This window comes from Streptomyces sp. CNS606, assembly GCF_000426325.1.
In genome coordinates, this window is the sequence record NZ_AUFD01000005.1 from 283,818 (window position 1) to 340,014 (window position 56,197).

Genomic DNA, 56,197 nt, shown 5'->3' on the forward strand with positions numbered 1-56,197 from the left:
CCCGCGAAGGACATCGCCGGCGTCATCGCCGAGGCCGCGATCGAGACGCTGCTCGACCTGCTGCCCGAGATGGAGCTGGCTCTCCCGCCCGACCGGCTCACCTGGCGTCCCGGGCCGTTCCACCGCAGCCTCGCCGCGCTCCCCGTCGTCTTCCCCGGCACCGCTCCCCGCAGACCCCCGGACGTCACGCCCCGATGACCGCGTGGGCCTGATCGCGTACCGTCGCGGCCAGGAGCCGGCCGGTACCGCGCAGGAAGGAGAACGCATGGACGCCACCGTGGACTTCACCCCCGCCACGGACGACACGCCGGTGGCCACGTACACCTGGCTGCCGTCCGCCGGGAGCCCCCGCGCACTGGTGCAGATCGCGCACGGCGCGGCCGAACACGCGGTCCGCTACGACCGGTTCGCCCGCCACCTGACCGACCACGGCTACGCGGTGGTCGCCTCCGACCACCGCGGACACGGCCGCACCGCCGACCACACCGGCGGCCTGGGCGTCGCCGGGTCCGGCGGCTGGCGCGCGGTCGTCGACGACCTGCACACCGTCGGGCGGCGCGCGCGGTCCGCGCTGCCGCCGGACCTGCCGTACGTGCTGCTCGGGCACAGCATGGGCTCCCAGCTGGCCCGCGACTTCGCCCAGGAGTACGGCGGCGACCTGGACGGACTGATGCTGTCCGGCACCTTCCGCTCCCTGCCCGGCTGCGAGACGCAGAGCGCGGCCGAACGGCTGCGCGGTGAGGTCGAGGAGCGGGGGCGGGACGCCCTGTCGGACTTCGTCCCGTCGCTGTTCGGCTCCTTCAACGACCCCTACCCGCACCGCACCGGCTTCGAATGGCTCTCCCGGGACGAGGCCGAGGTCGACGCGTACGTCGCCGACGCGCGGTGCGGCTTCCCGTTCAGCGCCGGACTCTCCCTGGACTGGGTCCTGGCCGTGCGCCGGATCAACGATCCCGCGCGCCTCGCCCGCATCCCCCGCGACCTCCCCGTGCACGTCGCCGTCGGCGACCGCGACCCGTGCCACGGCGGCATGACGCTGGTGTACGAACTGCTGGAGGACTTCCGCTACGTGGGCACACGGGACCTGACCTGGCGCGCCTACCCCCAGGCGCGGCACGAGATCCTCAACGAGACCCACCGCGACGAGGTGCAGGCCGACCTGCTGGCCTGGCTGGACGCGCGCACCGCCCGCTGAACCGCTCGGCCGGCGCGCACTCCCGCGCCGGCCGGGGAAACCCGGCGGGCCGGCCCGGGAGCACCGCTCAGGCGGTCGCCCAGTGCGCCACGATCTCCTCCGCGGGTGCCGGGCGCGCGTAGTACCAGCCCTGCGCGGTGTCGCAGCCCAGTTCGCGCAGCTGCGCCGCCTGCGCCTCGGTCTCCACGCCCTCCACGGTGACGCGCAGTCCCAGCGCGTGCGCCAGCGACACGATGCCGCCGACGAAGGTCACGTCGACCGGGTCCGCCGGATGCTGCTGGAGGCCCTGGGTGAAGGAGCGGTCCAGTTTCAGCGTCGTCGCCGGCAGCCGCCGCAGGTTGGCCAGGTTGGAGTAGCCGGTGCCGAAGTCGTCCAGGGCGATGTCGACGCCCATCTCGGCGAGCTGCCGCAACGGCTTGAGTTCGTCCTCGTCGGCGCCGATCAGAGCGCTCTCCGTGACCTCCAGACAGAGCGACGCGGGGGTGAGGCCGGCCCGCTCCAGCACGGCCACGGTGTCCTGCACCAGGTCGGGATGGTGCAGCTGCCGGGGCGAGAGGTTCACGTTGACCCGGATCGGTTCGCCGTCCGCCGCCCGGCCGCCCAGCGCCGGGTGGGCACACCAGTCGTACGCCTGCCGCACCGCCTGCTCCAGCACCCAGCGGCCCAACGGCACGATCAGCCCGGTGTGTTCGGCCAGCGGGATGAAACGGTCCGGTCCCAGCAGGCCGTGCACCGGGTGCCGCCAGCGCACCAGCGCCTCGGCGCCGGTCAGCCGGCTGTCGCTCATCCGTATCAGCGGCTGGTACTCGAGGAAGAACTCGCCGCGCTCCAGGGCGCCGGGCAGGTGGTTGGTGAGGCTGTGCCGGTCGATCGCGCGGGCGTCGGAGACCGGGTCGGCGATCTCGTACCGGTTGCCGCCCGAGTCCTTGGCCCGGTACATGGTGATGTCCGCGCTGCGCAGCACCTCCGCGGGGCCCAGTTCGCCGCTGCTGCCCTCCACGATGCCGATGCTGGCACGGACCGACAGGTCGCGGCCGTCGACGGTGATCGGCGTGGCCAGTGCGGCCAGCGCCTGCCGGGCCAGCTCCGTGACCTCCTCGCGGCCGGAGGGGTTGGAGATCAGGGCGACGAACTCGTCCCCGCCGATCCGCCCCACCAGATGGTTGGGCGCCGCCGCGCAGGACTGGAGGCGCTCGGCCACGGACACCAGCAACTGGTCGCCGACCGCGTGTCCCAGGCTGTCGTTGACGGCCTTGAACCCGTCGATGTCCAGGTAGAGCAGGCCGAACCTGCCGCTGCGGCTCTCGTCGCCTCGCCCTGTCGGTCCCGTCCCCGCCAGCACGCGCTCCAGCCGCTCCGCGAACAGTGTCCGGTTGGGCAGGCCGGTCAGCTCGTCGTGCGTCGCCTCGTACCGAAGCCGCAGGTGCAGCAGGCGCCGTTCGGTGATGTCCTCCATCAGGGCGAGCTGGTAGCGGGGCTCGCCCTCGGCGCCGCGCAGCAGTGAGACGGTGAGGTTCGTCCACAGCACCGTGCCGTCCGGCCGGTGGTACGGCTTCTCCACACGGAAGTGGTCCCGCTCGCCGCGCACCAGCTCCCGGTGCATGCGCCACACCTCGGGCGCGTCGCTGGGATGCACCCACTCGCTGACGTTCCGCCGCCGCAGCTCGTCCTCGGAGCAGTTGAACATGCGGGCGAGCGCACCGTTGACGTCGCGGATCCGCCCGTCCATGTCGGCGATGCCGATACCGATGGTGGCGTCCTTGAAGACCGTGCGGAACCGCGTCTCGCTGGTGTGCAGCGCCTCCTCCACGGCTGCCTGAGCGGCCAGCGCCGCCCGGGACAGCGCCTCCTGCTCCGCACGCGTCCGCTCACGGAGCGCCTTGGCGAACCCGGCGGCGACCGCGTGCTGCAGGCGGGAGCAGCGGGCACGGCCCTCCTCCACCGGCAGCGGGGTGTCCGCGGCGCTGTAGAGCACGAGGTAGGACTCCACCACGCCGAGGATCTGCGGCAGAGAGTCCGGGGCGGTGCAGTGCGCCGCCACCAGCGCCTCCCCGACCTCCCGGCCGGGCGCGGGGGTGAAGGGATGCGCGTGCAGCGCATCGCCGAGCCGGACGGCGAGCGGATGGAGGTAGTCCTCGAACTCCGCGCGCGTCATCGAGGTCGCCGTCGCGGGGTAGACCGCACGGCTCCAGATGGTCGCGAAGCGCCGCAGCCCGTCGGCCGCGGTCCCCTTCAGCTGCGGCGCGGGATTCACCCGGCATGCTCCGGCTTGCGGCCCACCCCGGCGAATCCGCTGAACATCACCGGGTCCTCCTGGTCCGTGGGGGAGTCCGGGCGCCAGCGGGGCATCGCCACCAGACCGGGCTCCACCAGGTCCCAGCCCTCGAAGAACCGCGCCACGTCCGCCTCGGGGCGCATCAGCAGCGGAGAACCGATACGGCGGTAGACGTTCGACGCGCCCTCGCCGCGGTCCGCGACCTTGTACTCGCCGTCGCCGGACGCGTGGGTGATCGCCAGCATGCTGCCCGGCGGAAGCGCGTCCCGTAGTTCCGCGACCGCCTTCCACGGCTCGTCCCGGTCCTCGATGAAGTGCAGCACCGCGACCAGCAGCAGCACCACCGGTCTGTCCAGGTCGAGCAGCCGCTCCACCTCGGGGCTGCGCAGGATGTCGCGCGGCGCACGGAAGTCGGCGGACACCACGTCCGTACGGTCGTTGTCCTGGAGCACCGCCCGGCTGTGCGCCACCGCGACCGGGTCGTTGTCCACGTACACCACGCGTGCCTCGGGGTCCGCCTGCTGGGCGACCTCGTGCACGTTGCCGAAGGTGGGGATGCCGGAGCCTATGTCGAGGAACTGCGTCAGGCCCTGCGCGACGGCGTACCGGATGGCGCGGCGCATGAACGCCCGGTTGGCCTGCATCACCTTCGGCAGCCCCGGCCACGCCTCGATGGCCTTGCGGCCCGCCTCCCGGTCGACCTCGAAGTTGTGCGAACCGCCCAGGTAGTAGTCGTAGATGCGGGAAACGCTCGGGACGGTCAGGTCTATGCCCTGCGGGGCCCACGCGGGACGTTCCATCAAGGTCTCCAGCTCTTCTTCGGCTCGGCGGTCCGGACGTCAGGCTACTGACCGCGCGGGGCGGGGGCGAGGAATCGTCGCCTCAAAGGCTGGATCTTGTCACGAAGTCGAGCAGACCGGATCCCCTGTGGAGGAAACTCCGTGCGAGGCTTGCCCCTTGTGTTCCGTTCTCCCCACTGGAGGGCGCGGCCACGCGCGCGGCGGAAACCCAGGTTGCGGGCACGCGCGGTTCTCTGACGCCGCGTCGGACACCGCGGCACGGCATCTGCCGGGATCAGGAGCCGAGTTCGAGAACCGTCTTCACGCCCCCGGGCTCCCGCTCGGCGAAGGCGTCGGCGAAGGAGTCCAGCGGCACCCGCCGCGTGATGACGCGCTCCAGCCACTCCCGGTCGCCCCCGGCGAGCGCGGCCGCCGCCTGCCGGAAGTGGTCGCGGTGCGCGTTCACCGAACCGACCACCACCGCGTTGTCCAGCACCAGCTCGGTGTTCAGCTCACCGGCGTCGATGCGCAGCGTGCGGCCGGAGGGGGACAGCCCCGTCAGGCAGAGCACGCCGTACGGGCCCAGCGACCGCATCGCACCGAACGCCACCGGGGGAGCGCCCGTCGCCTCGATCACCACGTCCGGCCGTACCCGCTCCATCACCGCGGTCACGTCGTCGCTGTGGTACGTCGCCCCCAGCTCCCGTGCCAGCTCGGGCTTCCGCCCCTCCTCGGCGCGGTCCAGCACGTGCACGGCCAGCCCCCGCTGCCGGCCCAGCAGCGCCGCCAGCAGCCCGACCGGTCCGGCGCCCGTCACCAGCACCGACTCCGGGGCGAACCAGGAGCGGTCCCCGATGCGCTGCACCTGGTCCCAGGCCTTGGCCACCACCGTCGTCGGCTCCAGCAATGCCCCGACCCGCTCCAGCCCCGGCGACAGCCGCACCGCGTAGGCCGGGTCGACCGTCCAGAGCGTGGAGGCGTAGCCGTCCAGGTCCTTGATGCCGCGTTCGCCGTAGCGGCCGTTGCGGCACATGTCCACGAAGCCGTGTGCGCACGCCCCGCACGGCACCGGGTCCGGCCGGCGCACCATCCCCACCACCAGCTCGCCGGGCACGAAGCCCGAGCCTTCGGGCGCCCTGCGGACCTTGCCGAGTGACTCGTGCCCGATGAGCAGCCGGTCCCCACCCGGCGGGGCGCTGCCGTGCGCGCCGGAGACGATCTCCCGGTCGGTGCCGCACACGCCGATCGCGACACCCTCCACCAGCAGCTCGCCGGGCGCCGGTTCGGGATCCGGCCGTTCCTCGACGCGGAGGGAACCCTCACGGCCGGGTACGACGGTCAGTGCCCGCATGGCGGCTCCACGACGGCGTCGGCAGGTGCTGTCACGACAGCGTGGTACCTCGGCGCGGTCGGATGAAACCGGGCGCTCCCGGGGGCTCACCCGGCGGTTCCCGTGCGGTGACACTCCGTGGGTACGGCGCTCCGCGGGGGCCGCACCCGTGCGGCCCCCGCACCGTTCCGGCGCGCGGGTGGACACTGGCCTCAGGGGCGGAAGCGAGCGCGACGCGGACGCGAGGCGGTGAGCAGAGTGCGGCACGGTGAGCGGCGCAGGCGGGACCCCTACCGGCGCGCGACCCGCGCCCCGGTGCCCCGCTCGCGCTCCGGCGCGGTGGGGCGCCGCCGGGAGCGCACCGGGACGGAGCCCGTCACCGCGCGCAGCGCCCTCGGGCTGCGGCTGCTGCTGTCCGCGGTGTTCCTCCCCGTGTTCCTCGCGGTCACCGCCCTGTTCTGGTACTGGACCCTGGTGAGCGGCCCGCAGGACGTTCCGGACAGCGGGTCGCTGCGCGTGCTGGCCATCGCCTGCGCGGTGCTGTCCGTGCTGGCACTGGTGGATCTGGTGGCCGTCCTGCGGCGTCGCCGCCGCGAGCATCCGCGGCTGCCGCCACCCCGCTGACCTGCGCCGCACCGGTCCCGCCACCGGGGGCCACCACCCGAACGCGGCCCCTCCACCGGTACGCCTCCCACGGCGTTTCCGCCCGGCGGGCACGGGTACCGCGGACGGCATGAACGACCCCGAAACGACCGAGAACGGTGCCCCTGCCGAAGGCGAGACCCCTCCGGAGGGCCGGGCAACGGAATCCGGGGAGCGGGCCGCGTCGCCCGAATACCGGGAGCCGCGCGTCGTGGACGAGCCGACCGATCCCGGTGCGGCCCCCGAGGACGAGGGCATCCCCGACCTCCAGGACGGCACCCCGGAGGCGCAGCGGGCCGAGGACCCGCAGCAGATGCCCGTGCCCGGCGAACGCCCGGTCGCCGCCGAGAGCTTCGGCACCACTTCCGCAGAGCAACTGGAGGGCGAGTCGCTGGACGACCGACTCGCCGAGGAGGAACCCGACGTGGGCGTCGGCGGAGCCGACCGGCTCACCGCGCCCGAGGACACCACCACCCCGGAGGCCGGTCAGCTCAGCGACGACCCGCTGCCCGGCACACGGCCCGCCAACCAGGACAGCTTCGCCACCGAGTCGGACGCCGAGGGTCTGTCGGGGGAGGAGTCCGCGGTCCACGTCTCCGACGACGACGCGGACGACCTGGGGCTGCGCTTCGACGAGGACGAGCCCGGCGGCGGCCCGCCGCCGCGTGGCTGACCCGCCGGGAGGGCCCGGCCCGCCCGGCGTTCCGCCTCAGATGCCGACCCCGCGCCCGCGCAGATAGGCCAGCGGGTCGATGTCGGAGCCGTAGCCCGGGCCGGTGCGCACCTCGAAGTGCAGGTGCGGGCCCGTGGAGTTGCCCGTCGAGCCGGAACGGCCCAGTCGCTGGCCCGCGTTGACGTGCTGCCCGGACGACACCGAGATCGCCGACAGATGCGCGTACTGGCTGTAGCGGCCGTCGTCGTGCCGGAGCACCACCTGGTAGCCGTACGCGCCCGCCCATCCCGCGGACACCACGTCGGCGCCGGAGACGGCCCGCACGGTGGTGCCGGTGGGCACGGGGAAGTCGACGCCGGTGTGGTATCCGGAGGACCAGCCGCTGCCCGAGGCCCGGTACGGGGTCCCGGTGTGCGCCCCCGCCACCGGCGACACGGCCTTCGGCGACGCCGCCTTCTCGGCTCTCGGTTCCGGCTTCGGTTTCGGGTTCGGCTTCGTTTTCGCCTCGGGCTCGGGTTTCGGGGCGGGCTTCTCCGTCTGCTGCTTCTGCTGCTCCGGCTTCTCCGCCCGCTGCTCGCGCTGCTCCGGCTTCGCCGCGGGCGCAGACGCGGCCCGGTCCTCCAGACTCAGCCGCTGCCCGGGGAGGATGAGGTCCGGGTCGCCTCCGACGACGTCCCGGTTGCGGTCGTAGAGGGCGGGCCAGCCGCCGTCCACCTCGTGCGCGCGGGCGATGGACGACAGACTGTCGCCGCCCACCACCTCGTACGAGGTGGCCTGGCTGCGGCGTTCGGCCCGGGCCGCCGCCGCGCGTTCCGCGCGTTCCGCCCGGGCCCGCGAGGTCTCCGCGGCCTCCGTCTTCGTCTGCGGCTCCGCCTCGGTCGTCGTCGCCGCGTCCGCGCCGCCGGCCGGCCGGGCGTCGTCCGCCCCGAGCCCGGCGCGCGGCCCGCAGGTGGGCCAGGCCTGTTCCCCCTGCCCCTCCAGCACCTTCTCGGCCACGGCTATCTGCTGGTCCTTCGTGGCCTGGTCGGCGCTGGGCGCGTAGCGGGTGCCGCCGTAGGCCTCCCAGGTGCTCTGGGCGAACTGGAGCCCGCCGAAGTACCCGTTGCCGGTGTCGATGTGCCAGCGGCCGCTGCTCTCGCACTCGGCGACCCGGTCCCAGGTGTCCTCCGCGGCGGCGTGACCGGCGGCGGCCACGAGCGGCAGGGCGAGGCCGGCGCCGCCGGCCGTGACTCTGAGCGAGGTGCGGGAGACGGGGCCGGGCCGGTGGCGGCGGTGGCGTCCACGTGCGGGCATGAGTGTCCTCCCCACGCCGGCGGGGCGGCGTCGGTGTCGCGACGGATGAAGCGGGTGCCGCGTACCCCGGTGGGGGAGCGGCGTGGCGGGCACCGCGTCACTGGTGCCCGAAGCGCACCCCCTCCCAGGGAAGGCCGGTGACCTCGGGGTCCGCGCGCCGGCCCGGGCGTCTGCCGGGCTCGGCCTCCTCGATCACCGGCTCGGCCTCCCCGGCGCGCACGGTCCAGCGCAGCAGCGCCTGCCGCAGCCGGTCGGCGACCTCGCGGTGCGAGGGGAGGCCCGCCAGATTGTCCAGTTCGTACGGGTCGGCGTGCAGGTCGTACAGCTCGGACTCCACGTAGCGGGTGGCCGAGGCGTCGTGCCACGGGTGCGCGTCCGGCGCGGCCACCGCGTACTTCCAGCGCGCGGTCCGCACCGCTCGCCCCACCTGCGACTCGCTGATCTGCACGAACACCTCCTCCGGACGGCCCGGGTCGGTGCCGCCCCCGACCAGCGGCAGGAACGACCGTCCCTGCACGGAATCCGGCACCTGTACGCCGCAGGCGTCCAGCAGCGTCGGCATCAGGTCCAGGGTGCTCACCGGGCGGCGGATCAGCCCGCCGCCGTCGAAGCCCGGACCGGTCAGCGCCAGCGGAACCCGTACCGACGCGTCGTGCGCGCTGCGCTTGTACTCGGCGTTCCGGGTGCGGAAGTGGCTGCCGTGGTCCGCCGTGTAGGCGACGATCGTGTCCTCGGCGATGCCCAGGCTGCGCAGGGCGTCGCGCAGCCGGCCGAGGCCCTCGTCGACCCGGGCGATCTGCCCCAGGTAGCCGCCGAGGTGGCGGTGCGGTCCGCCGTACCGGGCGCCGGGGCCGAGTGCGGCCAGGTCCGGTGGCAGCCAGCGGCCGGTGAACCGCTCCGCGTACCCCTCCGGGGCCGGGTAGTCGTCGGTGGCGTTCTGGTGGTGGGGTTCCAGCAGCGAGAGGAACAGCAGGAACGGCCGGTCGTGGTGGTCGGCGAGGAACCGTACGGAGGCGTCGACCAGCGCGTCGGACCGGTAGCCGGGCAGCCGCACCGGCGCGCCGTCGCCGTCGTAGACGACCGTGCGGTGGGCGTCGGAGGTGAACTCCAGGATCTCGCTGGCCAGCCAGCTCTCGTAGCCGGCACGGTACTTCGGCGGCACGGGGCCGTGGCCGGAGGCCTCCGCCGCCAGGTGCCACTTGCCGATGTAGCCCGTGGCGTACCCGGCGTCGCCGAGGCAGCCGGCCAGGGTGGGCAGCGCCGGGTCCAGCGCCAGGCCGTTGCGGAAGACGCCGGTGGCGGTCGGGAACATCCCGGTCTGCAGCGCGGCGCGGGCGGGTGCGCACACCGGCTGCGGGGTGATCGCGTGCTCCACGTGGGTGCCGGTGCGTGCCATCCGGTCGAACACCGGGGTGGCGCCTGCCGGGTTGCCGTGCGCGCCCGTGGTGTCCCAGCGCTGCTGGTCGGTGAGGACGACGACCACGTTCGGCGGGCGGCGGCTCACAGTTCGATACCCCGTGCCCGTGCGTACCGGCGGGCCGCCCGTTCGGCGTCCGCCTCGTCGGGATAGACCTCGCACACGAGCCCTTCGCCTCCGGTCAGGTTGTGTTCCAGTTCGTACAGGCGGAGTTCGGTGCCGTCCGCCAGCAGGAAGGCGTGTTCGTACAGCGAGCACCACAGGCGCAGGCCGGGAGGGCAGGCGGGCGGCCGCGGCACGTGCACGATGTCGTGGCCGCGGGCGTCGGCCAGCAGCCGGAGCGTCTCCTCACCCGGCCGGTCGGGGTTCTCGGCCCTGCGTAACAGGCGGCGCGCGTGCCCCGGGGAGTCCTCCAGCGACCAGGGCCGGGACCGGGTGATCTCCTCCAGCAGCAGGTCCTCGATGTCGCCGGGGGCGCCGGGGGAGCCCGGGAGGTCCAGAAGATCGAGGGCGTCGAGCGGGTCGAGGGGGTCGAGGGGGTCGGGGTCGTCCAGTTCGTCGAAGGACTCGGGCCCTGTGGAGTGCGGGCGGAGGGCGTCCGTGCCGGGTGGGGAGGGGCGGTCGTCCCTGGTCCCGGCCGAGCGCGGGCCGGGAACCGGGCCACCGCCGTGCACGCGACGCTCGGAGCGGCGCAGGGCGTCCTCGGTCTCGTATATCTCGAACCGCGGGCCCCGTGGTCCGCCGTCGCCGGCGGGGTCCTCCTCCTGGGGTGCGCCCACCCGCCACAGCTCCCACAGGGTCTGGACGCCGCCGTCCGCCAGCAGGAAGGTGTGCCGGGCCCGACCGCACCGCACCCCCGCGAGGGGTGCGGTCTCCGTGTCCGGCTCACCGGCTCCGGCGGACGCGCCGGTCGCACCGGTCGCAGCGGCGCCGCCGGTCGCGTCCCCGCGGCCGGTGTGCGGCATGTCGATCCGGCACAGCACGGCGCCGGACAGCCGTTCGAGGACCTCGTCCGAGACGTCGAAGGGGTTCTGTGCGCGCGCCAGCAGCATCCGCAGATGCCCTTCGGGCGACGCGTCCAGTGTCTCGCCCATGTGCGGAACCTCTCCTGTCCGAAGGCCGCTCCCGGCCGACGTCCGCTTCCCGCGGGCACTCACCGTAGCGTCCCGAACGCGTTCCGGGGGTGTGATTCGCCGGAAACCGGCGTCCTCCGAGGAGAATCCGGCCCGCGTTGCGCAGGCAGATGATCTGACCGGGTGAGGGCGGCCGCGCCACGCCGCGCCGCGCCCGGCCGGCCGCTCGGCGCGGGCCTAGCCTGCGGGCGTCGTCGTCCCGCGGAGGTGTGCCCGTGTCCCTGCTGACGCGTACCCGTGTACGTCGCGCCGTGCTGAGCGCCGTCCTCTGCGGCGGACTGCTGGCCGGTGCCGGAGCGGTGGTCGCCGACGGCGGCAACCGCCTGCCCGTCGCCCTGGCCGTCCCGCGCACCGACGTGTTCGCCGCCGCCGCGTCCCGGCCCGCCGACGGTCCCGGCCTCACCTTCCTCCTGGTCGGCCTGGACAAGCGCGCCGGACTGAGCAAGGCCGAGAAGCGTCGCCTCCACGTAGGCGGTGAGCCCTGCGACTGCACCGACGTCATGATGCTGGTGCACGTCTCGGCGGACCGCGAACGCGTCAGCGTGATCAGCATTCCCCGCGACTCCTACGTCTCCTTCGCCCGCCCCGACGACGCCCCTCCGCTCACCGGTACGCCGGTGCCGGCGGCCGGAAAGATCAACGGTGCGTACAAGCTGGGCGGCCCCGAGCTGACGGTCCGCACCGTCGAGAAGGCGACCGGGGTCCGCGTCGACCACTACCTGGAGGCCGACTTCCGCAGCTTCGTCGAGGCCGTCGACGGCCTCGGCGGCGCCACCGTGTGCACGGACGAGCCGATGCGCGACATCAACTCCGGTCTCGACCTGCGGCCGGGCACCCACCACCTCGACGGGCGGCGCTCGCTCCAGTACGTGCGCGCCCGCCACATCCCGCCGTCCGGCGACCTGGGCAGGATGCGCCGCCAGCAGCACTTCCTCGCCGAACTGGTCGACACCTTCGCCGACCGGGGCGTGCTCGACGACCCCGTTGCCCTCGCCCGCACCGCCGGGACGCTGCTGACCACGCTCCGTGCCGACGCGGAACTGACCACCGCACGCCTGCTCGTCCTCGGCCGCGCGCTGCGCGACCTGGACAGCGGGGACACCGCGTTCGCGACCGTGCCCCTCGCCGACTTCGACCACCGCGTGCCGGGCTGGGGCTCGACGCTTCTCTGGGACGAGGACCGCGCGCGCCGGCTCTTCGACGCCGTCCGCGAGGACCGCCCCCTCACGGACGGGGAGGCGTACGCCCTGCCCGCCCCCGGCGTCCCCGTGGCCTGGGCGCCCTCCGACGTCCCCGTGCGTGTCCAGGGCGGGCCGGCGGTGGAGGGGGAGGCCCGGCGGGTCGCGCGGGCCCTGCGCGGCAACGGATTCGACGTCCGCGCGCGTGCGTCCGCCGCCGCGGAGGCCCCCGCCCCGGCCGACGCGTCGGCCGGCGTTCCCGGGACGACCGAGATCCGCTTCCGCCCGGCCGATCGGCGCCGGGCCGCCTCGCTGGCGGCGGCCCTCCCGGACGCCGTACTCCGCCCGGTGCGCGGAGGGGGCCGCGTGCTGGAGGTGCGCGTGGGCCGGGCCGGAACCCGCGTGGTGCCGGTCGTGCACGACCGCAGCAGCGTCCAGGGCGCCCCCGCGAGGGGTGACATCCTGGACTGTGACGGCAACGGCTGACTTCCGGGAACTCGGCAGGCATGCGAGGCGCCGATCGTGGGACCCGGCAGGTCGCGACCGCTCCCCGAACCGGCGACCGGAAGGGGTGGGAGCCATGGCCCCGACGACCCGGGTCCGCCTGTGGCGCTGGCGCGCGAACCCGCTCCGGCGCCGCTCCGACCAGGTCGAGGCGTGGGTGCTGCTGCTCGCCCTCGTGGCCGCAGTCGTCGGCGCGGCGCTGGTCACCCTCGTCACCTGGGGCGTCGCGCGCGGCACGGCCGAGGAACAGCGCACCGAGCGGCTCCGGGTCTCCGCGGTGGTCATGAAGGACGCGGACCCGCAGAGCCGCGAGACGTTCTACAAGGCCCCGGGGGCCGACACCTCGCGGGTGCCGGTCCGCTGGACCGCGCCCGACGGCACGGTGCGCAGCGGTTCGGCGGAGGTGCCGGACGGCAGCAGGGCCGGGACCTCGGTGCCGCTGTGGGTGGCGCCCGACGGCAGCCAGACCACGCCACCCGCGGGGGCGGCCATGGCCGCCCTCCAGTCCGGCATCTGCGCGGCGCTCGCCGGCGGCGCGGTCGTCGCCCTCGTCTGCGTCGCGCAGGCCACCGTCCGCGGCGGCCTGGACCGCCGGCGCGCCCGCCAGTGGGAACGCGAGTGGGCCCGGGTCGAACCTCAGTGGCGCCCCCGCACGCCGTAGCCCCGGCGGCGGGACGCGGCGTACGGAGGCCCGGGAGGGTCAGGTGTGGGCCGTCGCCGTCCAGACGGCCGCGATGCGCGCCGCGAGCCGCGCGTTGCCGCGGACCGCGGCGACGTTGGCCTCCAGCGCCGCGCCGTCCGTGTGCCGGACCAGGTGGTCCAGCAGGTACGGCGTGACGTCCTGTCCGGTCACCCGGTCCTGCTCGCACGCCGAGAGCGCCTCCGCCAGCACCCGGTCGTGCAGTTCCGGGTCGAGCTGCTGCTCCTGCGGCACGGGGTTGGCGACGACCAGTGCCGTGCAGGGCCCGCCGAGCGACTCCTGCGCCCGCATGGCGCCGACGACCGTGCGCGCGTCGTGCGCCGTCCAGTCCACCGGCTCCCCGGAACTGGTCAGGTAGAAGCCCGGGAACGTGTCCGTGCCGTAGCCGATGACCGTGACGCCCAGGGTCTCCAGCCGTTGCAGCGTCGCCGGCACGTCGAGGACGGACTTCGCGCCCGCGCACACCACCGTGATCCGTGTCGAGGCGAGCATCCGCAGGTCCGCCGACTCGTCCTGGGTCTGCGTCCACCCGCGGTGCACGCCGCCCAGACCGCCGGTCGCGAAGACCCGGATGCCGACCTTGGAGGCCAGGAACCCGGTGCCGGAGACGGTCGTGGCGCCGCTCGCGCCCTCGGCGATCGCCGGCGCCACGTCGCGGTGGCCCAGCTTGCGCATCTTCTCGTCGCCCGCGACGCGTTCCAGTTCCGCCTCGTCCAGCCCGACGTGCACGCGCCCGTCGAGCACCGCGACGGTCGCCGGCACGGCGCCGCCGTCCCGCACGAGCTGCTCCAGTTCCCGGGCCACCTCGAGATTGCGCGGGCGCGGCAGGCCGTGCGCGATGATCGTCGACTCCAGAGCGACCACGGGGCGCCCGTGCGCCATCGCGTCCCGCACCTCGTCCGCCATCAGCAGGGTCATCCCGGCCTCCATCCGTATACGGTCGTATTATGTGCCGATCAATCAAGACACTCCGTCCCCCGTACGCCGAGTCCGTAACCGAGGACGAGATGCGTGCAGCCGCTTTGCAGTACGTGCGGAAGATCTCCGGCTTCCGCGCGCCCGCCTCGCACAACAGCGACGCATTCGACGCAGCAGTGGACAAAGTGACCGACGCGACGCGTGAGCTGCTCGGTTCCCTCGTGGTGAAGGGCCGCTGAGCCGGGCGACCCGCCGCGCCGGCGCCCTCAGCCGTCGGGATCGTTGCGGGCCCGGCTGGGCTGCACCCGTTTCGGCTCGCCCGGCGCCTTCGGGTGGTCCGGCGGGTACGGCATGTCGCCTGCGCCCCGGTCCCGCTCGTGCCGGTCGGCCAGCTCCAGCACCGCGTCCAGCCGGCACACGTGCCGTTCCATGTCCGCGTGCACGTCGCCGACCCGCGCGTACCGTTCCGGCATGGTCGCCAGGTCGAAGTCCTCGGGCCGCGCGTCGGCGACCTCGTCCCACTCCAGCGGGGCGGAGACCTGGGCGCGCGGGTGGGGCCGTACGGAGTAGGCGCTGGCGATGGTGCGGTCCCGCGCCGTCTGGTTGTAGTCGACGAAGATCCGCTCGCCGCGCTCCTCCTTCCACCAGTTCATCGTGATCCGCTCCGGGTTCCGCCAGGACAGCTCGCGGCCGATCGCGATCGCCGCCCGCCGCACGTCGGTGAAGGTCCACTCGGGCTCGATGGGCACGAACACGTGCAGCCCGCGACCGCCGGAGGTCTTGGGCCAGCCGCGCAGACCCAGTTCCTCCAGCAGCGGACGCAGTTCGCCGGCCGCCCACACCGCGTCCCGGTAGTCCGTGCCCGGCTGCGGGTCGAGGTCGATGCGCAGCTCGTCGGGACGGTCGGTGTCGCCGCGCCGCACCGGCCAGGGGTGGAACGTCAGGCAGCCCAGGTTCGCCGCCCACACCACGGCGGCCTCCTCGGCCGGGCAGATCTCGTCCGCGTGCCGCCCGGAGGGGAAGGAGATGCGCGCGGTGGGAATCCAGTCGGGCAGGCCCTTGGGTGCCCGCTTCTGGAAGAACGACTCGCCCGTGACGCCGTCGGGGTGCCGCTGCAGCGTGGTGGGCCGGTCCCGCAGCGCGCGCAGCGCCCCGGCCCCGACGGTCCGGTAGTACGTCGCCACGTCCAGCTTCGTGAAGCCGCGTTCGGGGAAGTACACCTTGCCCGGGTTGGTGATCCGCACCGTGCGTCCGCCGACGTCCAGTTCCTGTGCCTCGCCCATGACAGCACGCTAGAACCACCGGCGCGTCGGCGCCTGCCGACGCGCACATCCGGGCCGGGCGCGACACAATCGGACAGCATGGACCTCCCGGTGATGCCGCCCGTCAAACCGATGCTCGCCAAGACGGCGGCCCGTATCCCGGAAGGGATGCACTACGAGGCCAAATGGGACGGATTCCGTGCGATCGTCTTCCGCGACGGCGACGAGGTGGAGATCGGCAGCCGCACCGCCAAGCCGCTGACCCGCTACTTCCCCGAACTCCTCGACGCGCTGCGCACCCACCTGCCCCGCCGCTGCGTACTGGACGGCGAGATCGTCATCGCCCGCGGCAGGCGCCTCGACTTCGACGCGCTGCTGGAACGCATCCACCCCGCCGACTCCCGGGTGCGCATGCTGGCCGAGCGCACCCCGGCCTCGTTCGTCGCCTTCGACCTGCTCGCGCTCGGTGACGACGCCCTGCTGGAGACCGAGCTGGCGACGCGGCGGGAACGGCTGGTGCACGCGCTGCGCGACGCCGGCGAACCGGTGCACATCGCCCCGGCGACCCGGGACGTGGACGTGGCCCGGCGGTGGTTCGAACAGTTCGAGGGGGCGGGCCTGGACGGGGTCGTCGCCAAGCGGCCCACCCTGCCCTACCGGCCGGACGAACGGCTGATGGTGAAGGTGAAGCACGAGCGGACGGCCGACTGCGTGCTGGCCGGATTCCGCTACCACAAGAGCGGACCGGTCGTCGGCTCGCTGCTGCTGGGCCTGTACGACTCCTCCGGCACGCTCCAGCACGTCGGCGTCAGCGCGTCCTTCCCGATGCGCCGACGTCAGGAGCTGGTCGCCGAACTCGAGCCGCTGCGCATGGAGTCGGCCGCCGGGCACCCGTGGGCCGAGTGGCAACGCGAGGAGGCGCACGCGAGCAGCCGGATGCCGGGCGGGCCGAGCCGCTGGACCGGCACGAAGGACCTCTCCTGGGTGCCGTTGCGGCCGGAACGCGTCCTGGAGGTCGCCTACGACCACATGCAGGGCGACCGGTTCCGGCACACCGCGCGGTTCCGCCGGTGGCGCGAGGACCGCGACCCCGCTTCGTGCACGTACGCGCAACTCGAGGAGCCCGTGAACTACGACCTCGCGGAGGTGCTGACCCCCTCCGGGCCGCCCTCCGGCGGGTGACCGCGGTACGAAGTGTGGCTCGAACAGGTGCCGATGGCGCCTGACGGGGTATGCGTACTACAGGGAGAAACCGCAGCACAGGGCCCGTACCTCACTCGAACGGCTCTGGTCGGCGTGAGCTACGGCGTTCGGGCGAACATGCTGGAGCGAGTAGGCCGTCAGCCCGCAGCCGGTGACCCTGACCAGCGCAGCCGGAGGTGAGACGATGCCGACGTTCTCGGTGACGCAGAGCTTGTCGACAAATCCACCTGAGGTCTTCGCCTTTCTCGCCGACGCACGCAACATGGCCCGTTGGAACTCGGGCGTCGCCGAGGTGGACGACGACGAGGTCTCGCCCGCGCGCAAAGGCGCCCGGTACCGGTACCGGTTTCCGGGCAGGCACCGCTTCCACCAGCTCGAATGCAGCGCCTACCGGGCGCCGTCCCTCATCGGCTTCCGCGGCCAGCGGATGTGGACGCCGCTGGGCATCCAGTCCGTCGGCTACACCTTCCGGGTGCGGCCCGGCGAGGAGGACTCCGAGGACGGCAGCACCCTGGAGATGAAGGTCGACGTGCACCTGTACGGCGGCATGCTGCTGCTGGTGCCCATCGTCGCCCTGGGCTGGCGACGGGACCTCCCCGAGGACATGGAACGGCTGCGCGGCATGCTGGAGCCCGCCGTCACCGAGCGCGACCACGAGCCGCTGACCTGGTGAACAGTGCGCGGGCGCGCGGGACTTGTTGTCACCGGCGTCGACGGCTGGCATGCTCTCCTCGCCCTTACCGGCAAGTAGACCGGGCGATCCGAGGAGCATCCGTGACCGACCCAGCCCCCCACCGGCGCGCACCGCAGCCCTCCGGAGCGGCCGCGCCGCACGACGAAGCCGCCCCGGAGACCGCGACTCCGGGCAGCAGCCGCAGAGCCGTGCTCCTCGCCTCCACCGCGCTCGCCGGGCTCGCCGCAGCCGGCACGGCCGCTCCCGCACGAGCCCGGGCCGCCGGAACCCCCGCCGCGCCCCCGCCCTCCGGCGGGGGCTTTCTCGTGGGCCGCGGCGTCGCGGACGCCACCGGTGAGATCGCCGAGGTCGGCATGATGGGCTACGGCCGCATCGACCAGCAGGCCGAGGGCCTGCACACCCGGCTGCGCGCCCGCGCCTTCGTGGTCGCCGACGACGACGGGGCAGACGGCGGTGAGCGGGCCGCGCTGGTGGTCGTCGACGTGCCGATGATCTTCGAGAGCGTGCACCAGGCCGTGCTGCGCCGCCTCGCCGCCGACTACGGCGACCTCTACACGCACCGCAACGTGCTGCTCACCGCCACCCACACGCACGCCGGCCCCGGGGGCCACTCGCACCACACGCTGTACAACCTCACCACCCTCGGCTTCCACGAGAAGACCTTCGCCGCGGTCACCGACGGCATCGTCGAGGCCGTGAGGCGGGCCCACCAGGACCTCCAGCCGTCCGAACTCGTCCTCACCCACGACGAGTTGCGCGGCGCGAACGTCAACCGTTCGCGGGAGGCGTTCGACCGCAACGGCGCCGACGTCACCGGGTACTTCCCCGACGCCGTCGACACCCGGAGCACCCTGCTGCGGGTCGAGCGCGACGGGCGCCTCGCCGGCGCGCTCAACTGGTTCCCCACCCACTGCACGAGCATGTCCGGCGACAACCGCCTGATCAGCGCCGACAACAAGGGCTACGCCGCCTACCACTGGGAGCGCGAGGCCGGCGGCGGCGACTACCTCGCCGACGACGGCCCCGGCCTGGTCACCGCATTCGCCCAGACCAACGCCGGCGACATGTCGCCGAATCTCGACCTCACACCCCCGACGACGCCCGAGGACTTCGCCCGTACCCGCGAGAACGGGCTGCGCCAGTACGAGGCCGCCGCCGGGCAGGCCGGACGCGCGGGCACCCGGCTCACCGGCGGCGTGGACTCCCGGCTGGTCTACGTGGACCTCTCCGACGTCGAGGTGCGCCCCGAGTTCACCGGCGACGGCCGCACCCACCAGACGTCGAAACCCGCGATCGGCGCCGCCATGATGGCCGGGAGCACCGAGGACGGCCCTGCCTTCCCCGGCTTCGAGGAGGGCGAGAACCCGTTCTGGGACCTCGTCTCCGACACCGTGCTCTACGAGGTCTCGCCCGAGCTGCGGCAGGCGCAGGCGCCCAAGGACGTCGTGGTGCCCGTCGGCGCGATGAACCGGCTGCTGCCGTGGGTGCAGGAACGCGTCCCGGTGCAGCTCGTGCGCGTCGGCGCGCTGTACCTGATCGGTATCCCCGGCGAGGTCACCATCGGTGCGGGTCTCCGTCTGCGCCGGACCGTCGCCGGCATCACCGGCGCCCGGCTCGACGACGTCCTGGTCGCCGGGTACGCCAACTCCTACCTCCACTACGTCACCACCCCCGAGGAATACGACGCCCAGCAGTACGAGGGCGGCAGCACGCTCTTCGGCCGCTGGCAGCTCCCCGCCCTCCAGCAGGTCGCCGCCGCGCTGGCCACCGCGATGCGCGACGGCCGCGACCTCCCGCTCGGGCCGGTGGCCCCCGACATCTCCGGCACGGCGCTCTCGCTCCAGCCCGGCGTCGTCCTCGACACCCCGCCGCTCGGCCACGCCTTCGGCGACGTGCTCACCGAGCCGGCCGACGGCGTGCGCCCCGGGGAGCGGGCCGAGGCGATCTTCGCCGGCGCCCACCCAGGCAACGACCTGCACCGCGGCAGCACCTACCTGCGCGTCGAACGGCGCAGCGGCGGAGCCTGGACCGCCGTCGCGGACGACGGCGACTGGTCGACGACGCTGCGCTGGCGGCGGCACGGCGTCTCGGCCTCGAAGGTCACCGTCACCTGGGACGTCCCGCCGGGGACCGAGCCCGGCACGTACCGCATCCGCTACCACGGCGACGCCAAGCCGCTGATCGGCTCGCCGCGCGCCTTCAGCGGCACCACCCGGCCCTTCACCGTCCGCGCCTGACCTTCGCTCGCCCCCGCCGGGCCCGGCGCGGCACCATGGCCGGATGGACAGCCTGTTCCCGCGGTCGCGGGCCGTCGTGGCGCCGGGCGCGGTGCACGTGCCCGGCTGGCTGGACGTGCCGGCGCAGCGGGAGCTGGTCGCCGCCTGCCGGGGCTGGGGGCGCGGCCCGGTGCCCTTCCGCCACACCCGGCTGCCGCGCGGCGGCACGATGTCCGTGCAGACCGTCTGCCTGGGCTGGCACTGGCAGCCGTACCGGTACAGCCGCACCGCCGACGACGTGAACGGGCGCCGCGTCGCGGCCTTCCCGGACTGGCTGGGCGACCTGGGGCGCCGCGCCCTGGCCGACGCCTACGGCGATCCGGAGGAGGCCGCCGCGTACGCGCCCGACACCGCCCTGGTCAACTTCTACGACGCACACGCCACCATGGGCATGCACCAGGACAAGGACGAACGCTCCGACGCCCCGGTCGTCTCCCTGAGCATCGGTGACGCCTGCGTCTTCCGGTTCGGCAACACGGAGACGCGCACGCGGCCCTACACCGACGTGGAACTCGGGTCGGGCGACCTCTTCGTCTTCGGGGGGCCCGCGCGGTTCGCGTACCACGGCGTGCCCCGCGTACGGCCCGGCACGGCGGACCCGGCGACGGGCCTGGAGCGCGGCCGGCTCAACCTGACCCTCCGGGTCACCGGTCTCCCCGGCTGACGTGCGGCGGCTTCGCCTCGGCGGGTGCCTTGACCGCCGGGCCGGTGCCCCCGCCAGGACGGCGACGGGCAGGCGTGCCGGACGCGCTCGACGGTGCTGAGGGCGGTCTGTGTGGGGCCGTCGTCGCGGCCACCGTGCTGTGCGCGGCGCAGGTGCACGGGCGACAGCGGGCGGGAGCTGCCGGCCGAGCCGCGGTCGGCGGACTGTCCACCCCGCTCGGGGCGGCGTCGTCCGCCGTCCCCGCCCCCGCGGGTACCCGGGCGGCCTTCTGCTGTCGCGGAGGACGGCGTGCGGGGGCGCCGGCCCGCCTTCGGCGGCGGGGGCAGCCGGCGACCCGGCGCCGGGCGGTGGGGCGGTCGGTCAGGGCGCGTCGCGCAGGCCGCGGAGACGTTCGAGTTCGCGGCGGTCCCGCTTGGTGGGGCGCCCCGCGCCCCGGTCGCGGACACCCGCCGCGAGCGCGTCCGCGCGGGGTGGCGGGGGCGGACTCTTGTCGACGTAGCACTCGGCGGCCACCGGAGCACCGACCCGTTTGCGGACGAGCTGTTTGACCACGACGATGCGCTCGCGCCCGGCGTGCCGGAGGCGCACCTCGTCGCCGGGCCGCACGACCTGTGCCGGCTTGGCCCGGTCGCCGTTGACGCGCACGTGTCCCGCCTTGCACGCGGACGCGGCCAGCGAACGCGTCTTGGTGAGCCGTACGGACCAGATCCAGCTGTCCACCCGCACCGTCGCCTCGTCAGCAGCCATGGCCCCGACTCTAGTCAGCCCCGCCCGGGTGTCGGCACCCGTTCGGCGCAACGGCGCGGCCGGGCGGTTTCACGCCCTCCTGCGGAGGTACCCGGGCGCCCGATCGTCACGCCGGAGGTGAGCCTCATGCCGAGCGGATCGAGCCGCAAGCGCGAACGCCAGTACGCGCACATCAAGGAGGCCGCCGAGAGGCGCGGCACCGGCGAGAAGCGGGCCGCGGAGATCGCCGCCCGCACCGTGAACAAGGAGCGGGCGCGCAGCGGTGAGGCCGACACGGCGAGTCGCGCCTCACTGCGGGACCCGTTGTCCGCGTCCGAGCGGGGCGGAAAGCGTGCGGGAAAGAGGCAGGGGCCCGGCGACGTCACCCGGGACCAGCTCTACGAGGAGGCGAGGCGGCGCAACGTGGAGGGCCGTTCCCGCATGAACAAGCAGGAGCTCAAGCGGGCGCTCGGCCGGTGAACCGCTGCGGCACGCGGCGCCGTGGCGCGGGGTGTGGGCCGCGCGGTTCCCGTGCCGGTTCGGTGCGGTTTCGTCCGGATCGCGAAGGTCGTGGTGTGCGGGTAGCGTGAAACGCGTGCTTCGGACCTGAAGGCACATCCGCGGGAGGGCACGGTCGAGAGCCGTGAACACCCCGGACGCATCTGGTCCGGCTCCCGCGGTGACCGCTCGAACACGCAGCAGCGAACCGGGAGAGCGCAGCCATGAGCACCACCACCCCCTTCCGCACCAAGCGTGCCCGTCACCCGCACGACGACGCCCCGGACACCCGGGACGCGTTCGTCCGCATCGCCGCGCTGCCGGACGGACCGGAGAAGGAGGAGCTCCGGCAGGACGTCGTCCAGGTCTGGATCCCCATGGCCCACCGTCTCGCCGGGCGTTACCGCAACCGGGGCGAGGCGCTGGAGGACCTCCAGCAGATCGCCGCCCTGGGACTGGTCAAGGCCGTCGCCGGGTACGACCCGGCCCGCGGCACCGCGTTCGAGAGCTACGCCGTGCCCACCATCGTGGGCGAGATCAAGCGACACTTCCGCGACCACACCTGGGACCTGCACGTGCCACGGCGCGTCCAGCAGCTGCGCACCCAGGTCCGGGCCAGCCGCCGGGAGCTGAACCTCACCCTCGGCGGACGCTCCCCGACGGTCGCCGAGATCGCCGAGCACAGCCGGCTGAGCGAGGAGGACGTGCTCCTCGGCATGGAGGCGCTGGACTCCTACAGCGCCCTGTCCCTGGACGCGGAGCTGTCGGCGGCGGAGGACGGCTACTCGCTCCAGGACACCCTCGGCGTCTTCGAGGCGGGTTTCGACCTGGTGGTGTACCGCGAGGCGGTGAAGCCGCAGCTCTCCCTGCTGCCGGAACGCGAACGCCGCATCCTCTACCTGCGGTTCTTCTGCGACATGACGCAGAGCCGCATCGCCGAGGAACTGGGCATCTCCCAGATGCACGTCTCCCGGCTCATCCACCGCACCTGCGAACGCATACACCAGAAGGTCGACGCCGAACGCCGGAGGGAGCGCACCCCCGCGTCCGCAGGCTGACCGGGGTCCGGCCGGGGGTGGAACCGAGACGGAAAGCGAGGGAGAGCGCCTCATGAACGCGGTCCCAGCACGTTCCAGCGAGGGGCACACGGTCGTCGTCGTCGGCGCGACGGGCAACCTTGGCACCAGCATCGTCCGCGCCGCGGCGGAGGACGAGCGGGTGGCGCAGGTGATCGGCGTCGCCCGTCGGCTGCCGAACTGGAACCCGCCCAGGACACGGTGGCTGAGCTGCGACATCACCCGCGAGGACGCCGAGCCGGAGCTGGCCGAGGTGTTCCGTTCCGCGGACGTCGTGGTCCACCTCGCCTGGCTCTTCCAGCCGACCCACCGGCCCGCCCTGACGTGGCGCACCAACGTCCTGGGCGCGATGCGCGTCTTCCGCGCAGCCGCCGAGGTCGGCGTGTCCGGGCTGGTGTACGCCTCGTCCGTGGGCACGTACTCGCCGCGGCCCGCGCACGACCCGCTGCGCCGGGTGGACGAGTCGTGGCCCACGCACGGCTGGCCCGAGGCCGCGTACACCCGCGAGAAGGCCTACCTGGAGCGCTACCTGGACGCCTACGAGCAGAAGTTCCCGTGGATCCGCGTGGTGCGGATGCGGCCCGCGTTCCTCTTCAAGCAGGAGTCCGCCTCCGAGCAGCGCCGCCTGTTCGCCGGACCGCTGCTGCCGAACCTCCTGGTGCGCAGCGGGAACGTGCCGGTGGTACCGGACGTCAGCGGGCTCAGCATGCAGTTCCTGCACACCGACGACGCCGCCGAAGCGTTCCTGGACGCCATCACCAGCACCGTGCGCGGACCGTACAACCTCGCCTCCGAGCCGGTCGTCGACGCGAAGGTGCTGGCCCGGACGCTGAACGGGCGCATCGTGCGGATCCCCGCCGGCGCCGTGCGGACGGCGATCCGCGCGGCCTGGCTCACCCGCCTGTTCCCCGCCTCCCCACAGCTCTTCGACGCCGCTCTGCAGCTGCCGCTGATGGACTGGGGCCGGGCCCACGAGGACTTCGGCTGGACCCCGCAGCGCACCAGCACCGAGGCGCTGCAGGAGTTCCTCCTGGGCCTGCGCACCAGCAGCGGCATGAACACCCCGCCGCTGACGTCGCGGCTGCCCCGCGGGGGCCGGGCCCGCGAGCTGGCCACCCGCCTCGCGGCCAAGCCCTGAGCGGGACGCCCGCCTGGCCGGCCCGGTGCCCGGGCCGGCCAGGCGGGTGTGCATGCGGGCCGTGCGGTGCTCAGGACCCCCGGCCGTTCTCGGACCGTCCGGGCTCCTGTCGCTTCCCGTGCCCGGTGGGAGCGGCGCCGGGAGAGGGCTCCCGGCCTGCCTCCAGCTGCGCGAGGCGGGCCGTCAGCACGTCCAGTACGGGCGCGCGCGAGGCGTGACCGCGTTCGTACGCCAGCAGCCGCTCGAGATCCGCGGCGGAGAGCGACCGGGCGCGGTGCGCGATGTCGCCGAGGGAGAGGGCGGGGTAGTCCGGCGTGGGAGGACGACCGGACGAGGTCTGGTCGGTCATGCCTGCCGGGTCACCGACGGAGGCGGGCCGAAACCGCCCGTTCGGCCACCGGCCGCGCCGCGGCGGTCCGCCTTCAGCGGGCGGGGCCCGGCTCCTCGCGCACCACCTCGGACGGGTCCTTGTCGGCCCGCAGGCCGAGGAACCGCGGGTGCCGCAGCATCCCGTCCCGGGTCCACTCGGTGAACGCCACCTGGGCGACCAGCTCCGGCTCCGCCCAGTGCGCCCCGCGCTCACGCACCGGGTCGGCGAACGGCGAACCCGACCTGGCCAGACCGTCCAGCCGGGCCCGCAGCGACACCAGCGCCGCCCGGTCCCAGCCGGTACCGACCTTCCCTGCGTAGCGCAGCCGCCCGCCCGCGTGGTAGCCCAGCAGCAGCGCACCGAAGCCGACGCGGCCGCCCGACGGCTCGGTGAAACCGCCCACCACGAACTCCTGCCCCCGGCTGCACTTCAGCTTCAGCCAGTCGGGCGAACGCCGGCCCACCTGGTAGCGGCCCTGCGCGCGCTTGGCGACCAGCCCTTCCCAGCCCCAGCCGCACGCCCGGTCCAGCAGCTCCCGCCCGCCCGCGTTGCGGTGCGGGGTCTGCCGCAGCGGCGGCCCGAAGGCGATCGCCCGCCGCAGCAGCGCCTTCCGCGCGCGCAGCGGCAGCCCGGTGGTGCGCACACCGTCCAGGGCCAGCAGGTCGAACAGGCAGTACGTCACCTCGACACCGGTCGCACGGGCACGCCGCGGGTCGCTGATCTGCATCCGCCGCTGCAGCCGGGCGAAGTCCGTCCGCCGGCCGGTGAACGCGACGATCTCGCCGTCGACGCTGAAGTCCTCGCAGTCCTGCTCCTCCAGGGCGTCCACCAGCTCCGGGTACGTACGGTTCATCACCTGGCCGGTGCGGGACAGCAGCCGCACCCGGCCGCGCTCGCGCACCGCGACGGCCCGCACTCCGTCCAGCTTCCGCTCGAAGATCCATCCCGCGCCGAAGTCGCGGCGCTCGCTGGCCCGCGCCAGCATGGGAGCGGCGGGCGGTCCGCCGTCCGCCAGCGGCGCCAGCAGTCGCCGCTGGTCGGCCGGCAGCGACTCCAGCAGGCCGGTACGGCCCATCGTCCACCTCCCGGTGTGCCTCTCCACTGTGCCCCGGGGCCGGTCGGCCCGCACACGGCCGCGCCGGGCCGGGGCGGCCACCTGCGCAACTGCGGGCGGCGATCATGTGTGACGTCGCGTCGGGCGCACGATGCGGCAGCGGCTACGGTGTACAGCCGAACACGACGGCAGACGGCCGTCGCACGGGGCGACGATGGAGCGAACGAGAACGTGGCGAAAGACGACAACCCGCACCCGCTGATGCGCGGGATACTGGCCCTCCTGGGCGGACTGCTGGTGGCGGTGGGCATCGCACTGCTGGTGCTGCCGGGACCCGGCCTCCTGCTGGTGTTCGCCGGCATGGTGCTGCTGGCGCGCGCCGTCCCGTCTCTGCACCGGCACGTGGCGCCGGTGCGCGCCCGCGCCATGCAGGCGGCCGAGGACAGCGTCTCCTCGAAGTGGCGCATCGCCGGCTCGGTCGTGGTGGGGCTCGGCCTCCTCGGCGGCGGCGTGGCGTGGGGCCTGCTGGAACGACTGCCGTTCAGCGGCTGGAGCACCGGGGGAAGCCTGATCGTTTCCGGCATCGTGCTGTTCGTGCTGCTGATCTGGAGCCACCGCAGGCTGCGCGCCGAACGCGAGGCGGCGGCCGTCGGCGGCGCACCGGGAACCCGGCCGCCCGCGGGAGCCTAGTGCTGTGGCCGCACGCTGCCGCCGGAGCGGCAGCGTGCGGAGGGCCGGGCGCAGGCGGCGAGCCGGGGCGGGGCGATCAGGTGTGCCCGGGGCCGCCGCTGTGGAAGCCCCCGCTGCTCCCGGGATCCCAGCGCCTGCGCTTGACCTCGCCCTCCTCCTCGGACTCCGACACCGTGTAGCCGCTGTCGGAGACCTCGTACGGGTACCTGCGCCGCCCGTCGCGCGGCATCTCCGACGGGCTGGTGCGCCCCTCCTGGTAACCCTTCGGGGCGCCCGGGGCGGGGGTGCCGGCCTCGGAGGCACGGGAGTCGCCCCGTCGGCGCTGCCGCATGCCGATGCCCACCAGCAGGATCAGGGCGCCCACCACGAGCAGCCCGATCACCAGCGGGGCTATGCCGATGAGGTGATCGCGTCCCAGCTCCGCCAGCTGCGCGTCCATGCCCTGTGCGTACATGGCGACCGGGTTCCACGACTTCGGCGCCTTACGCGCGACGATTCGGGCCGGTCACGGGGACGGATACCGCGCCGGCCGCCGGGCGCGGAAGTCGCGGCCGCGTTCGGCGGCCAGCTCCCGGCCCCGCCCCAGGCACCACGACCACCAGTGGTCCAGCAGCCGGGGTGTGACGTCCTCCGGGTGCAGCACCGCCGGCCAGCGGCACACGCGGGCCTGGGCCGACACCGTCGCGCCGCCGTCGACCGGGTCGACGGCGAGCGCGGGCACGCCGGACCGCAGGGCGAGCACCAGGCCGTGCAGCCGATCCGTGACCACCACGTCCAGGCGTTCCAGCACCGACAGGTACTGCCCGCAGGTCGCGCTGCGCCGCCAGTCGTCGGCGTCCAGCCGCGTGTCGAGTTCCAGGCGTGCGCAGTTCTTGCCGCACATCCACGAGGTGAGCGCCTCCGCCACCGCGTCGTCCCGCACCCCCGCGCCGCACTCCCGGCGCCCTCCGGCGAGGACCACCCCGGCCACCGGCACCGGCTCCTCCGCCGGTGCGGACGCGGCCAGGTCGACACGGCCGCGCAGGGTCCCCGGCCCGTCCCGGCTCATCACCCGGTGGAAGCCGCTCAGCGCCGGATCGGCCGGGTCCACGGTCGAGACGCCCAGTGCGACCCGGAAGCAGTGCGCGAACCGCTCGTGCAGGGCGGCGATCTGCTCCCCGGCCACCGGCCCGCACACGAACAGCAAGCGGCTGTAGTGCTGCGGGTCGGCGTCCTCCAGCGACACCGCCTCCGAGCGGAAGCCGGGACTCCACGCCACGTCGTAGGAGGCGCCCGCCAGATCCAGCCGCGCCTCCACGTGACGCAGTGCCAGCACGTCTCCCGCCGTGGCCTCGCCCCGCGGGAAGCTGAACCATCCGGTGACCAGCGTCCTTCCGCCGCTCACCGGAGGATCGCCCAAGCCAGGGAGCCGGCGGCGACGGCGGACGGAGCCCGTGCGCGGCGCGGACCGGGGTCCGGGTTCTGCTCGCTCATGAGGGCCGGGTACGCACCTGGCCGCGCCTCAAACGGCCGGGCACCCTCCCGACGCCCCCACGCTCATCCGTGGGACGGGGGTCGGGAGCCGCGGGAGACGAGGATCACCCCGACGCGCGGAGTCGCGTTCCGGCACCCGGGTACTCGCTCCGCCGTGAACCACGACGAAGATCAGCAGCTGACCCCCGACCTGCCCCCGCCCGTCGAGGCGCCCGAGCTGTGGCGCCCGCAGGACGGGGACGACGACGAGGAGACCGGCGCCAGGCCGCCTGACCCGGAGCACGGGCCCGGCGACGACACCGGCACCGGCGAACCTCCGGACTGAACTCCGGAACGGGTGCACGGGCCCGCGCACCGGCGGTCCGCCCCGCGTCGGCCCGTGGGCCCGTCGGCCCGTCGGCCCGTCAGCCCGTCGGCACGCAGAGCACCGGGACGTCCGACAGGTGGAGCAGCTTGTGCGGGGTGGAGCCGAGCAGCGCGCCGCGGATCGGGCTCTCGCCCCAGCTGCCCACCACGATGACGCGTGCCCCGTGCCGGTTCGCCGCTTCGATCAGCGCCTGCGCGGGCTTCTCGTCGATGATCTCCACGGCCGTGGGCACGCCCGCCGTCGCCGCGGTCTGCACCGCGTGGTCCAGCGCGGTGCGGCCCGCCTGCCGGAGCGCCTCGTGGTGGGTGCGGTACTCCTCGCCGGTGCCGCCCGGCGCGGCGGCGCCGTACACCAGCACCAGCAGTTCGCCGAAGGCGGCCGACACCTCGATGGCGACCCGCAGCGCCCGTTCCGCCCCGGGCGACTCGTCGTATCCCAGCACCACCGTCATCGCGGCGGCTCCTTTCCCCGTCCGGGCCGATGGCCGTGGCCGGATTCGCGGTGCGGCACCAGCGCCGGGTCCACCACGCCGGGGCGCTCCGCCCAGAACCGCGTCGCCTGCAGCCGCCACACCAGCATCAGCACCACGCCCGCCAGGGCGATGGCGATGCCGATGACCAGCGGCGGTCCGAGACCGAACCACGACTCGCCGCTGTAGGAGTTCGCCGGGTCGGACATGTCCCTCACCGACTCCACCAGCAGCCACGCGAGCAGCGCGGCGCCGACCAGGGGCCCGACGCCGATCAGCAGCAGGTTGCGGACGCTGCGCGTCAGCTCGCGCCGGTAGTACACCGCGCAGGCCACGCCGGTCAGCGCGTAGTAGAAGGCGATCAGCAGCGACAGCGCGGTGAGCGAGTCGAACAGGGCGTTGGCGCTGATCTGGTTGAGCACCAGGTACCAGACGATCGCGATCCCGGCGACCCACCAGGTGCTCACGTCGGGAGTGCGGAAGCGGGGGCTGATGTGTCCGTAGTGCCGGGGGACGGCCTGCCGGCGGGCCATCGACAGCGCGGTGCGCGAGGCCGGGATGATCGTCGTCTGGGTGGAGGCGATCGCGGACGTCGACACGGCCAGCAGCAGCACCCAGTCCCAGCCGCCGAGCACCTCGCCGGCCAGCAGGGCGAAGAGGAACTCCTCCTCGGCGGCGTTCTCCGACAGGAACGCCACGCCCGAGTAGGCGACCACCGCGAACCCCACCGACACGTACGTCACCAGCAGCACGATCGTCGACCAGACGCCCGCCTTGCCGGGCGCGCTGACGGAGTCCTCGGTCTCCTCGGTGAGGTTGACCGCCGACTCCCAGCCCCAGTAGATGAACACTCCCAGCAGCAGCCCGCCGGTCAGTGCCGCACCGCCCTCGCCGAAGGGGTTGAGCCACTCGACCTCCGGTGTCGTCGAGCCCAGCGTGCCGGTGTCGGCGTACACCCGGTAGAGCGCGACGACGGCGAACACCAGCAGGAACGCGACCTGCGCGAGGATCAGCACGTTCTGCACCCGTGCGGAGGCCTCGGTGCCGATCACGCACACCGCCGTCATCACCAGGATCAGCAGCACGGCCAGCAGCTGTCGCCACAGGTCGCTCTCGGCCAGGCTGTCCAGGCCGAAGGCGAGCAGCCCGAACGACACCGCCACGTCCGCCAGCGACCCGACGACCAGCACACCGGTCATCATGATCGCCCATCCGCCGAGCCAGCCCGCCCACGGGCCCATGGCGCGGGTCACCCAGGAGAACGTGGTGCCGCAGTCCTGGTCGATGCGGTTGAGGAAGTAGAACGCCGACGCGATGAGCAGCATCGGCACGAACGACGCCAGCATCACGCCCGGCGCGTAGATGCCCACCAGTGCCACGACCGGCCCGATCACCGCCGCGATCGAATAGGCCGGGGAGGTCGAGTTCAGCCCGATGACCAGCGCGTCGACGAAGCCGATCGCGTTGGGTTTCAGGCTCGGACCGCCACCCTCGCCACGCCCGGGTCCGGTCCGTTCGTCCGCGATCCTGTCGGCCATGGTCCCTCGCTCTGTCGTGCGGCGGGGCGGTCGCCTGTCCCGGAGGAATTCTGCCCTCCCGCGTGCCCCGTGAACCTCACTGCTCCCGCATGCCCCAGGGGGAGCCGTACGCGGTGAGCTTGTCCAGGAAGGGGCGCGCGGGCAGCGCCTCGGGTCCCAGGACGCCCGCTCCCGTCCACACACCCTCGGCGATCAGCTCCAGCGCCACCACGGGGTTGACGGCGGTCTGCCAGACGACGGCCTGCGAGCCGTACGTGCTCATCGACCACTGGTTGTCGACCACGTGGTACAGGTACACCTCGCGCGGGCGGCCGTCCCGGACGCCCTTCACCCAGGTGCCCGCGCACGTCTTGCCGTGCATGCGGTCACCCAGCGTCGCGGGGTCGGGGAGGCAGGCCGCCACCACGTCGCGCGGCGAGACCCGGGCCGTCCCGCCGCCCTCCGCCGCGACCGTCACCGGCTCGGTGCGGTCCAGGCCGATCAGGTGCAGCGTCCTGAGGGTGTCGATGAACTCCCGGCCCAGCCCGTACTTGAAGGTGACCCGCCGGGCCTTCACCCACCGGGGCACCAGCAGCACCTCTTCGTGCTCCACGTTGACGCATTCGACTGCGCCGATCCCCTCGGGGAAGTCGAACACCTCCGGGTCGCTGAACGGCGGGGTGGTGAACCAGCCGCGCCCGTCCTCGTAGACCACCGGCGGATTCAGGCACTCCTCGATCGTGGTCCAGATGCTGAACGAGGGGGCGAAGTCGTATCCGTCGACGGCGAGGTTCGCGCCGTCCCGCACACCGATCTCCTCGATCTCGTCGAACAGCTCGTCCGAGGCATAGCGGGCGAACACGTCCGACAGGCCCGGCTCCACGCCCATGCCGACCAGCGCCAGCCGCCCCGCCCGCTCCCACGCGCCGGCCCGTTCGAACTGCGCGTCGCCCAGCTTCACCCCGCACTCCTCGTGCGGACGCTCCGGGTGCGGGCGGGACAGCGACATCGCCATGTCCAGGTAGTGCGCCCCCGCGTCCAGCGCCGCCCCGAAGAGCGGCATGACGAACCGCGGGTCGGTCGCGTTGAGCAGCACGTCGCACCGGTGCCCCTCCAGCAGCGCCCGCACGGCCGCCTCGTCCGAGGCGTCCACGCGCTCCGCGGTGAACCGCCCCCCGGCCTCGCCCAGCGCCTCCACGGCCGCGTCGGCCCGCGCCGGGTCGTAGTCCGCCACCACCATGTGGTCGAAGAAGTCCCGCCGGGCGGCGATACGGGTGATCGCCGTACCCACGCCCCCGGCCCCCACGAGCAGCACCCGCACCTCGGCCTCATCTCTCCCGCCGGCTCGTCCGTCGTCCGGCGCGCTCGCCCGGCCGCCGTCGGCCGGTCCGCTTCCAACGTAGGCGCACCCGGCCGTCCCGTCCTGTTCGACGGACCATCGACGGAGACCGAGGGGACCAGCCATGGGCGTCGCTCACGGGAGGCGGCACCGGCCCCGCACCGCGCCGGGGGCGCCCCCGCCGGGCGTCAGACGGCCAGGTCGGACCCGGTCGCCGTCGCCGCGTAGCCGGTCAGGTGACGCTCGGCCCGTTCCCGCGTGATGGAGGTGCCGGTGATGACGTGGTACCCGTACGCGTCCTCCAGCGCCACCAGGTTGCACGCCGTCTCCTCGGCCGGGGCGCGCAGCGTGAACACCCCGGCCGCCGCCCCCGACTCCAGCAGCGACCGGTACAGGTCCACCTGGCCCTCGTACAGCGCGCTGCGCAGGTCCGCGTCGCCGCGCCGGCGCCGGGCCAGCGGCGCGAACTCGTACAGCAGGCAGCACAGTTCGTCGTCCGGCCCGCTGGGCAGCCCGGACCGGATCGTCGCCACCAGGCGCTCCCGCGGATCCTCCAGGTCCTCCGACGCCAGGCGGCGCAGCCGCGAGAAGCGCTCCACGGCGTCGGCGAAGACCTCCTGGAAGAGCTCGTCGAGCTCGCGGAAGTAGTAGGTCACCGAACCGGGCGCCATACCCGCGCTGTCGGCGACGTCCCGGATGCGCACGGAGGCCAGCCCGTGTTCGACGATGGCGCGGCGCGCAGCCGTCACCAGGTGGGCCCGCCGGGCCGTCTGGTTCCTGGGCCGTGCGATGGCCGCCTCCTCGATGGGACCCCGTGGACGGATGTCGCAGCATCGTACGTCCCCGCGAGCCGGAGGACGTGTCCTGCGGGGGCCGCGCGCACGATGCGGAGCGTGAGCCCGGCGTCAGGGCGGGCCGTCGCCCCCGTCGTCGGAGCGGAGAAGCTCCTCCAGGTCAGGAAGGCGATCGAGCCCCCGCACCGGCTGCGCGGTGCGGTGGTTGCGGGCCAGGCGCTCGCGGTGCCGGTGCAGGAAGCGCCAGTAGCCGGCGGTGTACGGGCAGGCGTGTTCCCCGGTGCGGTCGCCCGGCCGGTAGGCGCACGGCCCGCACAGGTCGCTCATCCGGTCGATGTAGGCGCCGCCCGTCGTGTACGGCTTGGTCGTCATCCGCCCGCCGTCGGCGTACTGGGACATGCCGACCACGTTGGTGAGCATCACCCAGTCGTAGCCGTCGACGAAGCAGCGGTGGAACCAGTCGGTGACCTCGGCGGGGTGCCAGCCGCGCTGCAGGGCGTGGCTGCCCAGCACCATCAGGCGCGGGATGTGGTGCGTCCAGCCGGTGTCCCGCACCTGGGCGAGCACGGTCGACAGGCAGCGTGCGGTGACCGCGTCCGCGTCCAGTTCCCGGAACCACTCCGGCAGCCCGCGGCGGTGGCGCAGCGCGTTGCTGCGCCGGTAGCCGGGGCCGAAGTGCCAGTACAGGTGCCACATGTACTCGCGCCAGCCCGCCACCTGGCGGACGTACCCCTCGACGCTGTTCAGCGGCGCGTCGCCCTCGCGCCAGGCCCGTTCGGCGCGTTCGACGCACTCGGCGGGGTCCAGCAGCCCCAGGTTGAGCGACGCCGAGAGCAGACTGTGGCTCATCACCGGGTCGGCGGCGAGCATCGCGTCCTCGTGCGCGCCGAACGCGGGCAGCCGGTGCCTGACGAAGCGGCGCAGTGCCGCCAGCGCCTCCCGCCGCGTCGCGGGGAAACGGCGCGGCCCGTCGCGGCCCACGAACGCGACCTCCCCGTCCCGCTCCCAGCGGTCCAGGTCCCGCCGCACCTCCGCGTCGATCCCGTCCTCGCGCGGCCGGTACGGGCGCGGCACGTCCAGCGTCGCGGCGCCCTTCGGCGGCGGTTCCCGGTTGTCGTGGTCCAGGTTCCACCGCCCGCCCGCCGGCTCCCCGCCGTCCATCAGCAGGTCGTGGCTGCGGCGGACACGGCGGTAGAAGTCCTCCATGCGCAGCGCGCGTCCCCCTCGGCCGTCCGCCCAGTCGGCGAACTCCCCGGGCGGCACCAGGAACCCGCGCGGCTCCAGCACCCGCACCCCGGGCAGCTGCTGCACGAAAGCGAGCGCGGCGTGCGAGGTGGGATGGCACACGGTCACCTCGCCGCCGGTGCCGACGGCCTCCCGCAGCCCGTCCCGGTACGTCTCCGCCCGCACGTAGCGCACCCGGTCGCCGAGCTCGGCCGCCCGGTGACGCATCGCGGACAGCACCAGGTGCGCCTTGGCGCGGTGGAAGCGGCGGCGGCGGAAGACCGACCGGGCCTCGATCATGACCAGTGGGGCGTCCGGATCCGGTCCGTCGGCGCCGGAGCGCAGGAAGTGCGGGCCGAGCTGGTCGCCGAAGAGCCAGTGCGGGCGCGGGCTCACCGGCCGTCCCGCGCGCCGCCGGCGGCCCGCCCGGCACCGGCGGCCCGGGCGTCCGCGACGACCTCCCGTGCGGCCCGGGCGCCGGACGCCATGGCGCCCTGCACCGAACCCGTGGCGCGGTGGTCGCCGCACACGTAGCGTCCCGGCCCCACCCGGCTCGGGCGGCTCAGCGGCCACGGCGGCACCATCGCGGGCAGCGCCCCGGGCACCGTACGTTCCGCCAGGTGCTCCCATGCGGAGGTGTCGGTGCCGTACGCGTCGGCCAGGTCGGCACGCACCTCCGCCTCCCGGCCGGGCCGTTCGCCGCCCAGCACCGAGGTGGCGATCAGCGCCCGCCCGTCCGGTGCGTAGCCGGCCGCCACCTCGCTCACCACGCAGGAGTTGAGGAACCGGCGGCGGCCGTCGACCAGGAGGGTCGGCTCGCGCAGCGGTGGGACGGGCGCCACGTGGTAGTGGGTGGTCACGGTGCGGGCCGGCGGGGTGTCCAGGCCGGGCAGCAGGTGTGCGGCGACCTCCCCGCCGGTGGCCACCACCACCGCTTCCGCGGCGAGTTCGCCCCCGTCGTCGAGCAGCACCCCGTCGTCCGTCAGCCCCGACACCGGGGTGTCCAGCCGCAGGCACTCCTCGGGCAGCCGGCTCGCCAGCTGCGCGGGCACGGCGCCGATGCCGCTCCGCGGCAGGCACAGCGAGCCCCGCAGCATGCTGCGCCACACCAGGTGGAAGAACCGGCTGCTGGTCTCCAGCTCGTCCTCCAGGAACACCCCGGAGAGGAAGGGGCGGAAGAACGTCTCCACGAGTTCGGCGGAGACGCCTGCCTGGGCGAGCGCGGTGACGGTGGTGCGTTCCGGGGCGGTGCGCAGCAGCCCGGCCGGGAGGACGGCGTCGCCCGCGCTGAGCGCGGCGACGGCGAGCAGGTCGCGCGCCGACATCAGCCGGCCCGGCAGCAGGTCGGCGGCGTCCCGCGGTCGCCGGGTGGGGTCGGCGAAGCGGCGCAGTCCGCCGTCCGCGGTGCGGATCAGCGCCCCGGGCGTGAAGGGGCACAGCTGGAGGTCGGCGAGCCGGAGGCGCCGCCGCACCTGCGGGTAGGAGGTGTTGAAGACGTGGAAGCCGTGGTCGACGAGGAAACCGTCCACCCGGTCGGTGCGCATCCGGCCGCCTACCCGGTCGGCTGCCTCCAGGACCAGCACCGACCGGCCCGCGGCCGTCAGGTCCGCTGCGCAGGCCAGCCCGGCGACTCCGGCGCCGACCACGATCACGTCGGTCCGGCTGCTGCGGGATGTCGGCATGGGGATCGCGCCGCCTCTCTCACGGGGGTGAAGCCGTCGGTGGGGTCATGGTCGCGCCGGCGGGCCCGCCGCCGCGCGGCGGCGCGCCCGGGACGCTGGCAGCGCCGCCCGGCTGCGCGTGGTCACCGGACTCCGCGGGCCCGCAGGAAGCGGTCCAGGCCCTCGCCGAGACCGACGACCGGGTCCGGGTAGTCGATCCCCGCCCGGTCGAGGCCGGCCAGCTTCCACGGCGTGTGCACGGCACCGCCCTCCACGTCCGCCAGCTCCGGCACCCAGCGCCGCACGTACGCGCCGTCGGGGTCGAACCGCTTGGCCTGCGTCAGCGGGTTGAGCACCCGGTTGGGCCGGGTGTCCGTGCCGGTGCCGGCCACCCACTGCCAGTTGAGCTGGTTGTTGGCCATGTCGCCGTCCACCAGCAGCTCGAGGAAGTGGCGGGCGCCGACCCGCCAGTCGACGTACAGCGTCTTGGTGAGGAAGCTGCCCGCCAGCAGCCGCCCGCGGTTGTGCATCCAGCCCTCGTGGGCGAGCTGCCGCATCGCCGCGTCGACCACGGGGTAGCCGGTGCGGCCCTCCCGCCAGGCGTCGGCGGCCTCGTCGTCCCGACGCCACCCGTCGTGACGGGTGCGGTAGTCCTCGCGGGCCGCCTGCGGCCGGGCGGCGAGCACCTGGTGGTGGAAGTCCCGCCAGCAGACCTGCCGCACGAACGCGTCCGCGCCCGCACCGCCGCGTTCCCTGGCCCGGTGCACCAGTTCGGTGGGGGAGAGGGTGCCGAAGTGCAGGTGCGGGGAGAGCCGCGAGGTCGCGTCGCCGGCCAGGTCGTCGTGCCGGTCCTCGTACGCGTCGACGCCGTCGGAGAGCCACGCCGCGAACCGCCGCCGGCCCTCCTGCTCACCGCCGCGGGCCAGCCCGGGCGAGACGCCGGAGACCGCGGACCGGGCCGGGGGCTCCCCCTCCCGCACGCCGTCCGGCACCCGCACCCGGCGCGGCGCGCCCAGCGGTGTGCGCGGCGCGACCGTCTCCCAGCGGCGGAAGTAGGGCGTGAAGACCGCGAAGTGGTCGCGGTCCGCCGGGACCACCTCGCCGGGTGCCAGGACCGTGGTCACCGCGTCGTGCACGTGCAGACGACGTCCGTCGGACTCCAGCTCCGCGCGCAGCCGGTCCTCCCTCCGGTGCGCGAAGCCGCTCACGTCCGCCGCCACGTGCACGTCCCGGGCCTCCGTCTGCCGTGCGAGCCGGCACACCTCGCCGACCACGTCGCCCCGGCGCACCACCAGGCGGCCGCCGCGTTCCCTCAGGGCCTCGTCGAGGGAGGCGAGGCAGTCGGCGAGGAACGCCCGGCGGTTGGGGGCGTCGAACCCGGCCGCGCGTACGGCGTCGTCGAGGACGAACAGCGGCACCGTCTCGTCGGCACCGTCCAGGGCGGCCCGCAGCACCGGGTTGTCGTGGACCCGGAGATCGGCGGTGAACAGGGCGATCGACACGGTCACGGGGGCATCACTCCGGTGCGGCTGGTCTGGGGTCGGGCGCTACGGGTCCGGTGTACGGGTGCGGGCACGGCCGCTACCGCCCCTTCCCGCCCGGACCCGGACGCGGATGCGCCCGTCCGGGGGAATCCCCCGGACGGGCGCATCCGCGCATACCGGCACACCGCCGCCCGTGTCGCCTCGGCGGTCCCGTTCCGTGTCAGCGGCGGCGCAGGGCGCTGGGCCACCACAGCACCCGGCCGATGTCCCGCACCAGCGCGGGAACCAGCAGCGACCGCACGACGAGGGTGTCCAGCAGGACGCCGAAGGCCACGATGAACGCGATCTGCACCAGGAACGCCAGCGGGATCACCACCAGCGCGGCGAAGGTGGCGGCCAGCACCACGCCGGCCGAGGTGATGACGCCGCCGGTCGCGGTGAGCCCCGTCAGCACCCCGCGCCGGGTGCCGTCGCGCAGCGCCTCCTCCCGCACCCGCGTCATCAGGAAGATGTTGTAGTCCACACCCAGCGCCACCAGGAACACGAACCCGTACAGCGGCACGGACGCGTCGGTGCCGGTGAAGCCCAGCAGATGCTGGAAGACCAGCGCGGCGACGCCGATGGTGGCGAAGTAGTTCAGCGCCACCGTGCCCACCAGCAGCAGCGGCATCAGCAGGGACCGCAGCAGCAGTGCCAGGATCACCAGGATGATCGCCAGCACCACCGGCGTGATCACCACCCGGTCCCGCTGCGCGGTCTGCTGGGTGTCGTACTGCTGCGCGGTGTAGCCGCCGACCAGCGCGTCCGCGCCGTCGACCCCGTGCACGTTCTCCCGGAGCCGCTGCACCGTCTCCTTCGCGGCGTCGCTGTCCGCGGAGTCCGCCAGCGTCGCGTCGATCATCACCCGGCCGTCGACCACCTTCGGCTGCCCGCCGCCGGGCCGGCCGGACTCCGTGACCGGGGCCGCCGCGGAGACGCCCTCGGTGCGGGTGGCCGCACCGGCGACCTCGCGGGCCGCCCCGGCGTCGGCGATGATCACCGCCGGGTTGCCGGAGCCGCCGGGGTAGTGCTCGCTCAGCACCTCCTGCGCCTCGACCGAGGGCGCGTCGTTCACGAAGATCTCGCTCAGCGGCACTCCGCCCGACTTCAGTTGCGGCGCGAACGCGGCGCAGACCAGCAGCAGGACGCCCGTGCCGGCCCAGATGCGACGCGGCGCGCGCTCGACGGCCGCGGCCACCCGGCCCCACACCCCGTCCGAACGGGTGCCCGCCGCTGCCGCCTTCGGCCGCGCCGGCCAGTAGGCGGCCCGGCCCAGCAGGGCCAGCACGGCGGGCAGGAACGTCATGGTGCTGACCACCGCGCACACGATGCCGATCGCACCGACCGGGCCCAGCGCGCTGGTGTTGGCCAGGTCGCTGAGCAGCAGCGCGAGCAGGCCCAGCCCCACGGTGGCGGCGCTGGCGACGATCGCGCCCGCCGACCGGCGTACCGCGGTACGCATCGCGGCCAGCCGGTCGCGGTCGGCGCGGGCGGACAGTTCCTCCTTGTAGCGGGCGGCCAGCAGCAGGGCGTAGTCGGTTGCCGCGCCGATGACCAGGATGGAGAGGATGCCCTGCACCTGGCCGTCCACGCGCACCAGGTCCCGTTCCGCGAGCTGGTACACGAGCGCGGAGGCGAGTGACAGCGCCAGCACGGAGCTGATGATGACGACCAGCGGCAGCAGCACGCTGCGGTAGACCAGCAGCAGGATCAGCAGCACCACGCCGAGCGCGACCAGGAGCAGCAGGCTGTCGATGCCGGCGAACGCGTCCGAGAGGTCGGCCTGTGTCGCGGCCGGCCCGGCGATGTGCGAGGCGGCGCCGGGCACGCCGGCCGCCGCCTCGCGGACCTGTTCGACGGTCTCCCCGAGCTGCTCGCCCAGGTCGGAGCGCAGCTGCACGACGCCCTGGAGCGCGGCGCCGTCCTCGGCCGGGACGACCGGCGACGCCTGCCCGGTCACGCCGGGGACGTCGGCGAGCGAGCGCAGCGACTCGGCGGCCGCGGCCCGCTGCTCGCCGGAGACGGAGCCGTCGTCGGACGTCCAGACCACGACCGCGGGGATCGTCTGCTCGTCACGGAAGGCGTCCTGGGCGTCCAGCACCTTCGTCGACTCGGCGCTCTGCGGCAGGAACGCGGACTGGTCGTTGGTGGAGACCTCGCCCAGCTTTCCCGCGTACGGGCCGACGACGCCGCCGAGGCCGAGCCAGGCGACGAGCAGGAGGGCGGGAACGAGCCATCGCAGGGCTCGGGAGGCAGGGGGCATCACAGGTCCTCGGTGGTTCGTCGAACGGTGCGCGGGCCGCCGGAGCGAGCCCGCGCGCACCAAAATATCTCAATCATTGAGTTAATTTATCCTGGGGGTGTGCCAGCATCCTCAGCCCCCGGTTCCCCGCCACCCGACCTGCAGGCGTTCGCGGTCCGGCTGCGCCGGATGAACGCCGAGTTCAACCGCATCGCGCAGGAGTTCGCCCGCGCCCACGGCCTGCACCACACCGACGTACAGGCACTGGTGGCCGTCCTGGACGGCGACGGTCAGGGCGGGGCCCTCACCCCCGGACGGCTGCGGGATCACCTCAACCTCACCTCGGGCGCGGTCAGCGCGTGCCTCAACCGGCTGGAGGCCGCGGGCCACATCCAGCGCGTCCGCGACCCCGACGACGGCCGGGTGGTGCACCTCCACTACGCCGCCGCCGGACGCGCCGTCGCCCGCGCGTACTTCCGCCCCCTCGCCGACGGCACCGACGCCGCCCGCCGCCACTTCACCGAGGACGAACTGCGCACCGTGCTGCGCTTCCTGGACGCCATGGGCGACGAGCTGTCAGCGGTACGGAGCACCCCGGCCGACCCCTAGCGGCGCCTCCGGCGCCCCCGGCCACCCCGCCTCCGGCGGAGCCTCCTCGGCCGCCCGCGCGATGTTGCGCGTCATGCCGCCGAACACCGGCCCGTGGAACGGCGCGACCACCCACCAGTACGCGTGCCCGGCCAGCCCGCGCGGATGGAACACCGCGCGCTGCGCGTACACGGTCCGGCCCTCCCGGTCCCGCGCCACCCGCAGCTCCAGCCACGCCAGGCCCGGCAGCCGCATCTCCGCGCGCAGCCGCAGCAGCCGGCCCGGCTCGACCTCCTCCACCCGCCAGAAGTCCAGCGAGTCGCCGACGCGCAGCCGGTGCGGGTCGCGCCTTCCGCGGCGCAGCCCGACGCCGCCCAGGAAGCGGTCCAGCCGGCCGCGCACCGTCCACGCCAGCGGGAACGAGTACCAGCCGTTGTCTCCGCCGATGCCCTCGATCACCCGCCACAGCGCCTCCGGCGAAGCCTCCGACCGCCGGGCCCGCCGGTCGGTGTAGAGGCTGCCGCCCGCCCAGTCCGGGTCGGTGGGCAGCGGATCGCTGGGCGCCCCGGGCACCGACGCCGAGGACCAGCGGGTCGCGACCTCGGCGTCCCTGATGCGCTGCAGGGCCAGGCGCAGGGCCCGGTCGAAGCCGAGGCGCCCGCCGGGCGGGTCCGGCACGTAACGGGTGAGGTCGTCCTCCCGGCACACCACTTCGTGCCGCAGCGACTCCGCCAGCGGGCGGGCGATCTGTGCCGGCACCGGCGTGACCAGGCCGACCCAGTGGCTGGACAGCCGCGGCGTCAGCACGGGCACCGGCACGATGACCCGCCGCGGCAGCCCGGCCACCTCCGCGTAACGCCGCATCATGTCCCGGTAGGTGAGCACGTCCGGGCCGCCCACGTCGAACCCGCGGCTGACGTCGGCCGGCAGCCGCGCACAGCCGACCAGGTACCGCAGCACGTCCCGCACGGCGATGGGCTGGATCGGCGTCCGGACCCAGCTCGGGGTGACCATCGCGGGCAGCCGTTCGGTGAGGTACCGCAGCATCTCGAACGACGCCGACCCCGACCCGATCACCACCGCCGCCCGCAGCACGGCCGTCGGCACCCCCGACTCCAGCAGGATGCGTCCCACCTCCGTCCGCGACCGCAGGTGGGGGGAGAGTGCGCTCTCCGGCACGCCCCGCGGGGTCAGCCCGCCGAGATAGACGATCCGGCGGACCCCGGCCCGCCGCGCCTCGGCCGCGAACACCCGCGCCGCGTGCCGGTCGGTCTCCTCGAAGTCCGGCCCGGTGCCCAGCGCGTGCACCAGGTAGTAGGCGACGTCCACGTCCCGCATCGCCGGGCGCACCTGCTCCGCCCGGGTCACGTCGCCCTCCGCCGCCTCGACCCGGCCGGCCCACGGGTGGTCGCGCAGCTTGCCCGGCGTCCGGACCAGGCAGCGCACCTCGTGCCCCGCGTCCAGCAGCTCCGGCACCAGTCGCCCGCCGATGTAGCCGCCCGCCCCCGTGACCAGGCAGCGCAGCGGCCCCTCGTTCTCCTCCGACACCCTGACTCCTTCCGCCGCGGCGACGACTACACCCTCACACTTCGCGCGCCGGCCCGCCGCCGGATGCGGCCGTACGGTGCCGCACCCGCAGGTCCGCCACCGCGACCCCCAGGGCGCACAGCACGAACGCCAGGGACACCGCGACGCTGTACCGGAAGGCCGTCGGCCAGTCGTTCCCGGAAGCGGCGAGGCGGGAGAAGAACACGCTGCCGGTGGCCGCGATGCCCGCGGCCGACCCGAGTCGCTGCCCCGTCTGCAGCACGCCGCCCGCGCTGCCGCCCTGCGCCGGTGGCACGGCCGACAGGGTGAGCGTCTGGTTCGGCGCGATGACCGCGCCGCCGCCCAGCCCCGCCAGCAGCAGCGGCGCCGCGAGCGCCCAGCCCGCCGCCCGCCCCGGCACCGCCGACACCGCGACGATCACCAGCGCCAGACCCGCGGCCACCACCGTCAGCGCCGCCACCACCAGCGCCCGGCCGTACCGTGCCACCAGCCGGCCGCTGACCGCCGCCGCGACACCGGAGCCGACCGCGAACGGCACGGTGGTCAGGCCGGCCGCCAGCGCGCTGTAGCCCAGCCCCGCCTGCAGGTAGAGGGTGAGGACGAAGAAGATCGACGTGAAGCCCGCGAAGTAGGCCAGCATCAGCACCGACCCGAAGGCGTAGGAACGCAGCCGGAACAGCCGCAGGTCCACCAGCGGCTGCGCCCGGCGGGCGTGCCGCCGCTCCCACAGCACGAAGCAGGCCAGCACGACCCCCGCGGCCGGGAACATCAGCCACGTGCCGGGCCCCGTCCACTGCCGTCCCTGCACCAGCGGGAGCAGCAGCAGTGCCACCCCGGTCCCCAGCAGCACCACCCCGGCCGGGTCCAGGTCCCGCGCGCACGGCCGGATGTGGCGCTCGGGACCGGGCAGCAGCCGCGCCGCCAGCAGCAGCGCCGCCAGACACACCGGCAGGTTCACGAAGAAGATCCACCGCCAGCCGTGCACGGCGCCGAACAGCTCGATGATCACCCCGCCGAGTACCGGCCCCACCGCCGTGGACAGGCCGATCACCGCCCCGAAGAGCCCGAACGCCCGGCCCCGCTCCGCCCCCCGGAACAGCTGCTGGATCAGCGCCGACACCTGCGGGGAGACCAGTCCGCCCGCCAGGCCCTGGAAGAGCCGGGCGAGCACCAGCCACAGCGCGTTCTGCGCCGCGCCGCACAGCACGCTGGCCGCCGCGAACAGCGACAGCCCCGTCATGAACAGCAGCCGCCGCCCCCGCGCGTCGCCCAGTCGCCCCGCCGGGACCAGCAGCAGCCCGAACGACAGGGCGTAACCGGCCACCACCCACTGGATGTCGCCCGCCGTCGCGCCCAGGCCGCGCCGGATCGAGGGCAGTGCCACGTTGACGATGGACACGTCCAGCAGCGTGATGAACCCGGCCAGCAGGCACACCCCGAGCGCCTTCCAGCGCCGCGGGTCGGGCACGTAGGTGCCGGGGGACGTCTCGGATCCGATCACCAGCTGTCCCTTCCCGACGTCCGTTCGGCCCCGGCGGCCCCGACGCTCCCCGCCCCGACCGGCATGCGGGGTATCGGCGCTGCGAAGACCGAGGTACCCGCCGGACGGACCTTCACGCGGCCCCCTCCCGCCCGCGTCGGCCCGCCGCGCCCCGGCTCCCGCCGGTCGGGTGGACGTGGCGGCCCGACGCGCGAGGCACCCGCGCGGAAGCCGCCGGGACGGGGAGGGTGCGGGCATGCCTTCGCCGGACCGCACCCTCTACACCACCACGGCTCGCTCCAGCCACGGACCGGACCAGGTCCGCATCGACGGCTCCGGCCACAAGACCGTGCCCGTCGTGACCCCGCCCGCGCCCGGCTCGCGCGAGGCGGACGGCTGGTCGCCGGAGGACCTGTACGCCGCCGCCGTCGCCACCTGCCTGCATCAGGCGCTCACCGTGGTCGGCGGTGAACTGCGCGCCGACCTCACCGGCAGCGAGGTGTCCGTCCAGGTCGACCTGGAGCATTCCGGGAACCTGCGCTACGGCCTCACCGCCCGCGTGTCCGTGGACCTCCCGGGCGTGGCCGACGGCACCCGCAGCACCCTGCTGGAGGAGGCCATGCGCGTCTTCCCCCTCTCCACGCACGTCCGCGTCGCCTCGCCGTGAGCCGTCCGGCTGCGCGTCCGGGGCCGCGTTGCCGCCGTCCGTGACCGCGCGGAGACTCGGGAGGGAACCGTGCCGGACGACCGGCGCCCGATGAGAGAGGACCCGGCATGGACGCCGACCCCGCACCCGTACGCAAGGCGGCCCTGCTGTGGGCGCTCGGCCGGGTGGGCCTGGGGGTCACGGCGCTGCTCGCGCCCCGGCCGCTGCTCGCTCCCTGGCTCGGGCCCTCGGTCCCCCGCACCACCGCCCAGGTGACCGGGCGGGCCCTCGGCGGCCGCGACCTGGTGCTGGGTACGGGCGCGGCGTGGATGCTCGCCCGGGGCGGCGACGCCCGGCCGTGGGTCCTCGGCTGCGCCGCCGCCGACACCGCCGACGCGGCCGCCACCCTGCTGGCCCGCAGGCGCCTGCCCGCCGCCGGCCGAAGGCTGGTCACCGTCGCGGCAGCCGGGTCGGCGCTGACCGGCGCCGTCCTCTGCCTCCTGCTGCCACGGGTCAGCGCTTCCCCGCGGGCCTGAGGAAACCGGTGACGGGGCGAGGCAGGCGCTCGCCGTCGACGGTGAGGTCGACGGCCTCGTCGTAGAGCGCGACCCGGTCCCGGACGGTGTGCACCGCCGGCAGCGGGTCGGGGTAACTCCACGCGATCCCGGGCGGCACGTCGCCGCCCGTCCAGGACCAGTACTCCGAGGCCGGTCCCTTGTAAGGGCACCGGGTCTCCTGCGCGTACGGCGTCAGCAGATCGAGCCGGACGTCCTCGCGCGGCAGGCAGTACCGCACCGGCAGGTCCGTCTCGAAGAGGAGCCCGGCACGCGCGTCGACCGGCACGCACCCCGTCCGTGCGCCGTACGCCCGTCCCGAGCTCCGCGCGCCCTGCGCTCCCGGCGGCGAACAGCCCCGTTCCGGTGAATACCGGGCCTACGCACCCGCCCGGCCCCCCGCCGTCGCTACAACGAGAGGCGGAGCCATCCGCTGCCCCGTGAAGGGAGAACCGGCCAGGTGTTGACGATCAACGTGGCGGTCCTGCTCACCGTCATCGTCCTTCTCAGGCTGCGCCGCCGCACCGAGGCCCGGACCCGGTTCGACGAGACGTTCGGCGTGGTCCTCGTGCTGGTGCTGGGTGTCCTGCTCGCCCCGACGTCCTTCGGCCAGTGGGTCCTCGACCTCGTCGGGCAGCTGGCCCACGGCATCACCCGGGCCGGCGGGTAGTCCGGTCACCCCTCCCGCCGGCACCCGGGTCCGGCCCTTACCGTGAAGTACGCCCGCCCGGTGTGCAGGAAATGCGAGAGCCTGGCAATTCCCCCTGGGTTTGCGATTCCGGTCCTCCCCGCCCTCCCCATCGGCGGGCCCCGGGCCGCATGCTGTGGCCTGTCCAGGGGTGCCACGCCTGTCGGCTCAGGGAGGACGACATGTCGCCATCAGAGGTCACCGTCGTGACGACCCGTGCGCCGGCGACCGCGCCCCGCGCCGGGCGCGGGCATACGCCGGCGACGCGTCGGCGCCGTTTCCGGCGCGCCGGGGCCGGGACGGCCGCCGTGCTCGCCCTCTGCCTCACCGTCGCCTGCGGCGGCGGCGACAGCGGCAACGGCGACGCCGTCACCGAGCTGCCCGACCTGACGGGCAAGACCGTTCAGGTCGCCGCGGTGTGGACCGGTTCGGAGCAGAAGAACTTCAAGAAGGCGCTGAAGGAGTTCGAGGAGCGCACCGGCGCCGAGGTCGAGTTCGTGCCGACCGGCGACAACGTCTCCTCCTTCCTCAGCTCCCGTATCGAGGACGGTTCCCCGCCGGACGTCGCGATGCTCCCGCAGGTCGGCGTCCTCCAGCAGTTCGCCGAGAAGGGCTGGCTGAAACCGGTCGACGACGCCACCTACCGCCAGATGCTGATGAACCTGGAGACGGGCTGGCACGACCTCGGCGCGCACGAAGGCACCACCTACGGCGTCTACTTCAAGGCCGCGAACAAGTCGCTGGTCTGGTACAACACCGCCGCCTTCGAGAAGGCCGGCGCGAGCGAACCGAAGACCTGGAAGGACTTCCTGGACACCGCGCAGGCCCTCGCCGACGCCGGTGTCGATCCCGTCTCCGTCGGCGGCGCCGACGGCTGGACCCTGACCGACTGGTTCGAGAACATCTACCTCTCGCAAGCCGGCCCCGACATGTACGACAGGCTCGCCGCCCACGAGATCCCGTGGACGGACCCCTCGGTGGAGAAGGCGCTGACCACCCTCGGCGACCTGTTCGGGGAGGAGCAGCTCATGGCCGGCGGCAACGACGGCGCACGGGCCACGACCTTCCCCGAGTCCGTCACCAAGACCTTCTCCGACCTGGAGAATCCCGCCGCCATGGTCTACGAGGGCGACTTCGTCGGCGTCAACATCACCAACGACACCGACGCCGAACTCGGCACCGACGCCAAGCTCTTCCCCTTCCCCGCCGTCGGTGGCGGCCAGCCCCCCGTGGTGACCGGCGGCGACGCCGCCGTCGCGCTGAAGCACTCCCCGGGGGCGCACGCCATGATGACCTTCCTCGCCTCCGAGGACGCCGCACGCATCATGGCCGAACAGGGCGGTTTCCTCTCCCCGAACAAGAGCCTGGACACCGCCGCCTACCCCAGCGACCTCCAGCGCGAGATCGCCACGGCGCTCCTCGACGCCGGGAGCACCTTCCGCTTCGACATGTCCGACCAGGCACCCGCGGCCTTCGGCGGCACCAAGGGCGAAGGCGAATGGAAGGCCCTCCAGGACTTCCTCGACAACCCGGACGACGTCGCCGGCGCCATGCTGGCACTGGAGGACTCCGCCGCGAAGACCTTCGACGACTGATCCGCGGGCCGGGCCGCCCGCGTGCGGCCTCACCGCTCGTGGCGGTTCCGGCTCCCCGCCCCGTCCGCGCCGTGCCCGGACGGGCGCGGGACGAGCAGCCAGCCCGTCTCCCGTGCGGCCCGTACCGCGTCGGTCTTGTTCCGGGCCCCGAGCCTGCGGATGCCGGAGTTCAGGTAGTTGCGGACCGTCCCGGGCGCCAGGTGCAGCGCGGCCGCCGTCTCGGCCACCGATGCGCCGGCGGCGGCGTGCCGCAGCACCTGGAGCTCGCGCCGGGTGACCGGCATCCGCGCCGCGTCGGTCAGCCCCTGCCGCACCTCCTCGGCGACGTACCGCCGCCCGCCGGTCACCTCGCGCACCGCCTCCAGCAACTGCTCCGGCGGCCCCTGGTCGTACACGAAACCCTGCGCCCCCGCGTCCAGGGCACGCCGCAGCGTCCCGACCCGCCGCGGATCCACGAGGACGACCAGGGGGCAGCGTGCGCGGCGCAGTTGCCGCACCAGCGTCCCGTCCGGCGACAGCGTGCCGACCGACTCGCTCGACTCCGGATAGGCCACGCACACGCGGGGACGCAACGCCGCCGCATCCGCCGCCCCCGACTCCCAGCACGACGGAGCCGCGTCCAGGGCGGTCCGTTCGGCGAGCAGCGCGGAGAGCGCCGCGCCCACCAGCCGCGTCTCGTGCACGACCAGCACCCGGCCGCGGGGAGTGGGCGGGGCCTCAGCAGCCCGCCGTCCTCCGCGGACCGCTGCGGACCCGGCTCCGCCCGCCGACCGTCTGCTCATCGTCTGCGCTCCCCCCACCGGTGGCCCGGGCACGCCGGGCTGTTCGGGCACTCACCGGTGCTTCGGAGCCGCAGCCCCTCCGGACGGGTCGCAGTCCGCACGCACGGCATCGGTCGCAGGCCGTGCCCGCGCCCCCGCTTCCTCGGCCTGCGCGCGGGGGGACCGTCAGTCGAGGCAGAACTCGTTGCCCTCCGGGTCGGTCATCACGAGGAAGCCCTCGCTCATCGGGGGAGCGGGTTCGTCCCGCCTCACCCGCGCCGCCCCCAGCGCCACGAGCCGCGCGCACTCCGCCTCCAGCGCGGCCATGCGCTCCTCGCCCTGCAGACCCGGTGCCGCACGGACGTCGAGGTGCACACGGTTCTTGGCGACCTTGTCCTCCGGCACCTGCTGGAAGAACAACCGCGGCCCGCGCCCGTCCGGATCCTCGACGGCGGACCGGGTGTTGCGCTGGTCCTCCGGCACGCCGATCCGCGCGAGGAAGTCGTCCCACGCCGCCAGCGGGTCGGCCCCCTCGGGCAGTTCGACTCCGGGCGGACCGGGATGGACGTAGCCCAGCGCGTCGCGCCAGAAGGTGGACAGGGCCCGCGGGTCGTGGGCGTCGAAGGTCACCTGGATGTCGCGGCTCATCGGTCCGCTCCGTTCGTCGTGCGCCGGGTGTGCAGGTAGAGGTCGCGCAGCAGGCAGACCTCGGACAGATGGTGGATCAGTTCGCGCTGGATGTGCTGCACCAACGCGGCCATGGGCGCCTCGGGGAACGGCTCCTCGTCCCCGAGCGGCCGCCGGAGCCCCTCCTCGCCGAGGGCGTGCACGCCCGCCGACCAGACGTCGAGCTGGGTCTCGAGCTGATCGAGAGCGGTGGCCGCGTCGCCCGCGTACTCCCAGGACGCGTACGACGCCTCGGGAGCGCCGAAGTGCGCCGCGTTGCGCACGGCGAGCACGCCGACGACGACGTGCCCGAGCCGCCACGCGATCGTGGTGAACGGCGCCGGATCCGGCTCGGGAAAGGCGAAGTCGATGGTGAAGTCCCCGCCGCCGGCCTGCACGGGCGCTGTGGAGGTGCCGCGCGGCCGCACGTTCCAGGCGTCGGGCACCGGCGACCAGAAGTACTCCTCGTCGGTGAGTCCCCGCAGCCTGGGGCGCACGTGCTGCGTCCAGTGCACCTCCCACTGCTCACGCAGCGTCAGGTTCCAGTCGAGTGCGTTGGTGTCCATGCGGCCACCGTGACAGCCCTCGCGGACAGATCCGGTCCGCAGCGTGGGGGCGTGCCGGCAGTCCACCCCGTTGCTCCGGGTGACGTCGACGGCCGGCCCGCACCGGCTCCGGGTCAGGCCGGGCGCTCGGGCGCTCCGGGATCGTCCGCGCGGACCCGCCGGCCCGTGCGCCCACGACGGCGGATCAGCAGCGCTACGAGAAGCAGGAGCGCGACGAGGGCGGCGATCACGGCGGGCCCGGCAGTGTCCAGGGCGTCCGCGAGGGCGCGCTGGACGGTGCCGGCCGTGTCGATCACGGGGTCCTCGGTGGCGGGGTCGTCCTGAACACGGATCTCGTACCAGCCGTAGTGGGCGACGTAGGCGCCGACGAGGAGGAGCAGAACTCCGCCGAGGCGCGGGGCGATCGCGCCGAGGCGCCGCAGGCGAGGGACAGCCGTGCTGCGGGTGAGGGCGACGGCCAGCGACGCGGCGCCGACCACCAGGCCCATGCCCGCGGCGTAGGCGGCGAACAGGACCATGCCGTCTGCGGCCGAGCCGCTGCGGAAGGCCGAGACGACGATCGCGAGGAACGGGGCGATGGTGCAGCCGAGGGAGGCGGTGGCGTACGCCGCACCGAACAGCACCATCGAGGGAAGGGAGCGCGTCACCTTCGGTGCGCGCTTCAGCTGCGGAGCCATGCCGGGCAGCCGCCGGCCGGCGAGCACCCAGACTCCGGCGACGGCCAGCAGTACACCGAAGACGATGGTGAACCACGGCAGGTGCTGTTGGACCTGCCCGGCGACGGGCTGGACGGCCAGGCCGAACACGCCGAAGAGGGCGGCGAATCCGGCGGTCATCGCGGCGGTGGCGGTCAGGGCCCGGCCGACGGCGACGGAGCGGCTGGGCGAGTCGTCACCGAGGACGAGCAGGGAGAGGTAGGCGGGAAGCAGGGCGAAGCCGCACGGGTTGACGGCGGCAAGCATGCCGGCGCCGAGCGCGAGCGCGAGCGGAAGGTCGGCCATGGCAGGTGCCGCTCAGCCGGTGAGCCCGGCGACCTTGCCGGCCAGTCCCTCGCCGCCCGGCAGGACACCCTCGTAGACGGTCTCGCCGGTCTCGTCGAGCAGGACGTAACGACTCTGCTCCGTGACGCCGAACCGCTTCCACACCTCGCCCTTCTCGTCGGACAGGTGCGGGAACGACCCGGTGCCGGTGTCGGCGACGAAGCCCTTCATCGCCGTGTTGGAGTCGAGACCGGCGACTCCCACGACGTTGACCTCGCCCCGGTGGTCGGCGGCGACCTCGGCCGTCTCGGCCGCCTGGGCCTTGCACTTGGGGCACCACGGAGCCCAGAACCACAGCACGGTCGGCTTGCCCGCGAGCGTCGTGGCGTCGAAGGGCTTGCCGTCCACGGTGGTCGCGGTGAAGCCGAGGACCTCGGGCACCTCGGCACCGCCGGTTTCGGTGCCGTTCTCCTCGGGGGCATCGGGCTGCTCGGCGGGGGAGGACGACGTGGACGGGGAGACCGTGCCCGCATCGTCGGCGGTGCCGGAGCCGCTCGAGCCGCACCCCGTGAGGGTGAGCAGGACGGCGGCGACGGAGGCCGGAAGGACTGTGCGGGCGCGCATGGCGACTCCTGAGGAGAGGGAACGCACACGAGACTAGATCGTTTCCCCGGGGGTGGACGAAGCCCTGCCCTTACGGTTCGGTGACGCTCACCTGCCACTCCGCCGCGTCCGGCCGCCGCAGCGATCCGTCCTGCTCCCATCCCGCGGCACGCCTGCGGAGCCTTCGCCGCACGCCACGGCCGGGAAGGAGTCCGCACGGCGGGTCGACGCAGCGCTGCTGACCGCCCTCGAGTCCGCCGAGGACGGACGTGGGCCCTCACGACATTCCGCGTCCTGGGACTCCGTCGCTGAGGGCTGTCCCGTACGTGGTGGGCGCGGGCGAGATCCTCCCGTCGTGGCCGGCACCCTCGCCGCTCCGGAACCGTGATCGACAGCCGCTTCACGCGGGGGAGTCGAGCAGGTGGCGGCGGGTGCCGTGGGTCGTGTCCCCTACTCGGTGGTGGACTCCGGCGCACGGCGGTCGGAGCCTGGCCCGTCGACCAGTCCGTCGCGGAGTGCGAGGGCCACCGCCAGCGTGCGATTGGGGCAGTTGAGCTTGGCGATGACGTTGGCCACGTGCCGCTTCGCCCCGTGCTGAGAGATGCGCAGTGCTCGGGCTATCTGCTTGTTGCTCAGCCCCTCGGCGAGAAGGTTCAGTGCCTCCCGCTCGCGCGGCGTGAGGAAATACGGGCGCTCCGCGCGGGGTGACGCGACCGAGCCTTCTCGCATGCGGCCCAGCAGCCACCGGGACAGCGTCACCGGCAGCGGCATCTCACCACCTTCGAGGCGGCGCAGCGCGTCGCCCAGGGAAGGGACGCTCAGTTCGTCGGCGAGGAGGAAACCGTCGGCCGGCACCTCCGACGCGAGGGCCAGCTGCTGTTCGTCTGAGCTCTCCAGCAGCGCGAGCACCGGAGTCCGGCGTTCACGGCAGGCCGACGCCAAGTCCAGGACCTCCTCGGTCGCCGCGCACGGGCAGATGAGCACATCGACCTTCTCCGCGACGAGCCGGTGTCCGGCCCGGAGGGTGTCCGCATGCACGGTGACGTCAGCCGCGACGTCGGTGAGCATTGCCTCGAGCCCGCACCGCACCACCTCGTGCGGATGCACCACGCACACGCGCAGGCCGCGTGCGCCAGAGCCGCAGGTGCTCCTCGGCCGCGCCGGCTTCCGGGGCGGCTCCGACCGCGGGCGGGGTATCGCTCCCAGGAGCGACGCCGGGGACGCGACCCGTGAAGGCTTGTCGTAACCATGCATGACGATCCTCTCCCTCGTGCTCCGGACGATCTGCGCTCGGCGGTGTTCCGCGGCAGAGCCGGACGGGCGTCGGACGTGAACTGCGGGCGCATGAACGCACGTGCGCCGGCCCTCGTGCTCGACGGACCTGGAAAGGCCTCGCCGTGCGGGGCGCCCCGGTGCCCGCGTACCGGAGCGGGTCGGGGTGGTCATCCGGGCAGGTCACCCGACCGGGCGGGAGGCGGTTGTCCCCGGACCGGTAGCGCTCCGATGCTGAGAGCCGTTCGCCGAACTCGGAGACACCAGCGAAGGAGCGTCGATGAACGGCTCGACCGCCGGACCGGAGACCGTGGACTCGCCCAGCAGGTGCCCGATGGCGGGCCGGACCCCGGCTCAGGACGGGAGCAGCCCGTCCTACGGTGACCTGCTGCGCCTGGACGACCTCCTCGGGCTTCCGCCGAAGTACACCGACCTGCACGACGAGGAACTCTTCTACGTCGCGCACATGGTCTACGAACTGTGGTTCAAAGTCGTGCTGGACGAGCTGGAGCGCGCCCGGGACGCGCTGTTCGCCGACGATGCTCCGCGTGCGCTGTACTCGCTGCGGCGAGTCGGCGTCATCGAACGGGTGCTCGCCGGGCAGGTCGACGTGCTCCGGACGATCAGCCCGGGCAGCTTCGCGTTGCTTCGGCCGTCGCTGTACGAGGCGAGCGGTATCCAGTCGGTGCAGTTCAGGGAGATCGAGTTCCTTTCCGGGCTCAAGGACAGCCGGTACGTGGAGCGAGGCGACCTCGACGCCGCCGAGCGCACTCGGCTCCGTCGCCGCATGGCCGAACCGGCGCTGTACGAGGCATTCCTGACGCTGTGCAAGAAGCGCGGGGAGCCCGACCTCACGGAGCTGTTGCGGGCCGAGACACCGGCCTCCGACGTGCTCGCCGTGGCCGAGGCGCTGCTGGACCACGACGAACTCTTCAGCACGTGGCGAGCCCGGCACGTACTGATGGTGGAACGCGTCATCGGCGCGAAGGCCGGGACCGGAGGGTCCAGCGGTGCGCAGTACCTGCGCTCGACTCTGGAGAAGCGGTTCTTCCCCGAGCTGTGGGAACTGCGCACTTGGCTGTGAGCCCCCGGCAGGCGAGAGAGTCACCTGCGTGTCATCAGGAAGCACGCCATCTTGGAGTCCACCGGTGGTTCGGCGAGCCGCTCGATCGAGAAGTCCGCGCCGAACAGTTCCTGTTCCTCGCCCGGGCGCAGACCGCTCAGTGCCCTGGAGACCCCGGAATAGCGGAACACGGGCAGGTCCTGATCGCCCTTGCTGTAGAAACACCACAGCACCACCAGCGTCCCCGGGTGCGAATGGCGCCGGATGTTCGCCGCCATGTCCAGGCGGTCCTGCCCGGTGAGGTCGTCGAGCGTGCCGAAGTCGACGATCAGGTCGTAGGTGCCCTCGACGCCGGGGATGCGGGACGACCTCAGGTCGCCGCGCACGAAACGGCACCGGTCCGTCACGCCGGCCGCTGTCGCGGCCTGCCGCGCCTTGCGCAGCGCGATCGGTGTGAAGTCCACGCCCGTCACCTCGAACCCGTGCTCGGCCAGGTAGACCGAGCAGGTGCCGCTGCCGCAGCCCATGTCCAGCACGGTCTTCTGGTCGTCGGGTGAGAGGCGTTTCTCCACCTCGAGCAGCTGCACGAGATTCTCGCGCACCCCGCCCTCCCACGGCGCGCCGATCCGGTACAGCACCTGATACATCCATCGCTTGACGCTCACGACGTTCTCCTTGTCTGGGGTTCGGATTGATCCGCCGGTCCGGCCGGCTCCATGGGTCGGTGGCCGGCTCAGGCGGCCCGGGCCGTCCTCCGCCAGCGCGGGTGGTCGGCGTACCAGCGGGCGGTGCCCTGCAGGCCCTCGTCGAGCGGCACGCGGGGACGGTGCCCCAGGGCTCGCAGCCGTCCGCCGTCCAACGCAGGGTGCCGCGTCCCCGTCCCGGTGGAGGCGCGGTGGCCGACCATGTCCCAGCCGGCGCCGCAGGCGTGCAGAAGACGGGCGGTGAGCTGCCGGCCGGTCAACACCGTGCCGCCGCCGACGTGATGGACCCGGCCCGCTCGGCCGTGTTCCGCCGCGATGCGGACACCGGCGCAGAGGTCGATGACGTGCAGCCACTCGCGGGCGTCATCGTCCTGCCCCTCCTCAGCGGGCACCCGTGAGCCGCTGAGCAGGTGGCCCAGGACACGGGGCACGTAGGCGTCGGGCGACTGCCCGCCGCCGTAGGCATCCGGGCCCCGCGCGACCAGTACGGGCAGGCCGTGCGTGCGGTGGCGGTCGAGAGCCAGCAGGTCGCCGGCCGCCGTGGCGGCGGCGTGCGGCGTCCCCGGCCGCAGCGGGGCGTCCTCCGGCCACGGATCTGTGCCGGCCTCCCCGTACACCCCGGAATGCGACACCCGCACGAAGCGTGGCACCCGGGCCCTCACGGCGGCGTCGAGCAGGGCGCGGACCGCGCTCAGGTGGGCGTCGACGGACGCCGGCCCCGGGGTCCCGGGGCGCCCGTGCCCGTCCGGCGTACCGGCGGTGAAGTCCACGACCAGATCGTGGCCCGGCACGACGGAGGCCAGCAGGCGCGCGTCGCGCGCGTCGCCGCGGACGAACGAGCAGGCCGGGTCGCGCGCCAGCGACGCGGCGCGCTCCTCGCCCGAGTGGGAGACCGCGGTGTCCAGCACGGTCACCCGCACGCCACGGTCACCCGCCCCGGATCCGCCGCTCGGCCCGGCCTCCACACCCGGCCACGAGAGCAGCCCGCGGGCGTAGTGCCAGCCGGCGAATCCGGCTCCTCCCGCGACCAGTACGCGCATCGTTCACCCTCCGGTCCCGCTCTGCGGCCCCGCTGGGGACGCCGCGTCCCGCCGCCGGGACGGGCGGCCGTACCCGACGGGGGCGAGACGGGCACCCACCCACCTTCGGCCGGCCGGCGAGCGGCAGGCAGCCTCGAACTGCGCGGCAGTCGGGCGACCTTCCCGGGTGCCCGTTCGGTCACCTCACTCGGGTCTGGGACGGCGGCCGGTGCCCGCCCATCCTTCTCTCGGACGCGTACGGCCGCCTGACGTCGCGACCGTCCGAGACCGTCGAGATTGGGGATCAGCGTCATGACTGTCGGCCTCCCGAACGACACGGGGCTCCGCACCAGCAGCCTGCTCGGCATTCTCCGGGAGCGGGCCGAGGCGGATCCGGACGCGGCGGCGTTCCGCTTCACCGCCTTCGACGAGGGGGACGGGCACGAGCTGCCGCCCGTGGACCTGACCCGGGAGCTGCTCGACACCCGGGCACGCGCCACGGCGGCCGCACTCCAGCAGCACGGGGCCGGCGGGCAGCGCGTCCTCCTGCTGCTTCCACCCGGCGAGGACTTCGTCGCCGGCCAGTTCGGTTGCTACTACGCGGGCTCCTGCGTCGTCGCCTGCGCCCCGCCCAAGGGCGCGCCGGACACGGTGCAGGGCGAACGGTTCGTGCAGGTCGGACTCGACGCCGACGTGGCGGCCGTGCTCTGTCACGGTTCACGCACGGACGAACTGCGCGCCGCCTGGCAGGCGGGCGGCGCACCGGACGTCCCCTGGCTGGCCGTGGACGGGCCGCAGGCCGACTCGGCGCTGTGGACGCCGCCCGCCACGCGCGACGACGATCTGGCGCTGATGCAGTACACCTCCGGGTCGACCGGGAACCCCAAGGGCGTCATGGTGTCCTACGCCAACCTGCTGGAACAGCTCCGCGTCTTCCGCGACCTGGCCGAACTCCCCGAGGGCGCCGAGGTCGTCACCTGGATGCCCGTGTATCACGCGCTGGGCATCGCGGGCACGGTGACCATGTCGCAGTTCGTCGGCGGCCGCTGCACCCTGCTCGCGCCCGAGGACTTCGTCGCCGAACCCTTTCGGTGGCTCAAGGCGATCTCCGACGCCACCGCCCCCGTCTTCAGCTGCGGACCGAACTTCGCCTACGACCGCTGCGTCGAGCGCGTCACCCGGGACCAGCGCGAGCAACTCGACCTCGGCCGCTGGCACTCGGCCTTCAACGCCGCCGAACGCGTCCAGCGACGCACCGTCGACGCGTTCACCGAGACCTTCGCGCCGCACGGCTTCCGGCCCGAGGCCTGGTTCCCCGGCTACGGCCTCACCGAGGTGACCCTCGGCATCTGCGGCCGCCGCGGTGCCGACCCCCTGACGCTCACCGTGGACGCCGCCGCCCTGGAACAGGGCAAGGCCCAGCAGGCCCCCCGAGGGGCCGGCCGCACCCTGGAACTCGTGAGCTGCGGTCCGGCGCACGACCGTCTCCGGATGCTCGTCGTCGACCCCGCGACCCGCGCCGAATGCGGCCCCGGCGAGGTCGGCGAGATATGGGTCCGCGGCGACGTCGTCAACCAGGGCTACTGGCAGCGCCCGGAGCAGACCGAGGAGACCTTCGAAGGACGCCTCGCCGACGGTGGCGGGCCCTACCTGCGCACCGGCGACCTCGCCTTCCGCCACGACGAGGACATCGTCGTGTGCGGACGGCTGAAAGAACTCGTCATCATCCGCGGCCGCAACATCCACCCGCAGGACGTGGAGGCCGCCGCTCGCCGCGCCCACCCCGCGCTCGCCGCCGCCCCCGGCGCGGCGTTCTCCGTGGACGCAGAAGAGGGCGAACGCCTCGTCGTGGTGCAGGGAGTTGAACAGACCGACAGCGGGCCCGACCTGGCCGAGCTGGGCCGCCTCGTCCGCACCCGAGTCACCGCCGAACAGGAGGTCGAACCGCACACCGTGCTGTTCGTCCGGCCCGACCTCGTCCCCACCACGGGCAGCGGCAAGATCCGCCGCACCACCTGCCGACAGTCCTTCCTCGACGGGGAGATCGACGCCCTGCACACCGACGCCCCGCGCGGCCGAGCCGCGCCGACGGACGACGGCACCCGACACGTACCCGAACAGGCCGGGGAGACCGAACGCACCGAGGCGGCCGAAGCACGTGCCGCCGCACCGCTGCGCGACATGGCGCTCGCCCTCGCTCCCGAACTGCGCGCCCAGGTCGTCACCGCGGAGGTGCGCCGCCGCATCGGCGCCGCGCTTGCCGTCGCCCCGGACGACGTGCCCGAAGGCACTCCGCTGATCGCGCTGGGGCTGGAGTCGCTGCGTATCGTGGAACTGCGCTACGGCCTCGGCCGTGATTTCGACCTCACCCTTCCCATGGCCGACTTCGTCCGCGGCAGCGTCTCGGACGTGGTCACGCGCATCCTGACCAGCCTGCGCGGCGACGGCGCGGAGGGCATCGCCTGGCCCGAACTGGTCTCCGACCCGACCCATCGGCACGAACCCTTCCCGCTGACCGAGATCCAGCACGGCTACCTCGTCGGCCGCAGCAGCGCCTACGACCTGGGCGGGTCGTCCATCCACCTCTACACCGAGTACGACTGCCCCGACCTGGACGTGCGCCGGCTGCGAACCGCCCTCAACGCTCTGGTGAACCGCCAGGAGATGCTTCGCGCCGTCGTCTCCGCCGAGGGGCACCAGCGCATCCTCCCCGAGGTGGGAGAGGTGCCCGTCACCGAGTACGACCTGCGCGGATCCGACGTGGAGGGCCTCGACGCGCATCTGGAGCGGGTCCGCGACGAACTGGGCCACCAGATCCTGCCGCTGGACCAGTGGCCGATGTTCGATGTCCGCGTCACGTGGACCGGCGACGGCGACCGCCGTGCGCGCGTCCACGTCAGCCTGGACCTCCTCGTCGCCGACGTCGCCAGCGTCCGCTTGTTCTTCCTGGAACTCGGCGACCTGTACGCCGACCCGGAGGCAGACCTGCCGCCGCTGACCGTGTCGTTCCGCGACTACGTGATCGCCGCGCGCGGCCTGCGCGACACCGAGGCCTACGCCCGGGCGAAGGAATACTGGCAGGGCCGCGTCCCCACCCTTCCCCCCAACCCGCAGCTGCCCGTCGCCCGCGCCGCCCTGCCCCCGGGAGCCCGCCCGGAACGCCGGCG

Annotated in this window: 54 protein-coding genes and 1 pseudogene (2 of these 55 only partly in view); 23 read left to right on the top strand and 32 right to left on the bottom strand. The window is 74.1% G+C overall.

Going from position 1 to position 56,197, the window contains the following annotated elements; all coding sequences use genetic code 11:
- Both K304_RS26690 and K304_RS0101340 read left to right on the top strand, forming a co-directional pair.
- Window positions 1-198, top strand: partial view of a cytochrome P450 gene (locus K304_RS26690; protein ID WP_078528232.1) — the end only. It extends 1,086 nt beyond the left edge of the window; 198 of the gene's 1,284 nt are visible here — the last part of the coding sequence; its start codon lies beyond the left edge, outside the window; its stop codon occupies window positions 196-198.
- Window positions 199-265: 67 nt separating this feature from the next.
- The gene (locus K304_RS0101340; RefSeq protein ID WP_027762272.1) at window positions 266-1,195 is read left to right on the top strand and encodes an alpha/beta hydrolase; all 930 of its coding nucleotides are present in this window, start codon (window positions 266-268) and stop codon (window positions 1,193-1,195) included.
- 67 nt (window positions 1,196-1,262) lie between these two features.
- Here the strand turns inward: K304_RS0101340 and K304_RS0101345 are convergent, their stop codons facing one another.
- The 3 genes from K304_RS0101345 to K304_RS0101355 form a co-directional block, all read right to left on the bottom strand.
- The gene (locus K304_RS0101345) at window positions 1,263-3,449 is read right to left on the bottom strand and encodes an EAL domain-containing protein (protein WP_027762273.1); all 2,187 of its coding nucleotides are present in this window, start codon (window positions 3,447-3,449) and stop codon (window positions 1,263-1,265) included.
- Window positions 3,446-4,270 (bottom strand): SAM-dependent methyltransferase, encoded by an 825-nt coding sequence (locus K304_RS0101350; RefSeq protein ID WP_027762274.1) that lies wholly within the window; start codon window positions 4,268-4,270, stop codon window positions 3,446-3,448. Before K304_RS0101350 ends, K304_RS0101345 begins: the two co-directional genes overlap by 4 nt.
- A gap of 274 nt (window positions 4,271-4,544) precedes the next feature.
- Window positions 4,545-5,600, bottom strand: a complete 1,056-nt coding sequence (locus K304_RS0101355; protein WP_027762275.1) for a glucose 1-dehydrogenase — start codon at window positions 5,598-5,600, stop codon at window positions 4,545-4,547.
- A gap of 228 nt (window positions 5,601-5,828) precedes the next feature.
- Here K304_RS0101355 and K304_RS0101360 point away from each other — a divergent pair, with 228 nt between their 5' ends.
- Window positions 5,829-6,203, top strand: a complete 375-nt coding sequence (locus K304_RS0101360) for a DUF6343 family protein (RefSeq protein ID WP_027762276.1) — start codon at window positions 5,829-5,831, stop codon at window positions 6,201-6,203.
- Window positions 6,204-6,312: 109 nt separating this feature from the next.
- Window positions 6,313-6,894: a DUF5709 domain-containing protein gene (locus tag K304_RS26695; RefSeq protein ID WP_486591541.1), complete on the top strand. Its 582-nt coding sequence runs from the start codon at window positions 6,313-6,315 to the stop codon at window positions 6,892-6,894.
- 36 nt (window positions 6,895-6,930) lie between these two features.
- Here K304_RS26695 and K304_RS0101370 read toward each other — a convergent pair whose 3' ends face one another.
- The 3 genes from K304_RS0101370 to K304_RS0101380 form a co-directional block, all read right to left on the bottom strand.
- Window positions 6,931-8,187: a transglycosylase family protein gene (locus K304_RS0101370; protein ID WP_027762277.1), complete on the bottom strand. Its 1,257-nt coding sequence runs from the start codon at window positions 8,185-8,187 to the stop codon at window positions 6,931-6,933.
- Between the two features lie 97 nt (window positions 8,188-8,284).
- Window positions 8,285-9,691: a sulfatase family protein gene (locus K304_RS0101375; RefSeq protein ID WP_051307632.1), complete on the bottom strand. Its 1,407-nt coding sequence runs from the start codon at window positions 9,689-9,691 to the stop codon at window positions 8,285-8,287.
- Window positions 9,688-10,698: a DUF6227 family protein gene (locus K304_RS0101380; RefSeq protein ID WP_027762279.1), complete on the bottom strand. Its 1,011-nt coding sequence runs from the start codon at window positions 10,696-10,698 to the stop codon at window positions 9,688-9,690. The genes K304_RS0101375 and K304_RS0101380 overlap by 4 nt, the downstream gene beginning before the upstream one ends.
- Before the next feature lie 254 nt (window positions 10,699-10,952).
- Here K304_RS0101380 and K304_RS26700 point away from each other — a divergent pair, with 254 nt between their 5' ends.
- Window positions 10,953-12,401 carry an LCP family protein gene (locus K304_RS26700; protein WP_051307634.1) on the top strand — a complete coding sequence of 483 codons (1,449 nt, stop codon included), beginning with the start codon at window positions 10,953-10,955 and terminating at the stop codon, window positions 12,399-12,401.
- A 94-nt stretch (window positions 12,402-12,495) separates the two neighbouring features.
- Entirely contained in the window at window positions 12,496-13,080 is a 585-nt protein-coding gene (locus K304_RS0101390; RefSeq protein WP_027762280.1) for an Rv1733c family protein, read from the top strand.
- A 39-nt stretch (window positions 13,081-13,119) separates the two neighbouring features.
- Here K304_RS0101390 and K304_RS0101395 read toward each other — a convergent pair whose 3' ends face one another.
- Entirely contained in the window at window positions 13,120-14,037 is a 918-nt protein-coding gene (locus tag K304_RS0101395) for a pseudouridine-5'-phosphate glycosidase (RefSeq protein ID WP_027762281.1), read from the bottom strand.
- Between the two features lie 29 nt (window positions 14,038-14,066).
- Here K304_RS0101395 and K304_RS0101400 point away from each other — a divergent pair, with 29 nt between their 5' ends.
- Window positions 14,067-14,276 (top strand): DUF2277 domain-containing protein, encoded by a 210-nt coding sequence (locus K304_RS0101400; RefSeq protein WP_027762282.1) that lies wholly within the window; start codon window positions 14,067-14,069, stop codon window positions 14,274-14,276.
- Window positions 14,277-14,303: 27 nt separating this feature from the next.
- Here K304_RS0101400 and ligD (K304_RS0101405) read toward each other — a convergent pair whose 3' ends face one another.
- Entirely contained in the window at window positions 14,304-15,320 is a 1,017-nt protein-coding gene (gene ligD, locus K304_RS0101405; protein WP_027762283.1) for a non-homologous end-joining DNA ligase, read from the bottom strand.
- Window positions 15,321-15,398: 78 nt separating this feature from the next.
- Between ligD (K304_RS0101405) and K304_RS0101410 the strand changes: the two genes are divergently transcribed.
- From K304_RS0101410 to K304_RS0101425, 4 genes are all read left to right on the top strand, one after another.
- Window positions 15,399-16,481: an ATP-dependent DNA ligase gene (locus tag K304_RS0101410; RefSeq protein ID WP_027762284.1), complete on the top strand. Its 1,083-nt coding sequence runs from the start codon at window positions 15,399-15,401 to the stop codon at window positions 16,479-16,481.
- Between the two features lie 205 nt (window positions 16,482-16,686).
- Window positions 16,687-17,175: an SRPBCC family protein gene (locus K304_RS0101415; protein WP_078528238.1), complete on the top strand. Its 489-nt coding sequence runs from the start codon at window positions 16,687-16,689 to the stop codon at window positions 17,173-17,175.
- Between the two features lie 209 nt (window positions 17,176-17,384).
- On the top strand, window positions 17,385-19,433 hold the full coding sequence (locus tag K304_RS0101420; protein WP_027762286.1) for a neutral/alkaline ceramidase: 2,049 nt from the start codon (window positions 17,385-17,387) through the stop codon (window positions 19,431-19,433).
- 43 nt (window positions 19,434-19,476) lie between these two features.
- Complete coding sequence (locus tag K304_RS0101425) at window positions 19,477-20,136, top strand: alpha-ketoglutarate-dependent dioxygenase AlkB (RefSeq protein ID WP_027762287.1); 660 nt, start codon at window positions 19,477-19,479, stop codon at window positions 20,134-20,136.
- A 360-nt stretch (window positions 20,137-20,496) separates the two neighbouring features.
- Here the strand turns inward: K304_RS0101425 and K304_RS0101430 are convergent, their stop codons facing one another.
- Window positions 20,497-20,883 (bottom strand): RNA-binding S4 domain-containing protein, encoded by a 387-nt coding sequence (locus K304_RS0101430; protein ID WP_027762288.1) that lies wholly within the window; start codon window positions 20,881-20,883, stop codon window positions 20,497-20,499.
- 126 nt (window positions 20,884-21,009) lie between these two features.
- Here K304_RS0101430 and K304_RS0101435 point away from each other — a divergent pair, with 126 nt between their 5' ends.
- The 3 genes from K304_RS0101435 to K304_RS0101445 all read left to right on the top strand — a co-directional run bounded on the left by K304_RS0101435 (window position 21,010) and on the right by K304_RS0101445 (window position 23,574).
- Window positions 21,010-21,342 (top strand): hypothetical protein, encoded by a 333-nt coding sequence (locus tag K304_RS0101435; RefSeq protein WP_027762289.1) that lies wholly within the window; start codon window positions 21,010-21,012, stop codon window positions 21,340-21,342.
- 242 nt (window positions 21,343-21,584) lie between these two features.
- Window positions 21,585-22,418, top strand: coding sequence for a SigB/SigF/SigG family RNA polymerase sigma factor (locus K304_RS26705; protein ID WP_037788936.1), 834 nt, complete (start codon window positions 21,585-21,587; stop codon window positions 22,416-22,418).
- A gap of 52 nt (window positions 22,419-22,470) precedes the next feature.
- On the top strand, window positions 22,471-23,574 hold the full coding sequence (locus tag K304_RS0101445; protein ID WP_027762290.1) for an NAD-dependent epimerase/dehydratase family protein: 1,104 nt from the start codon (window positions 22,471-22,473) through the stop codon (window positions 23,572-23,574).
- A 70-nt stretch (window positions 23,575-23,644) separates the two neighbouring features.
- Here K304_RS0101445 and K304_RS26710 read toward each other — a convergent pair whose 3' ends face one another.
- Window positions 23,645-23,923: a DUF8129 domain-containing protein gene (locus K304_RS26710; RefSeq protein WP_078528244.1), complete on the bottom strand. Its 279-nt coding sequence runs from the start codon at window positions 23,921-23,923 to the stop codon at window positions 23,645-23,647.
- 73 nt (window positions 23,924-23,996) lie between these two features.
- Window positions 23,997-25,019, bottom strand: a complete 1,023-nt coding sequence (gene ligD / locus K304_RS0101455) for a non-homologous end-joining DNA ligase (RefSeq protein ID WP_027762291.1) — start codon at window positions 25,017-25,019, stop codon at window positions 23,997-23,999.
- A gap of 210 nt (window positions 25,020-25,229) precedes the next feature.
- Between ligD (K304_RS0101455) and K304_RS0101460 the strand changes: the two genes are divergently transcribed.
- The gene (locus tag K304_RS0101460) at window positions 25,230-25,688 is read left to right on the top strand and encodes a PGPGW domain-containing protein (RefSeq protein WP_486591542.1); all 459 of its coding nucleotides are present in this window, start codon (window positions 25,230-25,232) and stop codon (window positions 25,686-25,688) included.
- Window positions 25,689-25,764: 76 nt separating this feature from the next.
- On the opposite strand, the gene K304_RS0101465 is transcribed toward K304_RS0101460, so the two are convergent.
- Window positions 25,765-26,127 carry a DUF6479 family protein gene (locus K304_RS0101465; protein WP_027762293.1) on the bottom strand — a complete coding sequence of 121 codons (363 nt, stop codon included), beginning with the start codon at window positions 26,125-26,127 and terminating at the stop codon, window positions 25,765-25,767.
- A 66-nt stretch (window positions 26,128-26,193) separates the two neighbouring features.
- The gene (locus K304_RS26715) at window positions 26,194-27,072 is read right to left on the bottom strand and encodes a polysaccharide pyruvyl transferase family protein (protein WP_051307637.1); all 879 of its coding nucleotides are present in this window, start codon (window positions 27,070-27,072) and stop codon (window positions 26,194-26,196) included.
- A gap of 243 nt (window positions 27,073-27,315) precedes the next feature.
- Here K304_RS26715 and K304_RS33200 point away from each other — a divergent pair, with 243 nt between their 5' ends.
- On the top strand, window positions 27,316-27,486 hold the full coding sequence (locus K304_RS33200; protein WP_158687284.1) for a hypothetical protein: 171 nt from the start codon (window positions 27,316-27,318) through the stop codon (window positions 27,484-27,486).
- Between the two features lie 79 nt (window positions 27,487-27,565).
- Here the strand turns inward: K304_RS33200 and K304_RS0101480 are convergent, their stop codons facing one another.
- From K304_RS0101480 to K304_RS0101515, 8 genes are all read right to left on the bottom strand, one after another.
- Window positions 27,566-27,979 (bottom strand): universal stress protein, encoded by a 414-nt coding sequence (locus K304_RS0101480; RefSeq protein ID WP_027762294.1) that lies wholly within the window; start codon window positions 27,977-27,979, stop codon window positions 27,566-27,568.
- The gene (locus tag K304_RS0101485) at window positions 27,976-29,535 is read right to left on the bottom strand and encodes an APC family permease (RefSeq protein ID WP_027762295.1); all 1,560 of its coding nucleotides are present in this window, start codon (window positions 29,533-29,535) and stop codon (window positions 27,976-27,978) included. The genes K304_RS0101480 and K304_RS0101485 overlap by 4 nt, the downstream gene beginning before the upstream one ends.
- A 76-nt stretch (window positions 29,536-29,611) precedes the next feature.
- On the bottom strand, window positions 29,612-30,835 hold the full coding sequence (locus K304_RS0101490) for a saccharopine dehydrogenase C-terminal domain-containing protein (protein WP_027762296.1): 1,224 nt from the start codon (window positions 30,833-30,835) through the stop codon (window positions 29,612-29,614).
- A 206-nt stretch (window positions 30,836-31,041) separates the two neighbouring features.
- Entirely contained in the window at window positions 31,042-31,602 is a 561-nt protein-coding gene (locus K304_RS0101495; RefSeq protein ID WP_106965494.1) for a TetR family transcriptional regulator, read from the bottom strand.
- 156 nt (window positions 31,603-31,758) lie between these two features.
- Complete coding sequence (locus tag K304_RS0101500) at window positions 31,759-33,267, bottom strand: cryptochrome/photolyase family protein (protein ID WP_027762298.1); 1,509 nt, start codon at window positions 33,265-33,267, stop codon at window positions 31,759-31,761.
- Window positions 33,264-34,553 carry an NAD(P)/FAD-dependent oxidoreductase gene (locus tag K304_RS0101505; protein WP_027762299.1) on the bottom strand — a complete coding sequence of 430 codons (1,290 nt, stop codon included), beginning with the start codon at window positions 34,551-34,553 and terminating at the stop codon, window positions 33,264-33,266. The genes K304_RS0101500 and K304_RS0101505 overlap by 4 nt, the downstream gene beginning before the upstream one ends.
- Window positions 34,554-34,675: 122 nt before the next feature.
- Complete coding sequence (locus tag K304_RS0101510) at window positions 34,676-36,040, bottom strand: cryptochrome/photolyase family protein (RefSeq protein ID WP_027762300.1); 1,365 nt, start codon at window positions 36,038-36,040, stop codon at window positions 34,676-34,678.
- Window positions 36,041-36,236: 196 nt separating this feature from the next.
- The gene (locus K304_RS0101515) at window positions 36,237-38,318 is read right to left on the bottom strand and encodes an MMPL family transporter (RefSeq protein WP_027762301.1); all 2,082 of its coding nucleotides are present in this window, start codon (window positions 38,316-38,318) and stop codon (window positions 36,237-36,239) included.
- A 99-nt stretch (window positions 38,319-38,417) separates the two neighbouring features.
- Here K304_RS0101515 and K304_RS0101520 point away from each other — a divergent pair, with 99 nt between their 5' ends.
- Window positions 38,418-38,906 (top strand): MarR family transcriptional regulator, encoded by a 489-nt coding sequence (locus K304_RS0101520; protein WP_027762302.1) that lies wholly within the window; start codon window positions 38,418-38,420, stop codon window positions 38,904-38,906.
- On the opposite strand, the gene K304_RS26720 is transcribed toward K304_RS0101520, so the two are convergent.
- Together K304_RS26720 and K304_RS0101530 are read right to left on the bottom strand one after the other, a co-directional pair.
- Entirely contained in the window at window positions 38,874-40,433 is a 1,560-nt protein-coding gene (locus K304_RS26720; RefSeq protein WP_051307639.1) for an SDR family oxidoreductase, read from the bottom strand. The genes K304_RS0101520 and K304_RS26720 overlap by 33 nt on opposite strands.
- Before the next feature lie 34 nt (window positions 40,434-40,467).
- Window positions 40,468-41,934, bottom strand: coding sequence for an MFS transporter (locus K304_RS0101530; protein ID WP_051307641.1), 1,467 nt, complete (start codon window positions 41,932-41,934; stop codon window positions 40,468-40,470).
- 235 nt (window positions 41,935-42,169) lie between these two features.
- Between K304_RS0101530 and K304_RS26725 the strand changes: the two genes are divergently transcribed.
- Both K304_RS26725 and K304_RS0101540 read left to right on the top strand, forming a co-directional pair.
- A complete protein-coding gene (locus K304_RS26725) occupies window positions 42,170-42,580 on the top strand; it encodes an OsmC family protein (RefSeq protein ID WP_051307643.1) in 411 nt (136 codons plus the stop codon).
- Between the two features lie 107 nt (window positions 42,581-42,687).
- A complete protein-coding gene (locus K304_RS0101540; RefSeq protein WP_027762304.1) occupies window positions 42,688-43,095 on the top strand; it encodes a hypothetical protein in 408 nt (135 codons plus the stop codon).
- Here the strand turns inward: K304_RS0101540 and K304_RS0101545 are convergent.
- Window positions 43,073-43,408, bottom strand: a pseudogene (locus K304_RS0101545) (DUF427 domain-containing protein); the annotation flags it as partial. The gene K304_RS0101540 and the pseudogene K304_RS0101545 overlap by 23 nt on opposite strands.
- A gap of 165 nt (window positions 43,409-43,573) precedes the next feature.
- Between K304_RS0101545 and K304_RS0101550 the strand changes: the two are divergent.
- Both K304_RS0101550 and K304_RS26730 read left to right on the top strand, forming a co-directional pair.
- On the top strand, window positions 43,574-43,783 hold the full coding sequence (locus K304_RS0101550) for a hypothetical protein (protein ID WP_027762306.1): 210 nt from the start codon (window positions 43,574-43,576) through the stop codon (window positions 43,781-43,783).
- A gap of 200 nt (window positions 43,784-43,983) precedes the next feature.
- A complete protein-coding gene (locus tag K304_RS26730) occupies window positions 43,984-45,396 on the top strand; it encodes an ABC transporter substrate-binding protein (RefSeq protein WP_078528252.1) in 1,413 nt (470 codons plus the stop codon).
- Window positions 45,397-45,425: 29 nt separating this feature from the next.
- On the opposite strand, the gene K304_RS26735 is transcribed toward K304_RS26730, so the two are convergent.
- The 6 genes from K304_RS26735 to K304_RS32675 all read right to left on the bottom strand — a co-directional run bounded on the left by K304_RS26735 (window position 45,426) and on the right by K304_RS32675 (window position 50,040).
- A complete protein-coding gene (locus tag K304_RS26735) occupies window positions 45,426-46,178 on the bottom strand; it encodes a response regulator transcription factor (RefSeq protein WP_078528253.1) in 753 nt (250 codons plus the stop codon).
- Window positions 46,179-46,343: 165 nt separating this feature from the next.
- Window positions 46,344-46,805, bottom strand: coding sequence for a VOC family protein (locus K304_RS0101565; protein ID WP_027762307.1), 462 nt, complete (start codon window positions 46,803-46,805; stop codon window positions 46,344-46,346).
- Window positions 46,802-47,389 carry a DinB family protein gene (locus tag K304_RS0101570; protein ID WP_027762308.1) on the bottom strand — a complete coding sequence of 196 codons (588 nt, stop codon included), beginning with the start codon at window positions 47,387-47,389 and terminating at the stop codon, window positions 46,802-46,804. The genes K304_RS0101565 and K304_RS0101570 overlap by 4 nt, the downstream gene beginning before the upstream one ends.
- A 113-nt stretch (window positions 47,390-47,502) precedes the next feature.
- A complete protein-coding gene (locus K304_RS0101575; RefSeq protein ID WP_027762309.1) occupies window positions 47,503-48,390 on the bottom strand; it encodes a cytochrome c biogenesis protein CcdA in 888 nt (295 codons plus the stop codon).
- A gap of 12 nt (window positions 48,391-48,402) precedes the next feature.
- Window positions 48,403-48,993, bottom strand: coding sequence for a redoxin family protein (locus K304_RS0101580; protein WP_027762310.1), 591 nt, complete (start codon window positions 48,991-48,993; stop codon window positions 48,403-48,405).
- 429 nt (window positions 48,994-49,422) lie between these two features.
- Entirely contained in the window at window positions 49,423-50,040 is a 618-nt protein-coding gene (locus K304_RS32675; protein WP_106965503.1) for a response regulator transcription factor, read from the bottom strand.
- 484 nt (window positions 50,041-50,524) lie between these two features.
- Between K304_RS32675 and K304_RS0101590 the strand changes: the two genes are divergently transcribed.
- Window positions 50,525-51,328 (top strand): tryptophan 2,3-dioxygenase family protein, encoded by an 804-nt coding sequence (locus K304_RS0101590; RefSeq protein WP_199779545.1) that lies wholly within the window; start codon window positions 50,525-50,527, stop codon window positions 51,326-51,328.
- 20 nt (window positions 51,329-51,348) lie between these two features.
- Here K304_RS0101590 and K304_RS31535 read toward each other — a convergent pair whose 3' ends face one another.
- Window positions 51,349-51,972 (bottom strand): class I SAM-dependent methyltransferase, encoded by a 624-nt coding sequence (locus tag K304_RS31535; protein WP_158687285.1) that lies wholly within the window; start codon window positions 51,970-51,972, stop codon window positions 51,349-51,351.
- 68 nt (window positions 51,973-52,040) lie between these two features.
- On the bottom strand, window positions 52,041-53,051 hold the full coding sequence (locus K304_RS0101600) for an NAD-dependent epimerase/dehydratase family protein (RefSeq protein ID WP_027762313.1): 1,011 nt from the start codon (window positions 53,049-53,051) through the stop codon (window positions 52,041-52,043).
- A 291-nt stretch (window positions 53,052-53,342) separates the two neighbouring features.
- Here K304_RS0101600 and K304_RS31540 point away from each other — a divergent pair, with 291 nt between their 5' ends.
- A protein-coding gene (locus K304_RS31540) for a non-ribosomal peptide synthetase (protein ID WP_051307653.1) crosses the window boundary here: on the top strand, window positions 53,343-56,197 show its 5' portion. 3,376 nt of this gene lie beyond the right edge of the window; only the first 2,855 of its 6,231 coding nucleotides appear in the window; the start codon lies at window positions 53,343-53,345; its stop codon lies off the right edge, out of view.

Coding starts and splice junctions, on each gene's coding strand:
- K304_RS0101340 (WP_027762272.1), top strand. CDS start 266: ATGGACGCCACCGTGGACTTCACCCCCGCCACGGACGACACGCCGGTG.
- K304_RS0101350 (WP_027762274.1), bottom strand. CDS start 4,270: ATGGAACGTCCCGCGTGGGCCCCGCAGGGCATAGACCTGACCGTCCCG.
- K304_RS0101355 (WP_027762275.1), bottom strand. CDS start 5,600: ATGCGGGCACTGACCGTCGTACCCGGCCGTGAGGGTTCCCTCCGCGTC.
- K304_RS26695 (WP_486591541.1), top strand. CDS start 6,313: ATGAACGACCCCGAAACGACCGAGAACGGTGCCCCTGCCGAAGGCGAG.
- K304_RS0101370 (WP_027762277.1), bottom strand. CDS start 8,187: ATGCCCGCACGTGGACGCCACCGCCGCCACCGGCCCGGCCCCGTCTCC.
- K304_RS0101380 (WP_027762279.1), bottom strand. CDS start 10,698: ATGGGCGAGACACTGGACGCGTCGCCCGAAGGGCATCTGCGGATGCTG.
- K304_RS0101390 (WP_027762280.1), top strand. CDS start 12,496: ATGGCCCCGACGACCCGGGTCCGCCTGTGGCGCTGGCGCGCGAACCCG.
- K304_RS0101395 (WP_027762281.1), bottom strand. CDS start 14,037: ATGACCCTGCTGATGGCGGACGAGGTGCGGGACGCGATGGCGCACGGG.
- K304_RS0101400 (WP_027762282.1), top strand. CDS start 14,067: ATGTGCCGATCAATCAAGACACTCCGTCCCCCGTACGCCGAGTCCGTA.
- ligD (WP_027762283.1), bottom strand. CDS start 15,320: ATGGGCGAGGCACAGGAACTGGACGTCGGCGGACGCACGGTGCGGATC.
- K304_RS0101410 (WP_027762284.1), top strand. CDS start 15,399: ATGGACCTCCCGGTGATGCCGCCCGTCAAACCGATGCTCGCCAAGACG.
- K304_RS0101415 (WP_078528238.1), top strand. CDS start 16,687: ATGCCGACGTTCTCGGTGACGCAGAGCTTGTCGACAAATCCACCTGAG.
- K304_RS0101425 (WP_027762287.1), top strand. CDS start 19,477: ATGGACAGCCTGTTCCCGCGGTCGCGGGCCGTCGTGGCGCCGGGCGCG.
- K304_RS0101430 (WP_027762288.1), bottom strand. CDS start 20,883: ATGGCTGCTGACGAGGCGACGGTGCGGGTGGACAGCTGGATCTGGTCC.
- K304_RS0101435 (WP_027762289.1), top strand. CDS start 21,010: ATGCCGAGCGGATCGAGCCGCAAGCGCGAACGCCAGTACGCGCACATC.
- K304_RS26705 (WP_037788936.1), top strand. CDS start 21,585: ATGAGCACCACCACCCCCTTCCGCACCAAGCGTGCCCGTCACCCGCAC.
- K304_RS0101445 (WP_027762290.1), top strand. CDS start 22,471: ATGAACGCGGTCCCAGCACGTTCCAGCGAGGGGCACACGGTCGTCGTC.
- K304_RS26710 (WP_078528244.1), bottom strand. CDS start 23,923: ATGACCGACCAGACCTCGTCCGGTCGTCCTCCCACGCCGGACTACCCC.
- ligD (WP_027762291.1), bottom strand. CDS start 25,019: ATGGGCCGTACCGGCCTGCTGGAGTCGCTGCCGGCCGACCAGCGGCGA.
- K304_RS0101465 (WP_027762293.1), bottom strand. CDS start 26,127: ATGGACGCGCAGCTGGCGGAGCTGGGACGCGATCACCTCATCGGCATA.
- K304_RS0101480 (WP_027762294.1), bottom strand. CDS start 27,979: ATGACGGTGGTGCTGGGATACGACGAGTCGCCCGGGGCGGAACGGGCG.
- K304_RS0101485 (WP_027762295.1), bottom strand. CDS start 29,535: ATGGCCGACAGGATCGCGGACGAACGGACCGGACCCGGGCGTGGCGAG.
- K304_RS0101505 (WP_027762299.1), bottom strand. CDS start 34,553: ATGCCGACATCCCGCAGCAGCCGGACCGACGTGATCGTGGTCGGCGCC.
- K304_RS0101515 (WP_027762301.1), bottom strand. CDS start 38,318: ATGCCCCCTGCCTCCCGAGCCCTGCGATGGCTCGTTCCCGCCCTCCTG.
- K304_RS26725 (WP_051307643.1), top strand. CDS start 42,170: ATGCCTTCGCCGGACCGCACCCTCTACACCACCACGGCTCGCTCCAGC.
- K304_RS0101540 (WP_027762304.1), top strand. CDS start 42,688: ATGGACGCCGACCCCGCACCCGTACGCAAGGCGGCCCTGCTGTGGGCG.
- K304_RS26730 (WP_078528252.1), top strand. CDS start 43,984: ATGTCGCCATCAGAGGTCACCGTCGTGACGACCCGTGCGCCGGCGACC.
- K304_RS26735 (WP_078528253.1), bottom strand. CDS start 46,178: ATGAGCAGACGGTCGGCGGGCGGAGCCGGGTCCGCAGCGGTCCGCGGA.
- K304_RS0101565 (WP_027762307.1), bottom strand. CDS start 46,805: ATGAGCCGCGACATCCAGGTGACCTTCGACGCCCACGACCCGCGGGCC.
- K304_RS0101570 (WP_027762308.1), bottom strand. CDS start 47,389: ATGGACACCAACGCACTCGACTGGAACCTGACGCTGCGTGAGCAGTGG.
- K304_RS0101575 (WP_027762309.1), bottom strand. CDS start 48,390: ATGGCCGACCTTCCGCTCGCGCTCGCGCTCGGCGCCGGCATGCTTGCC.
- K304_RS0101580 (WP_027762310.1), bottom strand. CDS start 48,993: ATGCGCGCCCGCACAGTCCTTCCGGCCTCCGTCGCCGCCGTCCTGCTC.
- K304_RS32675 (WP_106965503.1), bottom strand. CDS start 50,040: ATGCTCACCGACGTCGCGGCTGACGTCACCGTGCATGCGGACACCCTC.
- K304_RS0101590 (WP_199779545.1), top strand. CDS start 50,525: ATGAACGGCTCGACCGCCGGACCGGAGACCGTGGACTCGCCCAGCAGG.
- K304_RS0101600 (WP_027762313.1), bottom strand. CDS start 53,051: ATGCGCGTACTGGTCGCGGGAGGAGCCGGATTCGCCGGCTGGCACTAC.